At 62.2% G+C, this 43440-nt stretch carries 41 protein-coding genes, 1 tRNA gene and 1 riboswitch; of the genes, 7 read left to right on the top strand and 35 right to left on the bottom strand.

Translation table 11 applies throughout. The annotated features are described in order from the left end of the window. The coding region (locus H928_RS0122890; RefSeq protein WP_148293272.1) for a LysR family transcriptional regulator at positions 1-260 on the bottom strand (260 nt) is incomplete at its 3' end. 98 nt (positions 261-358) lie between these two features. On the opposite strand from H928_RS0122890, the gene tam reads away from it, so the two are divergent. Then, positions 359-1120 (top strand): trans-aconitate 2-methyltransferase, encoded by a 762-nt coding sequence (tam, locus tag H928_RS0122885; protein ID WP_021028590.1) that lies wholly within the window; start codon positions 359-361, stop codon positions 1118-1120. A gap of 15 nt (positions 1121-1135) precedes the next feature. On the opposite strand, the gene H928_RS0122880 is transcribed toward tam, so the two are convergent. Both H928_RS0122880 and pmbA read right to left on the bottom strand, forming a co-directional pair. Next, positions 1136-1843 (bottom strand): riboflavin synthase, encoded by a 708-nt coding sequence (locus H928_RS0122880; RefSeq protein WP_027011298.1) that lies wholly within the window; start codon positions 1841-1843, stop codon positions 1136-1138. Between the two features lie 121 nt (positions 1844-1964). Then, complete coding sequence (gene pmbA, locus H928_RS0122875; protein ID WP_021028588.1) at positions 1965-3365, bottom strand: metalloprotease PmbA; 1401 nt, start codon at positions 3363-3365, stop codon at positions 1965-1967. 80 nt (positions 3366-3445) lie between these two features. On the opposite strand from pmbA, the gene yjgA reads away from it, so the two are divergent. The 3 genes from yjgA to H928_RS29430 all read left to right on the top strand — a co-directional run bounded on the left by yjgA (position 3446) and on the right by H928_RS29430 (position 6245). After that, positions 3446-4132: a ribosome biogenesis factor YjgA gene (gene yjgA / locus H928_RS0122870; RefSeq protein WP_021028587.1), complete on the top strand. Its 687-nt coding sequence runs from the start codon at positions 3446-3448 to the stop codon at positions 4130-4132. A 22-nt stretch (positions 4133-4154) separates the two neighbouring features. Continuing rightward, on the top strand, positions 4155-4751 hold the full coding sequence (gene mog / locus H928_RS0122865; protein WP_021028586.1) for a molybdopterin adenylyltransferase: 597 nt from the start codon (positions 4155-4157) through the stop codon (positions 4749-4751). 285 nt (positions 4752-5036) lie between these two features. After that, positions 5037-6245 carry a multidrug effflux MFS transporter gene (locus H928_RS29430; protein WP_084635934.1) on the top strand — a complete coding sequence of 403 codons (1209 nt, stop codon included), beginning with the start codon at positions 5037-5039 and terminating at the stop codon, positions 6243-6245. Positions 6246-6274: 29 nt separating this feature from the next. On the opposite strand, the gene H928_RS0122855 is transcribed toward H928_RS29430, so the two are convergent. Beyond that, positions 6275-6718 (bottom strand): DUF4279 domain-containing protein, encoded by a 444-nt coding sequence (locus H928_RS0122855; protein ID WP_021028584.1) that lies wholly within the window; start codon positions 6716-6718, stop codon positions 6275-6277. A 153-nt stretch (positions 6719-6871) separates the two neighbouring features. After that, positions 6872-10027, bottom strand: a complete 3156-nt coding sequence (locus H928_RS29425; protein ID WP_158400612.1) for an IPTL-CTERM sorting domain-containing protein — start codon at positions 10025-10027, stop codon at positions 6872-6874. A gap of 317 nt (positions 10028-10344) precedes the next feature. On the opposite strand from H928_RS29425, the gene H928_RS0122845 reads away from it, so the two are divergent. Next, complete coding sequence (locus H928_RS0122845) at positions 10345-11562, top strand: ABC transporter substrate-binding protein (RefSeq protein ID WP_021028582.1); 1218 nt, start codon at positions 10345-10347, stop codon at positions 11560-11562. A gap of 174 nt (positions 11563-11736) precedes the next feature. Continuing rightward, a complete protein-coding gene (locus H928_RS0122840) occupies positions 11737-12420 on the top strand; it encodes a YitT family protein (protein ID WP_021028581.1) in 684 nt (227 codons plus the stop codon). An 18-nt stretch (positions 12421-12438) separates the two neighbouring features. On the opposite strand, the gene H928_RS0122835 is transcribed toward H928_RS0122840, so the two are convergent. Together H928_RS0122835 and thiC are read right to left on the bottom strand one after the other, a co-directional pair. Further along, complete coding sequence (locus H928_RS0122835; protein ID WP_021028580.1) at positions 12439-13104, bottom strand: nitroreductase; 666 nt, start codon at positions 13102-13104, stop codon at positions 12439-12441. A gap of 139 nt (positions 13105-13243) precedes the next feature. Then, a complete protein-coding gene (gene thiC, locus H928_RS0122830) occupies positions 13244-15178 on the bottom strand; it encodes a phosphomethylpyrimidine synthase ThiC (RefSeq protein WP_021028579.1) in 1935 nt (644 codons plus the stop codon). Positions 15179-15476: 298 nt separating this feature from the next. After that, a riboswitch (TPP riboswitch) is annotated at positions 15477-15598 on the bottom strand. A gap of 187 nt (positions 15599-15785) precedes the next feature. On the opposite strand from thiC, the gene H928_RS0122825 reads away from it, so the two are divergent. Next, complete coding sequence (locus tag H928_RS0122825) at positions 15786-17009, top strand: ABC transporter substrate-binding protein (protein ID WP_148293273.1); 1224 nt, start codon at positions 15786-15788, stop codon at positions 17007-17009. A 79-nt stretch (positions 17010-17088) separates the two neighbouring features. Here the strand turns inward: H928_RS0122825 and H928_RS0122820 are convergent, their stop codons facing one another. The 28 genes from H928_RS0122820 to H928_RS0122685 form a co-directional block, all read right to left on the bottom strand. After that, positions 17089-18072: a branched-chain amino acid ABC transporter permease gene (locus H928_RS0122820; protein ID WP_021028577.1), complete on the bottom strand. Its 984-nt coding sequence runs from the start codon at positions 18070-18072 to the stop codon at positions 17089-17091. Between the two features lie 9 nt (positions 18073-18081). Further along, a complete protein-coding gene (locus H928_RS0122815) occupies positions 18082-18966 on the bottom strand; it encodes a branched-chain amino acid ABC transporter permease (protein ID WP_021028576.1) in 885 nt (294 codons plus the stop codon). 130 nt (positions 18967-19096) lie between these two features. After that, complete coding sequence (locus H928_RS0122810) at positions 19097-20293, bottom strand: ABC transporter substrate-binding protein (RefSeq protein WP_021028575.1); 1197 nt, start codon at positions 20291-20293, stop codon at positions 19097-19099. Between the two features lie 77 nt (positions 20294-20370). Then, positions 20371-21093, bottom strand: a complete 723-nt coding sequence (locus tag H928_RS0122805) for an ABC transporter ATP-binding protein (RefSeq protein WP_021028574.1) — start codon at positions 21091-21093, stop codon at positions 20371-20373. Position 21094: 1 nt separating this feature from the next. Beyond that, positions 21095-21865, bottom strand: coding sequence for an ABC transporter ATP-binding protein (locus tag H928_RS0122800; protein ID WP_021028573.1), 771 nt, complete (start codon positions 21863-21865; stop codon positions 21095-21097). 329 nt (positions 21866-22194) lie between these two features. Continuing rightward, entirely contained in the window at positions 22195-22713 is a 519-nt protein-coding gene (locus H928_RS0122795) for a DUF1178 family protein (protein WP_021028572.1), read from the bottom strand. Positions 22714-22717: 4 nt separating this feature from the next. Continuing rightward, on the bottom strand, positions 22718-23044 hold the full coding sequence (locus H928_RS0122790; protein ID WP_027011294.1) for a DUF2818 family protein: 327 nt from the start codon (positions 23042-23044) through the stop codon (positions 22718-22720). A 32-nt stretch (positions 23045-23076) separates the two neighbouring features. Next, entirely contained in the window at positions 23077-24570 is a 1494-nt protein-coding gene (gene nuoN / locus H928_RS0122785) for an NADH-quinone oxidoreductase subunit NuoN (RefSeq protein WP_021028570.1), read from the bottom strand. A 27-nt stretch (positions 24571-24597) separates the two neighbouring features. Beyond that, complete coding sequence (locus tag H928_RS0122780; protein WP_021028569.1) at positions 24598-26067, bottom strand: NADH-quinone oxidoreductase subunit M; 1470 nt, start codon at positions 26065-26067, stop codon at positions 24598-24600. A 12-nt stretch (positions 26068-26079) separates the two neighbouring features. Continuing rightward, a complete protein-coding gene (gene nuoL / locus H928_RS0122775; RefSeq protein WP_021028568.1) occupies positions 26080-28119 on the bottom strand; it encodes an NADH-quinone oxidoreductase subunit L in 2040 nt (679 codons plus the stop codon). Between the two features lie 28 nt (positions 28120-28147). Further along, positions 28148-28456: an NADH-quinone oxidoreductase subunit NuoK gene (gene nuoK, locus H928_RS0122770; protein ID WP_021028567.1), complete on the bottom strand. Its 309-nt coding sequence runs from the start codon at positions 28454-28456 to the stop codon at positions 28148-28150. Beyond that, on the bottom strand, positions 28453-29121 hold the full coding sequence (locus H928_RS0122765) for an NADH-quinone oxidoreductase subunit J (RefSeq protein ID WP_021028566.1): 669 nt from the start codon (positions 29119-29121) through the stop codon (positions 28453-28455). The genes nuoK and H928_RS0122765 overlap by 4 nt, the downstream gene beginning before the upstream one ends. 35 nt (positions 29122-29156) lie before the next feature. Next, a complete protein-coding gene (gene nuoI, locus H928_RS0122760; protein ID WP_021028565.1) occupies positions 29157-29669 on the bottom strand; it encodes an NADH-quinone oxidoreductase subunit NuoI in 513 nt (170 codons plus the stop codon). A gap of 15 nt (positions 29670-29684) precedes the next feature. Continuing rightward, a complete protein-coding gene (gene nuoH / locus H928_RS0122755) occupies positions 29685-30761 on the bottom strand; it encodes an NADH-quinone oxidoreductase subunit NuoH (RefSeq protein WP_021028564.1) in 1077 nt (358 codons plus the stop codon). Further along, positions 30758-32872 carry an NADH-quinone oxidoreductase subunit NuoG gene (gene nuoG / locus H928_RS0122750; protein WP_021028563.1) on the bottom strand — a complete coding sequence of 705 codons (2115 nt, stop codon included), beginning with the start codon at positions 32870-32872 and terminating at the stop codon, positions 30758-30760. Before nuoG ends, nuoH begins: the two co-directional genes overlap by 4 nt. 14 nt (positions 32873-32886) lie before the next feature. Continuing rightward, a complete protein-coding gene (nuoF, locus tag H928_RS0122745) occupies positions 32887-34242 on the bottom strand; it encodes an NADH-quinone oxidoreductase subunit NuoF (RefSeq protein WP_021028562.1) in 1356 nt (451 codons plus the stop codon). Beyond that, positions 34239-34730: an NADH-quinone oxidoreductase subunit NuoE gene (gene nuoE, locus H928_RS0122740; RefSeq protein WP_021028561.1), complete on the bottom strand. Its 492-nt coding sequence runs from the start codon at positions 34728-34730 to the stop codon at positions 34239-34241. The genes nuoF and nuoE overlap by 4 nt, the downstream gene beginning before the upstream one ends. Next, positions 34727-35980, bottom strand: coding sequence for an NADH-quinone oxidoreductase subunit D (locus H928_RS0122735; RefSeq protein WP_021028560.1), 1254 nt, complete (start codon positions 35978-35980; stop codon positions 34727-34729). Before H928_RS0122735 ends, nuoE begins: the two co-directional genes overlap by 4 nt. Before the next feature lie 27 nt (positions 35981-36007). Beyond that, a complete protein-coding gene (locus H928_RS0122730; RefSeq protein WP_021028559.1) occupies positions 36008-36616 on the bottom strand; it encodes an NADH-quinone oxidoreductase subunit C in 609 nt (202 codons plus the stop codon). Positions 36617-36624: 8 nt separating this feature from the next. Next, positions 36625-37104 (bottom strand): NADH-quinone oxidoreductase subunit B family protein, encoded by a 480-nt coding sequence (locus tag H928_RS0122725; RefSeq protein ID WP_021028558.1) that lies wholly within the window; start codon positions 37102-37104, stop codon positions 36625-36627. 22 nt (positions 37105-37126) lie between these two features. Then, positions 37127-37486, bottom strand: a complete 360-nt coding sequence (locus tag H928_RS0122720) for an NADH-quinone oxidoreductase subunit A (protein ID WP_021028557.1) — start codon at positions 37484-37486, stop codon at positions 37127-37129. Between the two features lie 73 nt (positions 37487-37559). Beyond that, positions 37560-37644 (bottom strand) — tRNA-Leu (locus H928_RS0122715). A 115-nt stretch (positions 37645-37759) separates the two neighbouring features. Beyond that, positions 37760-38239, bottom strand: coding sequence for a preprotein translocase subunit SecG (gene secG, locus H928_RS29420; RefSeq protein WP_021028556.1), 480 nt, complete (start codon positions 38237-38239; stop codon positions 37760-37762). 44 nt (positions 38240-38283) lie between these two features. Next, on the bottom strand, positions 38284-39027 hold the full coding sequence (gene tpiA, locus H928_RS0122705) for a triose-phosphate isomerase (protein WP_027011300.1): 744 nt from the start codon (positions 39025-39027) through the stop codon (positions 38284-38286). Continuing rightward, positions 39021-40016, bottom strand: a complete 996-nt coding sequence (locus H928_RS0122700) for an NAD(P)H-quinone oxidoreductase (protein WP_027011293.1) — start codon at positions 40014-40016, stop codon at positions 39021-39023. Before H928_RS0122700 ends, tpiA begins: the two co-directional genes overlap by 7 nt. A gap of 99 nt (positions 40017-40115) precedes the next feature. Beyond that, a complete protein-coding gene (gene pnp, locus H928_RS0122695) occupies positions 40116-42359 on the bottom strand; it encodes a polyribonucleotide nucleotidyltransferase (RefSeq protein WP_021028553.1) in 2244 nt (747 codons plus the stop codon). Positions 42360-42568: 209 nt separating this feature from the next. Continuing rightward, entirely contained in the window at positions 42569-42835 is a 267-nt protein-coding gene (gene rpsO / locus H928_RS0122690) for a 30S ribosomal protein S15 (protein ID WP_027011292.1), read from the bottom strand. Between the two features lie 132 nt (positions 42836-42967). After that, a complete protein-coding gene (locus H928_RS0122685) occupies positions 42968-43297 on the bottom strand; it encodes an AzlD domain-containing protein (protein ID WP_021028551.1) in 330 nt (109 codons plus the stop codon). Positions 43298-43440: the final 143 nt, after the last annotated feature.

Here is a 43440-nt window from a genome sequence, read left to right as displayed (position 1 = left end):
TGGGCGGCATCCTGCACCAGGCCGGCCATGGCCTCCACCCGGGCCAGCACCATGCGCGCCTCCTGCACCAGCGCCAGGCCAGCCGCGGTGGGCCGCATGCCTCGGGGCAGCCGCTCCATCAACGGCGTGCCCATCTCCGCCTCCAGCTGCTGCAGCAAGCGCGTCAGCGGCGGCTGCTGCATGCCCAGCTGCTGCGCAGCCCGGGTCAGGTTGCCACATTCGGCAATGCAGACCAAGGCCTTCAAATGTCTCAGCTCCATCCAGCAATACCTCAAAAGTATGGATAAGGTTTTTATAGCGCATTTGTCAGCATGGGTAAAGCGCACTACAGTGCCCAGCACCACACAAGGAGAACCCCATGACCTGGTCCGCCCAGCAATACAGCCAGTTTGAAGCCGAACGCACCCGTCCCGTGCGCGATCTGGTGGCTGCCATTCCGAACACCGAGGTGCAGACCGCGATCGACCTGGGCTGCGGCCCCGGCAACTCCACCGACGTGCTGCAAGCCCGCTACCCCAGTGCCACTGTGACCGGCCTGGACAATGACGAAGACATGCTGCGCGCTGCACGCGAGCGCCTGCCGCAGACGCCGTTTGCGCTGGCCGATATTGGCAACTGGCAGGCTGCGCCGGCCGTGGATGTGATCCTGGCCAATGCCAGCCTGCAGTGGCTGCCTGACCATGCCCGCCTCTACCCACAGCTGCTGCAGCAACTGCACGCCGGCGGCAGCCTGGCGGTGCAGACGCCCGACAACCTGCAAGAGCCCGCCCATGTGCTGGCACGCGAAGTGGCCGCACAAGGCCCCTGGGCCTCGCGCATCGGCGCGGTGCGCCACCCCGACCGCCACAGCCTGGACTGGTACTACGCACTGCTGCAGCCGCTGTGCCGCCGGGTCGATGCCTGGCGCACCACCTATATGCACCCGCTGGCCAACCACGAGGCGGTGGTGGAATGGTTCAAGGGCTCGGCGCTGCGGCCATTTTTGGCGCAGCTCGATGCACAGGAGAAGACGCAGTTCCTGGCCGACTACCTGGCCGCCATCCGCCAGGCCTACCAGGCGCTGCCCAGCGGCACGGTGCTGCTGCCCTTCCCGCGGATCTTTATCGTGGCCACTCGTTGATCTAGACCTTGGGCATCAAGCCTTGGGCAACTGCGGCGGCGTGACCAGGTCATCCAGGCTCAAGCCCTTCTCGCGCAACAGCGCTTCGAGCAGGGGTTTGAGTTGGCCCAGGCTCTCATCCACCGCTTCGCGCACGGTGTCGACGACGACCTGGGTTCTGCGCTCGATCTCGATGTTCAGGCGGTCGCCGGCGCGCTTGTCGCCAAAGACGGTCATGCGCAAGGTCTCGGGAATCAGCCAGACCTCGAACCAGCCTTCCTGGCGGTTCACCTCGGCGACGGTCAGGCTGGCGCCATTGATGGCGATATAGCCCTTGGCAAACACATAGCGGCGAAAGGCCTCGGGTACCGCCACGCGCATCACATGGTTGTTGTCGAACTGGCGCACCTGCGCCAGGGTGCCGGTAAAGTCCACATGGCCCGACAGCGGGTGGCCGCCAATCTCGGCGCCATCCTTGGCAGCGCGCTCCACATTCACTGGCGAGCCCAGCTCCAGCGCGCCCAAGGTGGTGATGTTCAGGCTTTGCTGCATCACATCAAAGCGGGCATGGCTGGCGTCCAGCAGCTCGGTCACCGTGAGGCACACGCCGTCGTGCGAGACGCTCGCTCCTATCGCCAGGTCTTCGCAAAAGCCCTCGGGGAAGGCCACGGTAAAGCTCCGCAGCCCCGGTTGGTCGTCGATCGCGCTGATGCGCGCCACTGCCTGAATAATGCCGGTAAACACAGCCCACTCCTTACGGCACTGGCCAGCCTTGGCCAGCTGCTCACTCAAAAAAACAAAACCCGCCCGCCGCCCCTGGATTGGATGGCTCTGAGCGGGCTGGAAGCTATTGAACGGCGCGGGATCAGGACCCTGCCACCTTCATGCGGTTGACCAAGATACTGCCCAGGGTCTTGGAGCCGGCGTTGTACTCGTCGGCGCCCACGGCCTCGATGCCCTTGAACATGTCCTTGAGGTTACCGGCAATCGTGATCTCTTCGACCGGGAAGGCGATCTGGCCGTTTTCGACCCAGAAACCACTGGCGCCGCGCGAGTAATCGCCGGTGACCGGGTTCACGCCCTGGCCCATCAGCTCGATCACAAAGAGGCCCGTGCCCAGCTTTTGCAGCATGGCATTGAGGTCGTCCGACGGGCGCGTCTTGGTCGAGTAGAAATGCAGGTTGTGGGCGCCGCCGGCGTTGCCGGTGGTGCGCATGCTCAGCTTGCGGGCCGAATAGGTGGACAGGAAATAGCCGGCCACCTTGCCGTCCTCGATCACCGAGCGCTTGGCCACGCGCACGCCTTCGTCGTCATAAGGCGCGCTGCCCTTGCCGCCGATGATGAACGGATCTTCGATCAGCTGGATATGCTTGGGGAACACCTTCTTGCCCAGCGAATGCAGCAAGAAGGAGCTGCGGCGGTAGAGCGCGCCGCCGCTGATGGCCTGCACCAGCGAGCCCACGAGGCCAGCAGCCAGCGGTGCATCGAACAGCACCGGGCATTCGGTGGTGGCAATCTTGCGCGCGCCCAGACGCGAGAGTGCGCGCTCGGCAGCGTAGCGGCCCACGACGGCCGGATCGGCCAGATCGCCCGCACGGCGCATGCTGCTGTACCAGGCATCGCGCTGCATGTCGGCCCCCTTGCCGGCAATCGGCGCGACCGACAGGCTGTGGCGCGAGCTGGCATAGCCGCCGGCAAAACCATTGGTATGGGCGCTGTAGAAATGGCTTTGCTGGGCCGAAACACCGGCCCCTTCGCTGTTGGTGATGCGCTTGTCGGTGGCAAAGGCTGCGGCCTCGCACTGCAGCGCCAATTGGGCCGCCGCCTCGCTGTCAATGGCCCAAGGATGGAATAGCTCGAGCGCACGGTGCTCGGCTGCTGGCACAATGTCGGCTGCGTCGGGCAGACCTGCGATAGGGTCCTCGGCGGTGAAGCGTGCAATGTCATAGGCCGCCTGCACGGTGCGCTGCACTGCTTGGGCAGAGAAATCAGACGTGCTGGCGTTGCCACGGCGTTTGCCCAGATAGACCGTCACCCCCAGTGATTTGTCCCGGTTGCGCTCCACCGTCTCCAGCTCGCCTTTGCGCACACTCACCGACAGACCGGAGCCTTCGGAGGCATCGGCCCCGGCGTCACTGGCCCCCAGTTTTTTGGCATGCGAGAGCGCCTGCTCGACGAGATCTTTGAAAAATGCGCGGCTGTAGCTGAAGCCGGACTCAGCCTTGGCATCGCCTTGGCTGTTAGAGCTGGATACGGATTTATTCATACTGCCCGCTATGATACTGATAACCGCCATCGCCCAGGCACTGCGCCGGGCGATGGCCTTTTGAACAAAAGCATTTAACCATGTCACGCAAACCCAAAAAAGGCTATTTCGTTCGCGGCAAGTTCGTGGCCGAAGGCAGCGAGCTCGATATCGAACTCAAGGCCGAGCTCAAAGGCACGACCGAGTCGAGCAAATCCGATCTGAAAAAAGAGATGGATGAGCTGCAAGACCTGGGCAAAGAGCTGCTGACCTTGCGCAGCGATCTCTTCAAGCGCCTGGAATTGCCCGAGATCCTGGCCAACGCGTTGGCCGAAGCCAAGCGCATCACCAATTTCGAGGGCAAGCGCCGCCAGATGCAGTACATCGGCAAGCTGATGCGCAAGCTCGAAGACAGCGAAGTTGCTGCCATCAATGCCGCCCTGTCCGAGCAAAAGGAAGGCTCCAGCCTGGAAAAGGCCCTGCTGCATGCGGCCGAGCAGTGGCGCGACCGCATGATCGTCAGCGACGACGCCGTCGCCCAGTGGATCAATGAAGCCCCCGATACCGACATCCAGCAGCTGCGCTCGCTGGTGCGCCAGGCCCGCAAGGACATGCCCGGCGCCCATGAGGCCAATGTGCAGGAATCGACCGGCCAGGCGCCCCGCAAGGGCCGCGCCTACCGTGAGCTGTTCCAGCTGGTGCGCGACCATGTGATGGCCGCCCACAGCGCCAGCCGCAGCAGCGCCGATGCGCCCGAAGACGGCGATGACGACGATGACCAGGCCTGATGGCAGCGCAAGGGGTCCGGCCATGAGCAACACCTGCGACAGCGTCAAGATTGGCCTGGTCTCCATCAGCGACCGCGCCAGCCGTGGCGTCTATGAAGACAAGGGCCTGCCTGCGCTGCAGGACTGGCTGGGCCGCGCGCTGCGCAACCCGCTGCAGTACGAGACCCGCCTGATTGCCGACGAAGAGGCACTGATAAGCCAGACCCTCATCGAGCTGGTGGACGCTGGCTGCGCGCTGGTGTTGACCACCGGCGGCACCGGCCCCGCGCCACGCGATGTGACGCCCGAAGCCACCCTGGCCGTGGCCGACAAGGTGATGCCCGGCTTTGGCGAGCAAATGCGCCAGATCAGCCTGCAGTTTGTGCCCACCGCGATTTTGTCGCGCCAGGTGGCCGTCATCCGGGGCAGCAGCCTGGTCATCAACCTGCCCGGCCAGCCCAAGGCCATTGCCCAGACCCTGGAAGGCCTGAAGGACGCCGAAGGCCAGCAGCAGGTGCCCGGCATCTTTGCCGCCGTGCCCTACTGCGTGGACCTGATCGGCGGCCCCTATCTGCAGACCGACGAAGCGGTCTGCAAGGCATTTCGCCCCAAGGGCGCCGAGCGCCCCAGCGCGGGCTAAACGCTCTACAACACCGATACCCGCCCAGAGCGCGAAATGTGTACACAGTTTCGCGCTCTTTGCATTGCAGCGAGCCAATGTCCCAGCTCTTTGCGGCGGCGCCGCCAGCGGGCACAGGCAGCGGCATTTTTTGGTTAAATGCTTGCTTGCCACTTTGCCGCTCCCCTCTTCTGAGAGGCGGTGGTTCTTCATTTCGGCGCCTTAGCCCCCACCCGCTTCTTCCTCCGCCCGCAGGGCCAGGCAGCGCTTGCTGTGATCGCGGCCCAGGGCAGCGCCCAGCGCCCCATGCAAAAGTCACCCGTTACGCTCACCCTGCTGTTTGCCCTGTGCACCATGATTGGTCCGCTGGGCATCGATACCTACCTGCCCTCTTTCCATGCCATCGGACAGGAATTTGGCGCCACGCCGATAGCGGTGCAGCAGACGCTGAGCGTCTATGTGTTTGCGATGGCCAGCACCATGCTGTTCTACGGCACGCTCAGCGACACCTTTGGCCGCCGCCGCGTGCTGATGGTCTCGGCCATCGGCTACTGCATCACCTCGCTGGCAGCGGCCTTTGCCGGCTCGATCGAATCGCTGGTGCTGATGCGCCTGGTGCAGGGCCTGTGCGCCGGCTCAGGCATGGTCATCGTGCGTGCCATGGTGCAAGACCAGCACCAGGGTGCCGAGGCGCAGCGCATGATGGCGCTGGTGATGATGGTGTTTGGCCTGGCCCCTGCGCTGGCGCCCGTGCTGGGCGGCTGGCTGCAAAGCCATGGCGGCTGGCGCTACAGCTTCTATTTCCTCTCGGGCTTTGGCGCGCTGCTGGCACTGCTGATCTGGCGCCAGCTGCCCGAGACGCTACCGCCCGAGCGCCGCACGCCTTTGAAGCTGCGCGTCATTGCCGGCAACTACCTGCAGGCGCTGCGCAACCGCAAATTCCGCACCATGCTCATTGGCCTGGCGCTGATGGCCGGCGCCAACTCCATCTACATCAGCTCCGCAGCCGAGTTTGTGATGACCATCCTGGGCAAGGACGAAACTGCGCTGGGCTGGCTGTTCATCCCGCTGATCGCCGGCACCATGCTGGGCTCGGCCGTCTCCAGCCTCTTTGCCCGCCGCATCCCAGCTGCTCTGCAAAAACGCATCGGCTATGCCTGCCTGCTCATCGCCTGCGCCAGCAACCTGCTCTACAACAGCCTGACGCAACAGCCCAGCGTCCCCTGGGCCGTCCTGCCAATCACGCTCTACACCTTTGGCATCTCACAGCTGATGCCCATCCTGACCTTGGAAGCCATGGGCCATTTCCCCCAGATGCGCGGCCTGGCTTCGTCCTTGCAGGGCTTTAGCCAGATGATGGTCTTCACCATCATCTCGGGCCTGGTGGCGCCGCAGCTCTTTCACAGCGGCCTGTTGCTGGCGCTGGGCCTGGCAGTCACGGTGCTGCTGGGGATGGCGGTGTTTGCCTGGGCATCGCGCATGCCGGATGCACGGGGGGTTGGGCAGGTGGTTTGAGTTCCGTCTTCGGCGATCAAAAGATTGCGCTACCAGCTCTGCGCATAGGGATACACATCATGGGCCCAGCTGATGCCAAGCGCGGCCATCTCCATCAGCAAATCGGGCGGCAACACGATAGCGTAGTTGCGCGCGCTGAAGCTGCTGATCTGTAACACCAAGCGCCCACCTTGACCCTGCAATAGAAGCAGAAAATGCTTATGTGGACGCAGCAGCTCAAGCACTGCAGAAATCGCATCCTCAGCAGCATCGTCTGAGGACATATATTCGCCCCGCTTGAATGGATCGGCGCTCCAATAGCTTTCAGCATGAATGCCACCCAGAAGACGCCCCTTGGGGGTTTTGCGCGGCTGCCCCGCCATGCAGAAATGCGTGGGCTCCAGCCTCAGTGTCTCGGTGACTATCTGCGGGTCAATGCTTGGATGCCAAATACGGAAATCCAGCTTGTAGGAATAAAGTTGCATCTGATCCATATCATCAAAATCAGCTAGCAATCTAGCCGACTTTGCGACGCATCGGAAGTGCCCTGACGCACCCTACCGCTTGCGCCATGCCTGCGCTTGAAAAAAGCCGCCAGGGCACCCCAAGGCGCCACTGGCGGTCAACTACCCATCAAACCCTAACGATCAAACCAGCGCCTTGCGCTTGCGGCGCCAGGCCAGCAGGCCCATGCCGCCCGATAGCAGCGCGAGTGCTGCATGGCCCAAGGTAGGCACGGGGGTGGCGGTAGCGCCAGGGGTGCCAGGCGTGCCGGGGTCATCGGCCAGCACGGCCACACCACCCGGATCGCGGATGACGCCATTGGCCAGCAGGTCGTCGTCGCCGGTCTGGCCGTCGGTGAGGGTCAGGATGACCTTGTTGCCGCTGATCGTGGCGTTGGGGTAGGCATACCAGTGGTCCTGGTTGTTGTCGGCGGTCTTGCCAAACTTGTAGTACTTGGCATTGGCCGGCAGCGCCTGCGGGTAGGTCATCTCTACCGTGGCGCTCTGGCCTGGCTGGCCACCGGTCAGCTGCAGGCTGACGACGCCAAACGGAAAGCTCAGGCCACTGGGCGCGGCCGCTGCCGGGCTTACGGCCACCGCTTGCGCGGCATCAAAGGCCCACAGGCCCGTGCCGCCGCCTTGCACGGTGGCTTGCATCTCGCCGTCCTTGCCGATGGGGGTCAGGGATGCGCTGGCCGGCTTGGCCACAAAGTCAAAACGCACCTGGCACTGCGCTGCAATCGTGCCGGTGGTGTAGGCCGTTTGGTCGGCATTCCATTGGCCGGCCGGGCAGGTACTGCCTGCCGCCAGGCCCACCAGCTGGTAGCCCGGTTGGGGCACCACGGCGCAGGTGCTGGTCTGGCCGGGCACAGCGCTGCTGCAGCTTACATGACCGGCAGCAGGTGCATTGGGTGTGCCCACCACGCCATCGCTGCCATCGCCCACCACCAGGGTCAGCGGCTGGCCCATGATCACATAGCTGTAGGTGCCATCCATCTGGTAGCGGTAGCCGGGCATGACGATGGCCGTGCCTGCGCTGCTGAAGCTGAGGCCTCCTTTGCCATCGGGCACTGCCGTAGCGGTACCGCCCAGGTATACCAGCTCGGTGGCGGTAGCATCGCTTTGCGCACGCAGTTGGGTGGTCAGGGTCACACCCAGGCTCAGCGGCTCGTTCAAGGCCAGTGCGCCCGTTTGGGGCTGGGCAGCGATCTCGACCGGGAAGTTGCTGGCCAGGTAGGCGTGGTCGGTGGTGATGCCGTTGGTGCCCCAGCTGTAGTACTTGTAGAAGTCAGTGGCCGTATTCACTGTCCAGGGCCAGAAGGTCACGCCCCGGTGCTTGGCCGCTTCCATCGTGCTTTGGCGAATGGCGGTGTAGCTGGGGTTGAAGGTCGAGGAGTTGGCCTGGGTCGCTTCCAGCACATTGCGTACGCTGGCCGGCACATCGGCGCTGTCGGCAATGCTGTTGAGGAAACCGCCCGTCAGCTCGGGCATTTGCTCGCCGCTGCGCTTGAGCTGGTCGGCAATGAAGGAGATCGCAACCGACTGGTCCGCCACCCCCTCTTCGGCCATTTCCTTCTTGAGCTGGGCAATGATGCGCGGGTTGCTGCTCTTGAGCTCGATCACATGGGTGATCGGATTGTTCTTGAAGGCCTGGAAGTACTCGCGCATGGTGGGCACTTTGTAGCCCTTGGTTTTGCTGGCAAGGGCTTTAACCTGCGCCAGCGTCATATTCTCGATAGCTCCAGTGCCATTGGTAGTGTTGTCTACTGTCGCGTCATGCATGATGACCAGGTGGTCATCGGTGGTGATGTAGATGTCGTTTTCCACGGCATCGGCACCGGCAGCCACTGCCGCCTTGGCGCTTTCCAGCGTGTTCTCGTCCTCGCGGCTGGGCATACCCCGGTGGCCGATGACCAGCGGCTTGCGCAGCAAGGTGTTGGCGGGCAGCTTGCGCAGCACCTCGGCGTAGGCGGCGCTGTTGGCAGAGACGACGCCGTTGACACCGCTGACCAGCACCTTCGCTGCTTGCTCGGGGGTGGCGGCCTCGGCATTGCTCCACACCGTGATCAGCAGGCGCTGCAGGTGGGCGACAAATGCGCGGGTTGTCAGGCCCTCGGGCAGGATCGCGATCTTGGCGCCCGCCCGGTTGGTATCGCCCACGATGGTCAGCAGATCGGCCTTGGACGTGGTCAGCTTGCGCTCGCTGAAATCCACCGCTGTGCGCAGCTTGGGCAGCGCCACGCGGGCTTGCTTGAGCAGTGCCACATCGCTGGACAGCAAGGTCAGGTCGGCAAGATTGTGCACCTGGTCGGAGAAGGTCACCAGCGCATTCAGGGTCGCTGCATCCTGGATGCGCAACAGCGGAATGGTGTTGCGGTTGGGCTGGGCAAAGTAGGCCGCCAGCGTACCCACCGTGGCGCCGCTGGCGTCAAGCAGATTGAGGGCGCTGTCCAGCGTCCACAGCGCATTGCTGGCGCCGGTGCCAGCCAGCGATTGCAGGCCTTCTGCCGCCTGTACCAGGGTGGGTGCCATTGCCGCTGCGCTGCCGGCGTCCTGCACGGCCACGGGCATATCGAACTCAGGCAGTGGCGTGATCTGCTCGGTCACCTTGATGCTTTTGACACGCATGACGAGGCCGGCAGTCGACATGCCAATGCCCCCGTTGGCCATGTCGGCCGTCATCACCGTATCGTGTAGCAAGGCCCCATCGAGGTACTGGCGCACCCGGTTGCCATAGACCACGACGCTGGCGGTATAGGTTTTCGCGGCGCTGATCGCCTCGGTAAAGGGCTTGGTGCCCTGCACCGACCAGGCATTCGCCTTGCGGAGCGCAAATTCGGTGCCATTGTTGGCCGTGGCCGTCTGGCGAATCGCAAATTGGTAGTAGGGCTCGTGCGCCGGAGAATTTGTGGCGGGCGAGGTGCGGTACATCACACTGCCCCAGCGCGTGGCGTTGTTCTGCTGCTCGAAGCTGAACTCCACATCCACCCGGTAGTTGGACAGCTTCTCCAGCTCCACAGGCAGGAGGACTGCCGTCATCGCAGTGTCATTGGCCTTGCCGTTGATCAGCAGATTGCCGGTGCTGGCATCCATAGTCACCGTGCCCTTATTCCATGAGGCTGGGCGCCAGCCATCAGGCAGCTTGGTCGCTGCCGGGTCATTGAATACATGCTCAGCATAGACCTGGCCTTGCGGGTCAGCGGCGGCCAGCTTGGCCTCTAGTGCCTGGCCAGCGGGGGTCTGCACCGACAGATCTGCCGCTGGCGTGGTTTGTGTGGTGAGGATGAGCAAAGAGGCCATGGCGGCCACAAGGGGTAAGCGTCGCATAGGGATCCCAAAAGAAAGGCGGGAGTGTTGCAACGGCGGGTGACATCCTGATGAAGAAGATTTGACAGAGCCGCTCTTACAGCAGCATGCCCTCTGGACAAATATTCCTATGTGTTATTTGGTATTTATTTGTATTTATTAACTTATCAAATATTCCTCTGCACAGCGCGCCCGGTAACGTGGGTGACAACCGCGGCGCGGCGCCGCGGCTTCTACCCTGTCGCCATCTGGCATCTGCTCTTAGCATGGCTGTTGCACCACCAAAGCAACCCATAACAAAGGAGTCTCGTATGTCAACCCCAACCTCCCTGCGCTTTCGGCCCGCGCTCAGCGCCTGTGCCCTCGCCTGCTGCGCGATCACCGGCACGGCCCAGGCACAGGCACCAGCGCCGGTGCGCCTGGGTTTTCTCACCGATATGTCCAGCCAGTATTCGGACGGCGATGGCAAGGGCGGCGTGACCGCTATCCAGATGGCCATCGAGGACTTTGGCGGCAAGCTCTTGGGCCGCCCGATCGAGCTCTTGTCGGCCGACCACCAGAACAAGGCCGATATCGCCTCGACCAAATCGCGCGAATGGGTCGACACCCAGGATGTACAGCTGCTGATTGCCGGCACCAACACCGCGACGGCGCTGGCCATGGGCCAGGTGGCCAATGAGAAAAAGCGCGTGCTGCTGATCAATGGCGCCTACTCCTCCAACCTGACGGGCAGCCAGTGCTCGCCGTACTGGGTGCACTACAACAGCGACACCACGGCCATTGCGCGCGGCACGGGCCGGGCGGTGTCAGAGCAAGGCGCCAAGACCTGGGCACTCTTGGTCGCCGACTACACCTTTGGCCACACCCTGGAGGCCGATGTGACCCAGGTGGTGCAGGCCCAGGGCGGCCAGATCGTCAAATCGGTGCGTGCGCCTTTCCATGCGAACGATTTTTCGTCCTACCTGGTGCAGGTGCAGGCCAGCAAGGCCGAGATCCTGGGCCTGGCCAATGCCGGCGGTGACTTCATGAACGCGCTCAAGGCGGCGCGCGAGTTTGGCATTACGCCCAAGATGAAGCCCGTGGCGCTGATGGTGTTCGCCAATGAGGTCGAGAGCCTGGGCCTCAAGCTCGCCGGTGGCCTGATGTTCACCGACAGCTGGTACTGGGACCGCTCGCCCGAGGCCCGCGCCTGGACCGACCGCTACTACGCCCGCACCAAGAAAATGCCGACCTCGCTGCAGGCCTCCGACTACTCCTCGGCAATGAGCTACTTCAAGGCCGTGGAAAAGGCGCAGAGCCTGGATGCCGACAAGGTGATGCAGACCCTCAAGTCTATGCCGCTGAACGACATGTTCGGCAAGGGCAAGATCGAGCCCAATGGCCGCTATGTGCATGACATGTACCTGCTGCAGGTCAAGACGCCTGAGGAGTCCAAGGGCAAGCATGACTCGTTCAAGCTGCTCAAGGCGCTGCCGGGCGAGACGCTGTTTGCGAGCAAGCAAGAGGCCCAGTGCCCCATTTGGAAGTAAGCGACTGAACCGGGAAAAGCAGCCTGCAGCCGGGCTGCGCCAATCCTCGGCAGGGTTTGAGGGATAAGGGTTAGCCCTATATTTAAGGGCTATCTCGCCTTTTGCTTGCGCCTGGTCAGAGTGGGGGCATGCGCTGCGCCCCAAGCTGGCAGGACTCTTGCTTGCCCTCTTCCCATGACCCGATACCGCCTCTTTGCCAGCGCAGGCTTTGCGCGCGTGAGCCAACTGACCTCCAACAAATTCCGCTGGGCGCTCAAGACCGGCTCCTCCGGCCATTCCTGGCTGGAGGATGGCATCGCGATGGCGGTCGGCATCTTGCTGATCTCTACCGCCTTGGTGCTGTACAAAAGCGCGGGGCTGCTGACCGGCGGCATTGCCGGCATTGCACTGCTGGGGCACTACGCCACCGGCACCGATCTGGGCCTGCTGTTCTTCTGTCTGAATTTTCCGTTCTACTGGCTGGCGGCCAAGCGCATGGGCACTGCCTTTGTGGTCAAGACCTTTATCGCGGTGGTGGCCACGTCCTGGCTCACCGAGCTGCTGCCGGCGCTGCTTTCCATCTCCTATGTGTCCCAGCCGCTGGCCGGCATCCTTGGCGGTGTGCTGCTGGGCACCGGCTTTTTGATTCTGTTCCGCCACCGGGTCAGCCTGGGCGGCTTTGGCATTCTGGTGCTCTACCTGCAGGAGCGCCATGGCTGGTCGGCCGGCAAGGTGCAGATGGGCCTGGACTGCCTCATCGTGGCCTTCGCGCTGTGGCTGGTGCCGGCCGTGTCGGTCGCCTGGTCGATTGCAGGCGCCGTCATCCTGAACCTGATTGTGGCGATGAACCACCGCAAGGACCGCTATATCGCGGTCTGATGCTCCCGTTGAGCAGCTTCAGTCAAACCCGCGCATCTGCGCCCAGTCGCCAAAGGGTGCGCGGTCGGCGCGCAGGCTGTTGATGGGCGCCGACAGGTCTTCATAGCCCAGCGCAATGCCATAGGCCACACGGTAAGGTTCTGGCGCCTTGAGCACCCGCTCCACCGTGTCGCCATAGCGGCGCCAGTAGCCCTGGGCACAGGTGGCCAGGCCGCTCTCGGTGGCCAGCAGCATGAGGGACTGCAGATAAATGCCCAGGTCCACCCACTGCGCATAACCCATGCGCTCGTCGGCAAACACCAAGAGGCCCACCGGGGCGCCAAAGAAGCGGCCATTCTTGGCCAGCTGCTCCAGGCGCGCGGCCTTGTCCTCGCGCGGAATGTCGATGGTCTTGTACAGGTCCTCACCATTCTTGAAGCGGCGCGTGCGATACGGCTCCCAGAGGTTGGGCGGGTAGGTGTAGTTGTTACCGCCTTCGGGCAACGGCTGCGCGTCCGCTATCGCATCAGTCAGTTCATGCAGCGCATGGCCCGCCAGCGCCACCACCCGCCAGGGCTGCAGGTTGCCGCCCGATGCCGCCTGGGCCGCATCGGCGATCAGGCTGTGCACCTCGTGGGCAGAGGGAGCTTTGGGCAAAAAGGCGCGCACCGAGCGGCGCTCTTTCATGGCTTGCGTGACGTTCATGGCAAAGGGCTTTCTGGCGTTGAAAGGGGCTGGCAGATGGCAGTCCGCAGTTTAGTGCAGCGCAGCAAATGCTGCTGACACCGAGGCGCCAATGCGGCCACCAGGTGGTGGCCGCATGGGGTCAACGCCCGCCGCGTCCTTATCTGGCCGTGGTGTCGCTGGCGATCGGGATGTAGAAATCGCCGCCCGCCCGGTTGAACTCCGCCGCCTTGGCCTGCATACCCACGGCAATGCCCTGCTCTTCGGCCACGCCCTGGTTCTTGGCAAACTCGCGCACCTCCTGCGTGATCTTCATCGAGCAGAACTTGGGCCCGCACATCGAGCAGAAATGCGCCACCTTGGCACTGTCCTTGGGCAGGGTTTCGTCATGGAAGGCGCGGGCCGTGTCCGGGTCCAGCCCCAGGTTGAACTGGTCCTCCCAGCGGAAATCAAAGCGCGCCTGGCTGAGCGCATCGTCACGCGCCCGGGCCCCCGGGTGGCCCTTGGCCACATCGGCTGCGTGCGCTGCAATCTTGTAGGCAATGATGCCCTGCTTGACGTCATCGCGGTCGGGCAGGCCCAGGTGCTCCTTGGGGGTGACGTAGCACAGCATGGCGGTGCCAAACCAGCCGATCATCGCTGCGCCGATGGCGCTGGCGATATGGTCATAGCCCGGCGCGATGTCGATGGTCAGCGGGCCCAGGGTGTAGAACGGCGCCTCATGGCAGTGCTTGAGCTGCTCGGTCATATTGGCCTGGATCATGTGCATGGGCACATGGCCGGGGCCTTCGATCATGGTCTGCACATCGTGCTTCCAGGCCAGCTGGGTCAGCTCACCCAGGGTGGCCAGCTCGGCAAACTGGGCTTCGTCGTTGGCATCCGAGGCGCAGCCCGGGCGCAGGCCATCGCCCAGCGAGAAGCTCACGTCGTACTGCTTCATGATGTCGCAGATATCCTCGAAATGCGTGTAGAGGAAGCTCTCGCGGTGGTGGGCCATGCACCATTTGGCCATGATGGAGCCGCCGCGCGAGACGATGCCGGTGCGGCGCTGGGCCGTCAGGTGGATATAGGCCAGGCGCACGCCGGCATGGATGGTGAAATAGTCCACGCCCTGCTCGGCCTGCTCCACCAGGGTGTCGCGGAAGATCTCCCAGGTCAGGTCCTCGGCCACGCCGCCCACCTTCTCCAGCGCCTGGTAGATCGGCACCGTGCCAATGGGCACCGGCGAGTTGCGCACGATCCAGTCGCGCGTGGTGTGGATGTTCTTGCCGGTGGACAGGTCCATCACATTGTCCGCACCCCAGCGGATCGCCCAGACCAGCTTCTCGACCTCCTCCTCGATGCTCGAGGTCACGGCCGAGTTGCCGATATTGGCATTGATCTTGACCTTGAAGTTGCGGCCAATGGCCATCGGCTCGATCTCGGGGTGGTTGATATTGGCCGGGATGATGGCCCGGCCCCGCGCCACCTCTTCACGCACAAACTCGGGCGTGATGATCTTGGGGATGGCCGCGCCCAGGCTGTTGCCCGCCAGCCGTGCCTCGCGCGCGGCATCGCGCTGGTACTCGGCCATCCATTCGCGGCGGCCGTTCTCGCGCAGGGCCACATACTCCATCTCGGGGGTGATGATGCCTTTGCGTGCATAGTGCATCTGGGTCACGTTGGCGCCGCTCTTGGCGCGGCGCGGCTGGCGCTGCAATGCAGCGGCCTCGGCCCGCAGCTGGGCCACGCGCAGGTCTTCTTCGCCGCGCTTGCCGCCATCATCGAGCGCCACGCGCTGGCGCCCCACATAGTATTGGCTGTCGCCGCGCGCAGCGATCCATTCGGCACGCAGCGCGGGCAGGCCCTGGCGCACATCGATGGCCACGGCCGGGTCGGTGTAGGGGCCCGAGGTGTCGTAGACGCTGACCTGCTCTCCATTGGTCAGCGCAATATCGCGCACCGGCACCTGCAGCTGCGGGTGGATGGCACCGGCCAGATAGGACTTGGTCGACGCGGGAAAAGGCTGGCGCGATTGGGCCAGCAGTTCGCTAAAGCGTTCGGCATCGGGGGCATCACCGGTGGCGGGGATGAACAGGGACTCAGGGGCGTTCATGGCAGTCTCCTCAAAGCGGTTGATTTCATCGAACGCTCCGAGACGTGCCGGCCCTCTTCTGCTGCAACACGCCAGGCATGGCTGCTTGGCCGCAACACGCCCATCGACTACACCCCGGCCCGGCCGTGCTGTGCGTGGTGCCAGGGCCGCTGTTGGCTGGCCATGGCGGCACCTGTTGCGCGCTGACAGGTGTCGTCCCCAAAAAAGACAAAACCCCAGTGCGCGAGGCGCCTGGGGTGTGCGTGGCAGGTGGCCACAGGCGCGTGCCATGCAACGCTGCCTGCCTTCCACCGCTGTGCTTTCAGGGTCCCGCTCTTCTTCCGCCGGCATGAACCGGATCAAGTTCGTCGGGTTCACTACTCAGCAGTCTTGCAACTGCCTTTGGCATCTCAGCGCTTTCGCACACCCCGGAGCTGCGAGCAGTATAGCCGCTTCGCGCCGCGCGCGCAGCCCCGTTTTTGCGCCGCGCTGGTGCTTACCCCAGTAGGCGCGCGCCAAGCAGCCTGCAACCATCGGGGCGCAGCAGCCCACGCGTGCGCCGCACCTGGCAGCCGCACTGCACGCCTGTCTATTTGAACAAGGAGACCTTCCGATGAATGTTCCTGCAATGCCCTCTTTGCGTTCTGCCCGGCCGCACCGGCGACGCGCGATTGCGGCCGCTGCCGCTGGCTGTGTGCTGGCCCTGCTCGCCCAAGGTGCGCTGGCGCAAGACAAGGTGCGGATCGGCTTCATCACCGACATGTCCAGCGTCTATGCCGATGTCGATGGCAAGGGCGGGGCGCTGGCCTTGCAGATGGCGATTGATGACTTTGGCGGCAAGCTGCTGGGCAAGCCGGTGGAGCTGATGGTGGCCGACCACCAGAACAAGGCCGACCTGGCCGCCTCCAAGGCCCGCGAATGGTTTGACCAGCGCGACATGCAGATGCTGGTGGGCGGCACCACCTCCAGCACCGGCCTGGCGATGGCCAAGGTGGCCGAGGAGAAAAAGCGCCTTATCATCGTCAACGGCTCGGGCACCTCGGCGCTGACCAATGACCAGTGCAGCCCCTACACCGTGCACTATGCCTATGACACCGTGGCCCTGGCCAAGGGCACCGGCGGCGCCATTGTGGCGCTGGGCGACAAGGACTGGTTCTTTCTGACAGCCGACTACGCCTTTGGCCATGCGCTGGAGGCCGATACCACCAAGGTGATCAAGGCCGCAGGTGGCCGCGTGGTGGGCGCCGTGCGGCACCCGATCAATGCCTCGGATTTCTCGTCCTTCCTGCTGCAGGCGCAGAACTCCAAGGCCCAGATTCTGGCGATGGCCAATGCCGGTGGCGACACCATCAACACCATCAAGGCCGCGCGCGAGTTTGGCGTGACCAAGACCATGAAGCTCGCTGGCATGCTGCTGTTCAGCTCGGACATCCACAGCCTGGGGCTCAAGCAGACCGAAGGCCTGATGTTCACCGACAGCTGGCACTGGGACCTGAACCCGGAAAGCCGCAAGTTCTCGGACCGCTTCTTCGAGAAGTTCAAGAAGATGCCCACCTCGCTGCAGGCGGCCGATTACTCGGCGATGATGACCTACCTGAAGACGGCCGACCGCATCAAGTCCACCGATTCGGACAAGGTGATGGCCGCGCTGAAGGCCGAGCCCCTGTCCGACTTCTATGCCAAGGGCGTTGTCCGCCCCGATGGCCGCTACGCCCATGAGATGTACCTGATGCAGGTCAAGGCCCCGGCCGAGTCCAAAGGCGCCTGGGATTACTTCAAGGTGCTCAAGACGCTCAGCCCCGACGAAGTCTGGACCACCAAGGCCGAATCCAGCTGCAAGCTCTGGAAGTAAGACCGCCCTCCCCGCCCTCCCCAAAAACAAAGACCCGCGCAATGCGGGTCTTTGACTTGGGCGGGTCTGCAAGCCTCCGCTATTTCTTCTTGCGGTCCATGAAGGCAATCAACTCACCCATGATGCCGCGGCGGAACGCCAGCACGCAGATCACAAAAATCAGGCCGGTCACAATGGTCACCGACTCACCCAAGGTGTTGAACCATTCGACGCCGGTCAGGCGCGACAGCCAGGTGCCGATATCGCCGATCTTGTTCTCCAGCGCGACGATCACGGCCGAGCCGACGATCGGGCCAGAGAGCAGGCCCAGGCCACCCACCAAGGTCATCAGGATGACCTGGCCCGATGCCGTCCAGTGCACGTCGGTCAAGGTCGCAAAGCCCAGCACCACCGTCTTGAGCGAACCGGCCAGACCGGCCAGCGCAGCCGAGATGACAAATGCCAGCAGCTTGAAGCGGTTGACGTCGTAGCCCAGCGAGATGGCACGTGGCTCATTTTCCTTCAGGGCCTTGAGCACCTGGCCGAAAGGCGAATGCACCGTGCGCATGATCAGCAGGAAGGCCAGCACCACGATGGCCAGGGCCACGTAGTACATGGTCCAGTCGCTCTCCAGACTCAGCACGCCAAACAGCTTGCCGCGCGGCACCGCTTGCAGGCCGTCCTCACCACCGGTAAAGGGCATTTGCAGGCAGGCAAAGAACAGCATCTGGGCGAGCGCCAAGGTGATCATCGAGAAATAAATCCCCTGGCGGCGAATGGCCAGCCAGCCAAACACCACACCCAGCAAGGCGCCGAACGCCACGCCGAACAAAATACCCAGCTCCGGCGTCAGGTGCCAGACCTTGATCGCATGGCCGGTGACGTAAGCCGCACCACCAAAGAAGGCGGCATGGCCAAAGGACAGCAGACCGGTGTAGCCCAGCAGCAGATTGAACGCACAGGCGAACAGCGCAAAGCACATCAGCTTCATCACGAACACAGGGTAGGCCCCCATGAACGGCGCAGCGATCATGCCGAGCAGCAGCAACCCATACCCCAGTTTGGCAAACTTCTTGGAATTCATCCCCTCACCTCACTTCGCTTTGCCAAACAGGCCAGCCGGGCGCACCAGCAGCACGATGACCATGATCACGAACACGACGGTGGCCGAGGCTTCTGGGTAGAAGACCTTGGTCAGCCCTTCGATCACGCCCAGTGCCAGACCGGTGACGATGGCGCCCATGATGGAGCCCATGCCACCGATCACCACCACCGCGAACACGGTGATGATCAGGTTCTGGCCCATCAGCGGCGTAACCTGGTAGACGGGCGCTGCCAGCACGCCGGCAAAGGCGGCCAGGCCCACGCCAAACGCATAGGTCAGCATGATCATCAGCGGCACGTTGACACCGAAAGCCTCGACCAGACGGGGGTTCTCGGTGCCGGCACGCAGGTAGGCGCCCAGGCGGGTTTTCTCGATCACATACCAGGTGGCAAAGCAGACGATCAGCGAGGCCACCACCACCCACATGCGGTAGTTGGGCAGCAGCATCACGCCGACATTGGTGGCGCCTTCGAGCAGCTCGGGCGTGTCGTAGCCCAGGCCCGAGACACCGTAGATCGAGCGGAACACGCCCTCGATCAGCAGCGACAACCCCAAGGTCAGCAGCAGGCCGTAGAGGTGGTCGAGCTTGTAGATATGGCGCAGCAAAAAGCGCTCTATCAACACCCCGATAATGCCCACCAGAATCGGCGACAGCAGCAGCATCACCCAGTAATTGACCTGGAAGTAGGATGCCGCCATCCAGGTGAACATGGCACCCAGCATGAACAAAGCGCCGTGGGCGAAATTGATCACGTTGAGCAGGCCAAAGATCACGGCCAATCCCAGACTGAGAATGGCATAGAACGAGCCATTGACCAGACCCAGCAGCAGCTGGCTCATCAAGGCCGGTAATGAGATACCAAAAATTTCCATGAAAAGCTCACGAGTCAGTGAATGAACACAACACGCCTGGCGTCATGCCGCTGCTTTTGCGACCCGGGCCATCAGCGATGGCGGGCAGCTGCAGCCAGCAGCAAAGACGCAGGTTAGGTGTGAGCGGTGCTTACTTCCAGAGCGCGCACTTGGATTCGGCCTTGGTCGTCCAGACCTGGTCCGCAGGCAAGGTGGACAGAACCTTCAGGTAATCCCAGGGCTTCTTGGATTCGGCAGGCGACTTCGCTTCGACCAGGTACATGTCGTGCGCGTAGCGGCCATCGGGGCGGATCACGCCCTTGCCGTAGAAGTCGTTCAGTGGCGTGCTCTTCAGGTAGGCCATGACTTTGTCGGCATCGGTGGTCTTGACCGCTTCGACAGCCTTCAGGTAGTTCATCGTGGCCGAGTAGTCCGCCGCATGCAGATCGGTGGGCATGCGCTTGGTCTTGGCGAAGAACTTGTCGGCGAACTTGCGTGTCTCGTCGTTCAGGTCCCAGTACCAGCTGGTGGTGTGCAGCAGGCCTTCGGTGTTCTTCAGGCCCATGCTGTGGATGTCGGAGAGGAAGACCAGCAAGCCAGCGGTCTTCATGGTCTTGTTGATGCCGAACTCGCGCGCGGCCTTGATGGCATTGATGGTGTCGCCGCCGGCATTGGCCAGGCCCAGGATCTGGGCCTTGGAGCTTTGCGCCTGCAGCAGGAAGGACGAGAAGTCAGACGCGTTGAGCGGGTGGCGCACCGAGCCCAGCACTTGGCCGCCCTTGGCCTTGATGACGGCCGTGGTGTCTGCTTCCAGCGAGTGGCCGAATGCGTAGTCGGCCGTCAGAAAGAACCAGGACTTGCCGCCACGGTCCACCACCGCGCCGCCAGTGCCCTTGGCCAGCGCCACGGTGTCATAGGCATAGTGCACGGTGTAGGGGCTGCATTGCTCATTGGTCAGTGCCGAGGAGCCCGCGCCGCTGTTGAAGTAGACGCGCTTTTTCTCTTGCGCCACCTTGGCAGCGGCCAGCGCCGTGCCGGAGTTGGTGCCGCCAAACAGCATGGTCACGCCTGCGGTATCGATCCACTCGCGCGCCTTGGAGGCAGCGATGTCGGCCTTGTTCTGGTGGTCGGCCGAGACCATCTCGATCGGCTGGCCCAGCACCTTGCCACCGAAGTCATCGATGGCCATCTGGATCGCGACTGCGCCGTTCTTGCCTTCCACATCAGCATAGAGGCTTGACATGTCGGTGATGAAGCCGATCTTCACCTTTTCTTGTGCCTGGGCAGCGCCTGCGGACAGGGCGACCAAACATGCCACCTGGGCAATGGCTTTGAGCTTTGCTTTCATCTTGTCTCCTAAAAAATATCTGTTCTCAATACATGGCGGCAGTCTGCGCTGCGCCAGGGTTGCAAAAAAGTGGGAGGCTAGACCCCCAGCAAGGTGTTGAGCAAAGGCATCTTGCCTTCGAGCTCGTCGGCGCTGAACTGCTCGACGATCTGGCCGTGTTCCATCACATAGAGGCGGTCAGCCAGTGGCGCGGCAAAGCGGAAGTTCTGCTCGACCATCACCACGGTGTAGCCCTTGGCGCGCAGGCTCACGATCATGCGAGCCAGCGCCTGCACGATGACGGGGGCCAGGCCCTCGGAGATCTCATCGAGCAGCAGCAACTTGGCGCCGGTGCGCAGGATGCGGGCCACGGCCAGCATCTGCTGCTCGCCGCCCGACAGGCGCGTGCCCTGGCTTTGGCGGCGCTCGGCCAGGTTGGGGAACATCTCGTAGATCTCTTCGACCGACATGCCGGCCGAGCCGGTTTTGAGGTCCGGCGGCAGCATCAGGTTCTCTTCGCAGGAGAGGCTGGCAAAGATGCCGCGCTCTTCCGGGCAGTAACCCAGGCCCAGGTGCGCAATCTTGTGCGTGGGCATCTGGATGGTCTCGACGCCATGGATCTTGATCGAGCCCTTGCGCGCTCCGGTCAGGCCCATCACCGCACGCATCGTCGATGTGCGGCCCGCGCCATTGCGGCCCAGCAGGGTCACCACTTCGCCCGGCATCACGCGCATGTTCACGCCATGCAGCACGTGCGACTCGCCATACCAGGCGTGCAGATCGCTGATCTCCAGTGCAGGCACTCCGTTTTTCTCATTCATGTCAGTGCGCTCCCTGCAGCTGGCCGTCGGTGGTTCCCATATACGCTTCCATCACCTGGGGGTTCTGCGACACCGTCTGGTAGTCGCCCTCGGCCAGGATCGCGCCGCGCTGCAGCACCGTGATGCGGTCTGCAATCGTCGAGATGACCTTCATGTTGTGCTCGACCATCAAGATGGTGCGGCCAGCCGAGACCTTCTTGATCAGCTGGGTGACGCGCTCGACGTCCTCGTGGCCCATGCCCTGGGTGGGCTCATCGAGCAGCATCAGCTCGGGCTCCATCGCCAAGGTGGTGGCAATCTCGAGCGCACGCTTTTGGCCATAAGGCAGGTTCAAGGTGATCTCGTCGGCCAGGTGCGCCAGGCCCACCTCTTCGAGCAAGGCCACGGCGCGGCCATTGAGCTTGTCCAGGGTGCGCTCGCTGCTCCAGAAGTGGAAGGACGTGCCCAGCTTGCGCTGCAAGGCGATGCGCACGTTCTCCATCAGGCTCAGGTGCGGGAACACCGCCGAGATCTGGAAGGAGCGGATCACGCCACGGCGGGCAATCTGCGCCGGCTCTTCACTGGTGATGTCCGTGCCGTTGAAATGGATGATGCCCTTGGTGGGCGTCAGAAACTTGGTCAGCAGGTTGAAGCATGTCGTCTTGCCGGCCCCATTGGGGCCGATCAGCGCATGGATCGAGCCCCGCTGCACCGACAGGTTGACATTGCTGACTGCTGTGAATCCCCGAAACTCCTTGGTGAGATCTCGGGTTTGAAGAATGACATCACTCATGGGCACCGCACCGCTTCGCTGGAAAAAAGCGCGGCGCCTATTCCGGGTTGGAAATGCACGCCGCTTCGATGCTGCCAATACTAGGAAAGAATACTGCAATGCAACACTGGGGAAAGCCTGTAGGTGAGGCTGCGTACGCGTTAACCCGTGGGCTTTATGCGCTCACTTTTTGATAGTCACCTGAGGGACAAGTGGTCGTCTTTTTGTCATCAAAATCAAGCACGGGCGACAATACACAGGCCCTGCCCCGGCCCATTCATACGCGCTGTGCATCATCGGCGCTGCAGCATGCCAGCCAGGCGGGCTGCTGCCAAGGCGACAGATAAAGCCTATTGCAGGCGGTGCTTGCTCGCTTCGGGCAGCAGCAAGGGCAGCACATCGATGCCCTCATCGACCAAAGCGCGCTGCTCCTCGGGGGTGGCAGTGCCCCGGATCGGGCGGGCATCGACCTCGCCCTCATGCATCTGCCGGGCCAGGTCGGCAAAGCCGCTGCCCACATCGTCGGTGTTGGCTACGATCTGGCGCGACAGCTCCAGCCAGGCCTGTTGCAGGCGCTGGGTATCGCTGAGCGGGCTATGAGGGGCCTGGGATGGCGAGGACGCAGCCGGCGCGCTACCAGGCTGTGCAGGGGCTGCGCTGGATGAAGGTTGCGCAGCAGGCGCCGCTGGGGCCAGGGAATTGGATTTGCGCGCCAGATGCGGCGCGCTCAGGCCTTTGACGATCTCGTGCGAGTTGCACATCGGGCAGCTGAGCCAGCCCTGGCTTTGTTGCTGCTCGAACGCGGCGTCCGAGGCGAACCAGCCCTCAAAGATATGGCCCAAGGGGCAGCGCAGGTTGAAGACCTTCACAGGCTCACCCCGCTCGGCTCACCTTGCGCAGCAGGTACTGGTAGGCAAAACCGGGGAAGGCAAAGGTCAGGAACAAGGTGCCGGTGACGGCATAGAACTCCCAGCCCTGGCTGCTGCGCTGGCCGGCACGGCCTTCGAGCAGCATCGCAAAGGCCCCGATGAGGAAGTACAGCACGACGAGCTCAACCAGGCGGATCCACAGGGCCTTGCCGGCACTGCTGCCGTCATGGCACAGGGGCCCCGCGGCCAGGATGCGTTGGTTCAGAAACGGCAGATTGGCCGCAACAAAGCCCGCCACGATCACCAACCAGATGGATGCAGTGATAGACATGCGGGCTTTGTCAGGCTCGGTTGCCGAGCCGCTTAGCTGGCGAGTGCGCGCAGCACGGCGTCAGAGCACAGCTTCATCAGACCGCCGGGCATGATGCCCAGGATCAGCACCAGCGCGCCATTGACGACCAGCACGGCACGCACGTCCAAAGGTGCATGCACCTTGGCGGCGGTGATGGGCTTGTCAAAGTACATGACCTTGACCACGCGCAGGTAGTAGAAGGCGCCGATCAGCGACATGATCACCGCAAACACCGCCAGCGCAATGTACAGGCCACTGCCCGATGCCACCAGCGCCTGCAGCACGGCCAGCTTCGAGTAGAAGCCCACCAGCGGAGGAATACCAGCCATCGAGAACAGGCAGATCGCCATCACGCCAGCGTACAGCGGGCTGCGCTGGTTCAGACCGGCAAAGTCGGCAATCTCTTCGCTCTCGAAGCCTTCACGGGCCAGCAGCAGCACCACACCGAACGTGGCCAGGGTGGTCAGCACATAGCTCACGACGTAGAACATCGAGGCGCTGTAGGCGTTGCCAGCGGTGGCCGCTTCGACATTGCCATTGACCACGCCGGACATCAGACCCAGCAGCACAAAGCCCATTTGCGAGATGGTCGAGTAGGCCAGCATGCGCTTGATATTGGTCTGGGCGATAGCAGCCAGGTTACCGATCAGCAGCGAGAGGATGGCCAGCACGGCCAGCATCTGTTGCCAGTCAAAGGCCAGCGGCAGCAGGCCGTCCACCAGCAGGCGGATCACGATCGCGAAAGCTGCCAGCTTGGGCGCGCCGCCCACGATCATCGTAATGGCCGTGGGTGCGCCTTGGTAGACGTCAGGCACCCACATGTGGAAAGGCACCACACCCAGCTTGAAGGCCAGGCCAGCAACCACAAACACCAGACCAAACACCAGCACTTGGTGGCGGATCAGACCGGAGTTCACCGCCTTGAACACTTCACCGATATCGAGCGAGCCGGTGGCGCCGTAGATCATCGACAGGCCGTACAGCAGGAAACCCGAGGCCATCGCACCCAGCACAAAGTACTTCATGCCCGCTTCCACCGCCGCGGTGTTGTCACGGCGCAGGCAGACCAGCGCGTAGCTCGACAGGGTCAGCAGCTCCAGGCCCAGATAAATGATCAGGAAGTTGTTGCCCGAGATCATCACGTTCATGCCCAGCAGCGCGAGCAGCGACAGGATGAAATACTCACCGCCCTTGAGCATGCCACGGTCACGCGAGTAACCACGGCCATACACCAGGGTCACAGCCATCGCGATGGCCGCAGCGCACTTGAGCCAGTTGCCCATGGCGTCGGAGACGACCATGTTGCCAAAGGCGTAGAAGGTATTGCCATTGCTGGCATAGATACCGGTGATCACCGCCACGACCACCAGGGTCAGCAGCGACAGAATGTAGGTGAGCGTGCGCCCTGCGCTCTTGACGCCCAGGTCCACGATGGTGATGACGCAGGCCATCACCAACAGCACGATTTCAGGATAGATAGCCAGCCAGCTGATGTTATCAATCATCTCAAGTCTCTCAATTCTGTCCGACCATCACAACTTGGACGCAGCGACATGCTTGAGCAGGTCGGCCACCGAGGCACCCATCACATCGGTGAACGGCGCAGGGTAGACACCCATGATCAGCACGGCAGCAGCCAAGATGCCCAGGATTAGGAATTCGCGGCAACCGATGTCCTTGAGCTCGCGCACATGGTCATTGGTCACTGGGCCGAAGTACACGCGCTTGTACATCCACAGCGTGTAGGCAGCGCCCAGAATCAGCGCGGTAGCCGACAGCACACCAATCCAGAAGTTGAACTTGGTGGCGCCCAGGATCACCATCCACTCACCGATGAAACCGGCGGTGCCTGGCAGGCCGCAGTTGGCCATCGCAAACAGCAGGGCAAAGGCGGCGAACTTGGGCATGGTGTTGACCACGCCGCCGTAGGCAGCGATATCACGCGAATGCACGCGGTCGTACAGCACACCGATACACAGGAACATCGCGCCCGACACAAAGCCGTGGGCAATCATCTGCATCAGGCCACCCATGACACCGATGTCATTGAAGATGAAGAAGCCCAGGGTCACAAAGCCCATGTGTGCGACGGACGAATAAGCCACGAGCTTCTTCATGTCCTTCTGCACAATCGCCACCAGACCCACATAGATCACAGCGATCAGCGACAGCGCGATGATGAGCCAGGCCCATTCGTGCGACGCATCAGGCGCGATGGGCATCGAGAACCGCAGGAAACCATAGGCACCGAGCTTCAGCATGATCGCGGCCAGCACGGCAGAACCACCGGTAGGCGCTTCGACGTGAACGTCGGGCAGCCAGGTGTGGACCGGGAACATCGGCACCTTCACGGCAAACGCAGCGAAGAAGGCAAAGAAGATCAAGGTCTGCTCGGTCATCGTCAGCGGCAGCTGGTGCCAGGCCAGAATCTCGAAGCTACCGGCCTTGGTGTACAGGTACAGCAGCGCGATCAAGGTCAGCAGCGAACCCATCAGCGTGTACAGGAAGAACTTGAACGCTGCGTAGATGCGGTTCGGGCCGCCCCAGATACCGATGATCAGGTACATCGGGATCAGCGTGGCTTCAAAGAACACGTAGAACAGCAGACCGTCCAGTGCCGAGAACACACCGATCATCAGACCCGACAGGATCAGGAACGCGCCCATGTACTGGTTCACGCGCTCGGTGATCGACTCCCAGGACGCCAGCACCACGATCACCGTGATGAAGGCGGTCAGCGGCACAAACCAGAAGGAGATGCCATCAACGCCCAGGTAGTAGTTGATACCAAAGCGTGGAATCCAGGACGCCTTCTCGACGAACTGCATCGCCGACGTACCCAGCTGGAAGCCGGTGTACAGCGGCAAGGTGACCAAGAGGCCTATCAGCGCACCGACCAGTGCGATCCAGCGCACCATCTTGGCCTGCTCCTGCTTGCCAAAGGCCAGCAGGACCGTACCAAAGACGATGGGCGTCCAAATTGCAAGACTCAACAATCCCATTTTTCTTCTTCCTTACTTGTTGAGCAGCACGAAGTACGTCATGGCCAGGAAGATACCCAGAATCATGACCAATGCGTAGTGGTACACATAACCCGTCTGCAGCCAGCGCACCAGGGCGGAGATGCGGCCCACCAGCTTCCAGGAACCGTTGACGAGCAGGCCGTCGATCAGGCCTTGGTCGCCCACCTTCCAGAACACGCCACCCAGCACGCGCGAGCCGCGGGCGAAGATGTTTTCATAGACCCAGTCCACACCGTACTTGCCTTCCAGTGCCTGGTACAGGCCGACCTTCTCGCTCATGCGCTTGATGGCGGCAGGAATCTCGGGCTTGACCATGTAGAACACATAGGAGGTCACCACACCGGCCAGCGCCAGCCAGAACGGCGCAGCAGTGAAGCCGTGCAGTGCCATCGGGATCCAGCCGTGGATCTTCTCGGCCAGCTCGGCCATCGCGCCGTGCTTGCTGCCATCGACATAGATGACGCCCTTGAAGAAGTCACCAAACAGCATCGGCATCAGCGCAATCGCACCAATCACCACCGAAGGAATCGCCAGCAGCACCAGCGGCAGGGTCACCACCCATGGCGACTCATGCGGCTTGGCATCGTGGCCATGCCCGTGGTGGTCGTCGTGCGCGTGGTGGTCGTCATGGTGGGCATCGGGGTTCTGGTCGTAACGCTCTTTACCGTGGAACACGATGAAGTACAGGCGGAACGAGTAGAACGCAGTGATGAACACGCCAGCGAGCACGGCAAAGTTGGCAAAGCCGGCGGCAGGCAGGTTCGAGGCGTGCACCGCTTCGATGATCGCGTCCTTCGAGTAGAAGCCCGAGAAGAACGGCGTACCGATCAGTGCCAGGTTACCCAGCAGGAAAGTGATCCAGGTGATGGGCATGTACTTGCGCACGCCACCCATCCAGCGGATGTCCTGGTTGTGGTGCATGCCCATGATGACCGAGCCCGCGCCAAGGAACAGCAGTGCCTTGAAGAACGCGTGCGTCATCAGGTGGAACACCGACACCGAGTAGGCCGACACGCCCAGTGCGATGGTCATGTAACCCAGCTGCGACAGCGTGGAGTATGCGATCACGCGCTTGATGTCGTTCTGGATGATGCCCAGGATACCCATGAACAGCGCGGTGATCGAGCCAATCACGAGGATGAAGTTCAGGGCTGCGTCAGACAGCTCATAGAGCGGCGACATGCGCGAGACCATGAAGATACCGGCGGTCACCATGGTGGCCGCGTGGATCAGTGCCGAGATGGGGGTAGGACCTTCCATCGAATCGGGCAGCCAGGCGTGCAGCGGGAACTGGGCCGACTTGCCCATCGCACCGATGAACAGGCAGATGCAGATCACCGTCATCAACGACCAGGTCGAGCCCGGCAAGGTCATGCCGCTCAGCTCATTGGTCTTGGCGAAGATTTCGGTGTAGTTCAGGGTGCCGGTGTAGGCAGCGATCAGGCCGATACCCAGGATGAAGCCGAAGTCACCGACACGGTTGACCACGAAGGCCTTCATGTTGGCGAAGATCGCGGTTTCCTTCTTGAAGTAGAAACCGATCAGCAGGTACGACACCAGGCCCACCGCTTCCCAGCCGAAGAACAGCTGCAGCAGGTTGTTGCTCATCACCAGCATCAGCATGGAGAAGGTGAACAGCGAGATGTACGAGAAGAAACGGTCATAGCCGTCGTCTTCCGCCATGTAGCCCATCGTGTAGATGTGCACCATCAGCGACACAAAGGTCACCACGCACATCATCATCGCGGTGATGGAGTCGATCATGAAACCGATCTCCATCTTCAGCGACCCGACGGTCATCCAGGTGTAGAGCGTCTGGTTGAAGGTCGCGCCTTCAAACACCACGCTCTGGAAAGTCATCGCAGAGATGACGAAGGCAATGAACACACCCAGGATGGTGAGCGTGCGGCTGCCAACGCGGCCGATGCGGTTGCCGCCCAGGGCGGTACCGAAAATGCCTGCCAGCAAAGATCCTGCCAGGGGCGCCAGAGGCACCGCCAACAGTGTTGAAGCAGAAAGGGTTTGACTCATTCTTCTTAACCTTGCAAGTATTGGTGCCTCAACCCTTCAGGGAGTTGAGATCTTCCGCATCGATGGTGGACTTGTTACGGAACAGCAACACCAAGATTGCCAAACCAATTGCCGACTCCGCCGCCGCAACGGTCAGGATGAAGAACACGAAAATCTGGCCGTGCATGTCTCCCAGGTAGTGGGAGAAGGCGACAAAGTTCGTGTTCACTGCCAGCAGCATCAACTCGATGGCCATCAGCAGCACAATCAGGTTGCGGCGGTTCAAGAAGATGCCGACCACGGACAGGGCGAACAGCATGGCGCCCAACGTCAGAAAATGACCCAGAGTGAGCGTCATACCTTCTTCTCCTCGACCTCAGCGGCGGGCTGCACCACAGGGGCAGCAGGCTTGCTCGCTTCGACTTTGACCAATTGCAGGCGATCCGAAGCACGCACGCGCACTTGCAGGGATGCATCGATAGCCTTGGAGTCCTTGCGTTGGCGCAGGGTCAGGGCAATCGCGGCAATCATCGCCACCAGCAAGATGACCGCAGCCACTTGCACAGGGAACAGATACTCGGTGTAGAGCATGGTGCCCAGCGCCTTGACGTTGCTGTATGGCACCACCTTGCCAGCCGCATCCACCACCGCTGGGATGGCCTTGGGCGCGTCGATGGCGCTGAAGCCGCCGATCAGCACCACGCCCATCTCGAATGCGACGATGGCAAAGATCACTGCAGCGAGCGGGAAGTTCTTCCAGAAGCTCTTGCGCAGCTGGTCGATGCGGATATCCAGCATCATCACCACGAAGAGGAACAGCACCATCACGGCGCCCAGGTAGACCATCACCAGCACGATGGCCAGGAACTCAGCCTTGAGCAGCAACCAGATACCGGCCGCCTGAGAAAACGCCAACATCAGGTGCAGCACAGCGTGCACCGGATTTGGAGCAGTAACCACTCGGAATGCCGCATACAGCAGCACTACCGAGAACAGATAGAAAAAACCAGTTGTGACATCCATGTGGGGCTCTTTTCGATCAGTCTCCAAGTGCCGCGTTAGCGGTACTTTGCGTCCGCAGCCTTGGCTGCAGCAATTTCAGGTTCGTAACGGTCGCCCACGGCCAGCAGCATTTCCTTGGTGAAGTACAGGTCGCCGCGCTTTTCTCCGTGGTATTCCAGAATCTGGGTTTCCACGATGGAGTCAACGGGGCAGCTTTCTTCACAGAAGCCACAGAAAATGCACTTGGTCAGATCGATGTCATAACGGGTGGTGCGGCGCGAGCCGTCATCACGCACATCGGACTCGATCGTGATCGCCATCGCAGGGCAGACGGCTTCGCACAGCTTGCAGGCAATGCAACGCTCTTCGCCGTTTTCATAGCGGCGCAGCGCGTGCAGGCCACGGAAACGGGGCGACAGCGGCGTCTTCTCTTCGGGGAACTGGACCGTGATCTTGCGCGCAAACGTGTAGCGGCCGGTCAGGGCCATGCCCTTCATCAATTCCCAGAGCATGAAGCTCTTGAAGAAATCCTTCACCGAGAAAGAGCGGGGAGAAACTGCAGTAGTCATGTTGTATTCCTCCGCTTATTTCCAGATGTTCCATGGCGACAGCAACCAGCCGCCGACAAAGACCAGGTACACCAGGGTGACGGGGATGAAGATCTTCCAGCCCAGACGCATGATCTGGTCATAGCGGAAACGTGGGAAAGTAGCGCGGATCCAGATGAACATCGACACCACGAGGAAGGTCTTGGCAGCCAGCCAGATCCAGCCTGGGATGAAGGACAGGAAATCGAACGGTGGCAACCAGCCGCCCATGAACATGATCACGGCCAGGATGGACACCAGCCACATGCTCGCGTACTCGGCCAGGAAGAACACGGCAAAGCCCATGCCCGAATACTCCACCATGTGACCGGCCACGATTTCCGCTTCGCCTTCGACGACGTCGAAGGGGTGGCGGTTGGTCTCAGCCACGGCCGAGATCAGGTAGACGATGAACATCGGGAACAGTGGCAGCCAGTTCCACGACAGGATGCTGGCACCCGACGATGCCATCATGCCCTTGCCCTGGGCCAGCACGATCTCGGTCAGGTTCATGCTGCCGGTGACCATGATCACCACCAGGAAGCAAAAGCCCATCGCGATTTCATAGCTCACCATCTGGGCCGATGCGCGCAGCGCGCCCAGGAAAGCGTACTTGGAGTTCGATGCCCAGCCGGCGATGATCACGCCATAGACTTCGATCGAGGTAATCGCCATCACCAGCAGCAGGCCCACATTCACATTGGCCAGCGCCACATCGGGGCCGAAGGGGATGACCACCCAGGCTGCCAGCGCAGGCATGATGGCCATGATCGGGCCCAGGCGGTAGAGGCCCGAGCTCGCCGCCGTCGGCGTGATGATTTCCTTGGTCATCAGCTTGAGGCCGTCGGCCAGAGGCTGGAGCAGACCAAAAGGGCCGACCCGGTTGGGGCCGTAACGCACTTGCATGAAGCCCAGGAGCTTGCGCTCCCACAGGGTCAGGTAAGCCACCGCGCCCATCAAAGGCAAGACGATGCACAGGATCTTGACCAGGTTCCAGATCACGGGCCAGACCAGGGTCGCCCACCACTCTGCCGCGATCAGGGTCAGACCGCCGTTGTAGATTGCGTCGATCATGCTGCCACCACCTCCGAGGATTGGCGGGCATCCGCCGTCATTTGCAACGACGGCGCGCGACGCACGATGCCATCGAGTTGGTAGATGCTGGCCACCACCGGCTCCTGGCCTGCAGGTGCCGACACGGCCATGTTGGTCTTGGTGCTGTTGGACAGCAGCTCGGCAGGCACCTGGCCTTGCGAGCCAGTGGCCACGGCCAGCACGTCCTGCGAGGAGTCAAAGGCCATGCCTGCGACATCCAGCAGATTGCCCAGCACGCGCAGCACCTTCCAGCCCGGACGGGTATCGCCCAGTGGCTTGACCACGGCGTGGAAGCTCTGCACACGGCCTTCGGCATTCACGAACGAGCCCGAGGTCTCGGTGAACGGCGCGATCGGCAGCAGCACATCGGCGATGTCCATGTTGGCCTTGAACGGGCTCAGGCTCACCACCATCTCGCAGCCTTGCAGCGCGTGGCTGCCAGCGGCCGTGTCGAATGCGGGCTCGCAGTTCAGCAAGATGGCCGCCTTGACGCCACCGGCGAGCATTTCGCCAGCGTGCATGCCATGGGCCTGGGGCACAGCACCCACCCATTGCGCGCCCACGGTGTTGGCCGCTTCGGTCAGGAAGCCCACGGTGGCACCGGTCTGCGCGCCAATCCAGTTGGCGATCGACAGCAAGGTGCTCGCTTGTGCATGGTGCGCGACGGCATTGCCCAGCAGGATGGCCTTTTGCTCGCCGTTTTGCAGCGCGCGGGCAATCTCGATGGACTCGGGCGTCACGGTACCGGCGTTGTTCGGCGCTTCCACACCCTTGGACTGGGCGAGGGCCGCTGCCACGGAGGACAGCGCATAGGCCCACTGCGCAGCAGGTGTGATCACCTGGTGGGCCAGCGGAATCGCCAGATCAAAAGCCTTGGACTGGATCGCGGTCACCACCGCACCCTTGCGGGCGGCCTGGCGGATACGCTGTGCAAACAGCGGATGCTCCTTGCGCACGTTCGAGCCCACGATCAAGGCCGTGTTCAGGTCCGACAGCGAGGCGATCGAGCGGCCCAGCCAGCGCACGCCTTCTGCCTTGGCAAAATCGGCGTTGCGCAGACGGTAGTCCACATTCTGGCTGCCCAGCGAGCGCACCAGCTCACCGGCCAGGAACAGCTCTTCGAGCGTGCTGTGCGGGCTGACCAGCGCACCCACGCCGCTGGCGCCATGGTCGCGTTGCACGCTCTTGATGCCATTGGCCACGTATTCCAGCGCAGCTTGCCAGCTCACTTCGAGCCACTGGCCGCCTTGCTTGATCATCGGCGCGGTCAGGCGCTCTTCACCGTTGAGCGCTTCGTAGGAGAAGCGGTCACGGTCGGCAATCCAGCATTCGTTGACGGCGTCGTTCTCGAACGGCACCACGCGCATCACCTTGTTGTTCTTGACCTGAACGATCAAGTTGGCACCGGTGGAGTCATGGGGCGAGACCGACTTGCGGCGCGACAGCTCCCAGGTACGGGCGCTGTAGCGGAAAGGCTTGCTCGTGAGCGCACCCACGGGGCAGATGTCGATCATGTTGCCCGACAGCTCCGAGTCCACCGTATCGCCCACCACCGTGGTGATCTCGGCATGCTCGCCGCGGTTGACCATGCCCAGCTCCATGATGCCCGAGACTTCTTGACCGAAGCGCACGCAGCGGGTGCAGTGGATGCAACGGCTCATCTCTTCCATCGAGATCAGCGGGCCCACGTTCTTGTGGAAGACCACGCGCTTTTCTTCTTCGTAGCGCGAGCTGCTGGCACCGTAGCCCACAGCCAAGTCCTGCAACTGGCATTCACCGCCCTGGTCGCAGATCGGGCAATCCAGCGGGTGGTTGATGAGCAGGAACTCCATCACCGATTGCTGGGCCTTGACCGCCTTGTCCGAGGTGGTGCGCACAATCATGCCCTGCGTCACGGGCGTGGCGCAGGCAGGCATGGCCTTGGGCGCCTTCTCGACGTCCACCAGGCACATACGGCAGTTCGCCGCGATCGACAGTTTCTTGTGGTAGCAGAAGTGAGGGATGTACTTGCCCGCCGCATCGGCCGCGTGCATGACCATGCTGCCTTCCGCGACCTCAACCTTCTGACCGTCTATTTCAATTTCAACCATATGCTCACTCGCGATCAGGAAGAAGCAGCGGTCTGCTTTTCAGCAGCGTTGATCTTTGCTTCGAATTCATGGCGGAAATGCTTGATCATTGCGCGCACCGGCATCGCTGCCGCATCGCCCAATGCGCAAATCGTGCGCCCCATGATGTTGCCGGCTACCGAGTCCAGCTTGTCCAGATCCTCGGCGCGGCCGTGGCCGTGCTGGATGCGGTCGACCATGCGCCACAGCCAGCCCGTGCCTTCGCGGCAAGGGGTGCACTGTCCGCAGGACTCATGCTGGTAGAAGTAGGACAGGCGCAGCAGGCTCTCGACCATGTCGCGCGAGTCGTCCATCACGATGACGGCGCCCGAGCCCAGCATCGAGCCGGCCTTGGAGATGGAGTCATAGTCCATCGTGCAGGCCATCATGATGTCCGCTGGCAGCACAGGGGCCGACGATCCGCCAGGGATCACGGCCTTGAGCTTGCGGCCGGTGCGCACACCGCCGGCGAGCTCCAGCAAGGTGGAGAACGGCGTACCCATTGGCACTTCGTAGTTGCCGGGCTTGTTCACGTCACCGCTGACCGAGAAGATCTTGGTGCCGCCGTTGTTGGGCTTGCCGCATTCCAGGTAGGCCTGGCCACCGTTGCGGATGATCCAGGGAACGGCCGCAAAGGTTTCGGTGTTGTTGATCGTCGTGGGCTTGCCATACAGACCAAAGCTGGCCGGGAATGGCGGCTTGAAGCGGGGCTGGCCCTTCTTGCCTTCGAGCGATTCGAGCAAGGCGGTTTCTTCGCCGCAGATGTAGGCGCCAAAACCATGGTGCGCATGCAGCTCGAAGCTGAAGCTGCTGCCCAGGATGTTGTCACCCAGGTAGCCTGCCGCACGCGCCTCTTCCAGCGCCGCTTCAAAGCGTTCGTAGACCTGGAAGATTTCGCCGTGGATGTAGTTGTAGCCCAGCGAGATGCCCATCGCATACGCGGCGATGGCCATGCCTTCGATCACGATGTGCGGGTTGAACATCAGGATGTCGCGGTCCTTGCAGGTGCCAGGCTCGCCCTCGTCCGAATTGCACACCAGGTGCTTTTGGCCGGGGAAGTTACGGGGCATGAAGCTCCACTTCAGACCGGTGGGGAAGCCAGCGCCGCCGCGGCCGCGCAGGCCCGACTCTTTCATCGTGGCAATGACCTGGTCCTGGGTCAGACCCTCGCCACCGTCCTTGCCCAGCAGCTTGCGCAGGGCCTGGTAGCCGCCGCGAGCCTCGTAGTCCTTGATCGACCAGTTCGTGCCATCCAGACCTGCATAGATCTGGGGTTCGATATGGCGGTCGTGGAAGCAGGTTTCCACGCCGGTGGCCTGGAACTGCGACAGAATTTGAGCGGCTGTCGTCACTTGGTGTCCTCCGCTGCGCGCAAGCCGGTCATCAGCTGGTCCAGCTTTTCGTTGTCCATGAAGCTGCACATGTGGCGGTCATTGACCAGCAGCACCGGTGCATCGGCGCAGGCGCCCAGGCATTCCGATTGCTCGATGGTGAACACGCCATCGGCGGTGGTATCACCCATCTTGATGCCCAGCTTGTCTTCCAGGTGCTTGAGCGCCTCGCGGCCGCGACGCAGCTGGCAAGGCAGGTTGGTGCACACGCTCAACTTGTACTTGCCCACCGGGTGCTGGTTGTACATGTTGTAGAAGGTGGTCACTTCATGCACGGCGATCTCGGGCATCTCCAGGAACTCGGCGATCACCGCCTCGCTCTCCTGGCTCACCCAGCCCTGCTCCTGCTGCACGATAGACAGGCAAGCCATCACGGCCGACTGCTTCTGCTCTGCCGGATACTTGGCAACTTCGCGGGCAAAGCGTGCTTTTGTTGCTTCGGTAATCATCGGTCAACGTCTCCAAACACGATGTCCAAGGTGCTCAGCACCATCACGGCATCGGCCAGCATGTGGCCACGGCTCATTTCGTCGAGCGCCGAGAGATGCACAAATCCTGGTGGACGAATCTTCAGGCGGTAAGGCTTGTTGGCACCATCGCTGATCAGGTAGATGCCAAACTCGCCCTTGGGGTGCTCCACCGATGCATAAGCCTCGCCCTCGGGCACTTTGAAGCCTTCGGTGAACAGCTTGAAGTGGTGGATCAGCTCTTCCATGTTGGACTTCATGGCTTCGCGATCGGGAGGCGCCACCTTGTGGTTGCCCGTGATGACCGGACCGGGGTTGGCACGCAGCCAGTCCACGCACTGCTTGATGATGCGGTTGGACTCGCGCATCTCGGCGATGCGCACCAGGTAGCGGTCATAGCAGTCGCCGGTCTTGCCCACGGGGATGTCGAAATCCATGCGGTCATAGACTTCGTAGGGCTGCGACTTGCGCATGTCCCAGGCCAGGCCCGAGCCGCGCAGCATCGGGCCGGTCAGGCCCAGGTTCATCGCGCGGTCGACATCAACCACGCCGATGCCCACATTGCGCTGCTTCCAGATGCGGTTGTCGGTCAGCAGGGTTTCGTATTCGTCCACGCACTTGGGGAAGCGCGCGGTGAAGTCATCGATGAAGTCGATGAGCGAACCTTGGCGGTTGCTGTTCATCTGCTCGATGGCCTTGGCATTGCGCACCTTGCTGGCCTTGTACTGCGGCATGCTCTCTGGCAGGTCGCGGTACACGCCACCCGGACGGAAGTACGCCGCGTGCATGCGCGCGCCGGAGACGGCTTCGTACATGTCCATCAGGTCTTCACGTTCGCGGAAGGCGTAGATCAGAATGGTCGAGCTGCCGCCGTCATTGCCCGAGGAGCCCAGCCACATCAGGTGGTTCATGATGCGGGTGATCTCGGAATACATCACGCGGATGTATTGCGCGCGGATCGGCACTTCCAGGCCCAGCAGCTTTTCGATAGCCAGGCAGTAGGCGTGCTCGTTGCTCATCATCGAGCAGTAATCCAGGCGGTCCATATAGGGCAGCGACTGGATGAAGGTCTTGCTCTCCGCCAGTTTCTCGGTGGCGCGGTGCAGCAGGCCGATATGCGGGTCTGCACGTTGCACCACTTCACCATCGAGCTCCAGCACCAAACGCAGCACGCCGTGTGCTGCAGGATGCTGGGGACCGAAGTTGAGTGTGTAGTTTTTGATTTCAGCCATGGTTCTTCATCGTGAGGTCAGAGCGCCTCAGTGCAGGCCTCCGTAATGGTCTTCACGAATAATGCGGGGCGTGATCTCGCGCTGCTCGATCGTCACGGGTTCGTAGATCACGCGTGCCTGCTCGGCGTCGTAGCGCATCTCCACATGGCCCGTCAGCGGGAAATCCTTGCGGAAGGGGTGACCGATAAAGCCGTAATCGGTCAGGATGCGGCGCAGGTCGTCATGGCCTTCGAAGACAATGCCGAACAGGTCAAAAGCTTCGCGCTCGAGCCAGTTGGCCGAGGCCCACAGCTGGCTGAGGGTGTCGAGCACCGGGAAATCGTCGTCCTGGCAGAACACGCGCACACGCAGGCGCTGGTTCAGGCTGATCGACAACAGGTGCGAGACCACGGCAAAACGTGGGCCATCGGTGCCCACGTCCTTGTATGCGGAGTAATCCACGCCGCACAGGTCCATCAGCATCTCGAACTTGCATTCGGGCGCATCGCGCAGCAGCTGCATGGCTTGCAGGTAGTTCGAGGCCGAGACCTCCACGGTCACTTCACCCAGCGCCAGGGTCACCGAGCGCGCCTTGTCGCCCAGCACGCGGGCGATGGTCTCTTGCAGCACGCTAGGCTGTATCAGTTCTACACTCATTCCAACTCCTAGGCGCGCGCGATCGTGTGGGTGCGGCGGATTTTTTGCTGCAGCTGGATGATGCCGTAGATCAGCGCTTCTGCCGTGGGCGGGCAGCCTGGCACATACACATCCACCGGCACAATGCGGTCGCAACCGCGCACCACCGAGTAGCTGTAGTGGTAGTAACCACCACCGTTGGCGCAGGATCCCATCGAGATCACCCAACGCGGCTCGGCCATCTGGTCGTACACCTTGCGCATGGCCGGGGCCATCTTGTTGCACAAGGTGCCAGCCACAATCATCAAGTCAGCCTGGCGCGGGCTGGCACGGAAGACTTCGGCGCCAAAGCGGCCAATGTCGTAACGCGCAGCGGCCGCGTGCATCATCTCGACGGCGCAGCATGCCAAACCAAACGTCATGGGCCAGATCGACCCGGTCTTGGCCCAGTTCACCACCGAGTCGTAGCTCGTGGTGACAAAGCCTTTCTCCAACACACCTTCAATCATCGTGTACCTTTTTGATTTCCGGTTATTCCCAGGTCAGCGCGCCCTTTTTCCATTCATAGGCGAAACCCACCACCAGAATGGCCAAGAACACGAGAACCGCGATAAAACCAGGCATTCCCACTTCATGCAGCGAAACCGCCCATGGGAAGAGGAACGCAATTTCCAAGTCGAAGAGAATGAAAAGAATGGCGACGAGGTAGTAGCGCACATCGAATTTCATGCGCGCGTCTTCAAAGGCCTCAAAGCCGCATTCGTAAGGGGAGTTTTTCGCCGCGTTCGGGCGATTGGGTCCGAGGATGTAGCCTATGACCAGTGGGCCAAGGCCAACGCCTGCTCCCACCAGGATAAACAAAAGGACCGGGAGGTATTGTTCGAGGCTCATCTTGATGTCTACTCACCGCAGGAGCCAACCCAGGTAAGCACAAGACGCGACCCAGGCAGGCCTTTTATTGTGTTGGTGCCGTCGGCGAGACTCGAACTCGCACAGCTTTCGCCACTACCCCCTCAAGATAGCGTGTCTACCAATTTCACCACGACGGCTGATTTGACTTGTCTGGCAAGCACCGATTGCTTTTGAAACAATCTGCTCACCAGACAGACTCAGATTCTACTCTGTAAAAACCCTGACTTCAGGGATTCTTTTCAAATAGTTGAGTTATTTGCCAGCAGGCTGTGCTGGCTCAGCCGCTGCGGCCGGTGCAGCAGCAGGCACGGAAGCATCGGCAGCAGGCGCAGCAGCGCCAGCGGCTGGCACCGAGGCATCCGCACCAGCGGCGGGTGCCGCAGGGGCTGCAGCAGGTGCAGGGGTCGACACAGGAGGAATGGTCGCATCCACTGGGGCGCTCGACTGCGGGATCGTCGCAGCAGGGCCTTCGAGCACACTACCGGCCGAGGTCGGACGGGCATTGCCCAGGTAGGCCAGCGCCAAGGTTGCGGCAAAGAACACCGCCGCCAGCACGCCGGTGCTGCGCGAGAGGAAGTTGGCGCTACCGGAAGCACCGAACAGGCTGCCCGCGCTGCTGCCGCTGCCAAAGGCAGCACCCGCATCGGCACCCTTGCCATGCTGCACCAGCACCAGGCCAATCATGACCAGTGCTGCCAGCATTTGAATCGTCAACAGAATCGTTACCATCATCTACCCTTTTATCAAACTTGGTCGTCGCCAGCAGCCGCTTGCCCTCAAGCAGCTGCAGCAATAATTTTCAGAAAATCCTGGGCCTTCAGCGAAGCGCCACCGATCAGTCCACCATCAATATCGGGCTGGGCGAGCAGCTGCTCGGCATTGCCCGCATTCATGCTGCCACCATACAGCACCGGCACCTTGGCAGCCTGCGTGCTGGCCGCTGCCAGTTGCGCGCGCAATACAGCATGCACGGCCTGCGCCTGCTCGGGGCTGGCCGTCTTGCCCGTGCCAATGGCCCAGACCGGCTCATAAGCCACGACGATTTCGCTCACACAAGCACCCACCGCATGGATCACCGCTGCCAGCTGGCGCTTGACCACCGCTTCGGTCTGGCCGGCTTCGCGCTCGGCCAGGGTCTCGCCCACGCAGACAATCGGCGTGATGCCGGCAGCCAAGGCCTTTTGCGCCTTGGTCGCCACCAGCGCATCGGTTTCGCCGTGGTACTGGCGGCGCTCGGAGTGGCCGACCAGCGCATAGCGCACCGCAAAGTCACGCAGCATGGGTGCCGACACCTCGCCGGTGTAGGCACCACCATCGTGCGCCGACACATCCTGCGCGGCCAGCGCAATCGCCGAGCCCTGCAGCAAAGCCTGCACCTGGCCCACATAAACGGCAGGCACAGCCACTGCCACATCGCAGCCCGGTTGACCCAGGCCTTGCAGCAACTCGCCCAGCAAGGCTTCGTTGGCAGCCAGGCTGCCGTTCATCTTCCAGTTTCCAGCAATCAGTTTTTTCACAATTGATCCCAGGTCAGCACGATCTTGCCGATATGTTGGTTGGATTCCATCAGCGCATGGGCCTGACTGGCGTGTGCGGCCGGGAATTGGCTGTGGATGATGGGGCGCACCTTGCCCGCTGCCAGCAATGGCCAGACCTTGGCCTGCAAAGCCTGGGCAATCGCCGCCTTGAAGGCCACAGGACGCGGACGCAGGGTCGAGCCGGTGATCTGCAGACGGCGGCGCAGCACCAGACCAGCATTGAACTCGGCCTTGATGCCGCCTTGCACGGCAATGATGACCAGGCGGCCATCTTCGGCCAGCGCCTCGACCTCGCGGGCCACATAGTCGCCCGCCACCATGTCCAAAATCACATCCACACCCTTGCCAGCGGTGATGCGCGCCACTTCGGCGACAAAATCCTGGCTGCGGTAGTTGATGGCCTCGTCGGCGCCGAGCGCCAGGCAGGCCTGGCATTTTTCATCGGAGCCTGCGGTCACGATCACCTTGGCACCAAAGGCCTTGGCCAGCTGGATCGCCGTCACACCAATGCCGCTGCTGCCGCCCTGGATCAACAAGGTCTCACCGGGCTGCAACGCACCCCGGTCAAACACATTGCTCCAGACCGTGAAGAAGGTCTCGGGCAGGCAAGCGGCCTCGACATCCGACAAGCCCTCGGGCACCGGCAGGCACTGGGCCACGGGAGCCACGCAGTACTCGGCATAGCCACCACCGGCCACCAGCGCGCATACGCGGTCACCCAGCTTGAGACCCTGCTCGGCCATGGCCGCCGTGTCTCCCGCCACCACCACACCGGCCACTTCCAGACCCGGCAGGTCCGAAGCACCCGGAGGCGGTGCGTAATGGCCCTTGCGCTGGATCACATCGGGGCGGTTCACACCACTGGCGACCACGCGAATGCACAGCTCGCCCTGCCCCGCCTGCGGCACAGAACGCTCTCCCAGCTTCAACACCTGCGGATCACCAAAGGCGGTGATCTCGACTGCACGCATCTTGTCCACGCTTGTTTCCTCAGCCAATCACAATCAGCACACGCTTTTCAGCAGAAAAACGCACCCAGCGCCAGGCGCATGGGTGCGTCACACAGCAGATTATTGCTGTTGTTGTTGCTGCTGGTCGGCAGCACCGTCCACGCGGGGCTCGCGTGGTTCGCGGTTCTGGCGAGGCGCGCGATCGCCGCGGTCACCACGGTCGCCGCGTGGCTCACGGAACTCGCGTGGTTCACGCTCAGGCATGCCGGCTGGACGGTCCAGCAGCGCCTTCATCGACAGCTTGACACGGCCCTTTTCGTCCGTCTCCAGCACCTTGACCTTGACGACCTGGCCTTCGCTCAGGTAGTCGGTCACCTTTTCCACGCGCTCGTGGGCGATCTGGCTGATGTGCAGCAGACCGTCCTTGCCGGGCAGCAGGTTCACCAGGGCACCGAATTCCAGGATCTTGACGATCGGGCCTTCATAGATCTTGCCGATTTCGACTTCGGCGGTGATCTCTTCGATGCGGCGCTTGGCTTCGTCTGCCTTGGCGCCATCGGTGGCGGCGATGGTGATGGTGCCATCTTCCTCAATGTTGATCTGGGTGCCGGTCTCTTCGGTCAGCGCACGGATGGTGGCGCCGCCCTTGCCGATCACGTCACGGATCTTCTCGGGGTTGATCTTCATCGTGTAGAGCTTGGGCGCGAACGACGAGACTTCGGCCTTGGCTTCGCCCATCGCTTCTTGCATCTTGCCCAGGATGTGCATGCGCGCTTCCTTGGCTTGCGCCAGTGCCACTTGCATGATTTCCTTGGTGATGCCCTGGATCTTGATGTCCATCTGCAGCGCGGTGATACCGTTGGTCGTACCGGCTACCTTGAAGTCCATGTCACCCAGATGATCTTCGTCACCCAGGATGTCGGTCAGCACGGCAAACTTGTTGTCTTCCTTGATCAGACCCATGGCGATACCGGCCACGTGGGCCTTCATCGGCACGCCGGCGTCCATCATCGACAGGCAGCCGCCGCAGACCGAAGCCATCGACGAGGAACCGTTCGATTCGGTGATCTCCGACACCACGCGGATGGTGTAGGGGAACTCTTCCTTCGAAGGCAGGCAAGCGGCCAGAGCACGCTTGGCCAGACGGCCGTGGCCGATTTCGCGGCGCTTGGTCGAGCCCATGCGGCCCACTTCGCCGGTGGCAAAGGGAGGCATGTTGTAGTGGAACAGGAAGCGGTCTTCAAACTCGCCAGCCAGCGCGTCGATACGCTGTGCATCGCGCTCGGTGCCCAGGGTGGAGATCACCAGCGCCTGGGTTTCGCCACGGGTGAACAGGGCCGAGCCGTGGGTGCGAGGCAGCACGGACGAGCGGATCTCGATAGGACGCACGGTGCGGGTGTCGCGGCCGTCGATACGGGGCTCACCAGCCAGAATCTGCGAGCGCACGATGCGCGCTTCGATGTCGAACAGCATGCCGTCGACCTTGACGCCGTCAAAGGCCACGCCTTGCTCGGCAAGACCGGCCTTCACAGCGGCATAAGCCTGGCGGCAGGCCAGCGTACGGGCTTGCTTGTTGCGCAGTTGGTAAGCGTCGCGCAGGGCGGCATCGCCCAGCTCGCCGACCTTGGCGATCAGTGCTTCATCCTTGGCAGGCGCGGCCCAGTCCCATGCGGGCTTGCCGGCTTCGCGCACCAGCTCGTGGATGGCGTTGATGGCGACCTGGCCTTGCTCGTGGCCATAGACCACGGCGCCCAGCATCACTTCTTCAGGCAGTTGTTGGGCCTCGGACTCGACCATCAGCACAGCAGCTTCGGTACCTGCCACCACCAGATCCATCAGCGAATCCTTGCGCTGGGTCTGGCCGGGGTTGAGCACGTATTCGCCGTTGATGTAACCCACGCGGGCAGCACCGATAGGGCCATTGAAAGGAATGCCCGAGATGGACAGGGCAGCGGAGACAGCGATCATCGCAGCGATGTCGGCATCCACTTCTGGGTTCAGCGAGATGGTGTGGATGACCACATGCACGTCGTTGTAGAAACCTTCGGGGAACAGCGGACGGATCGGGCGGTCGATCAGGCGGCTGGTCAGGGTTTCGAGTTCGCTCGGCTTGGCTTCGCGCTTGAAGAAGCTGCCGGGGATCTTGCCCGCAGCGTAGGTCTTCTCAATGTAGTCAACGGTCAGCGGGAAAAAGTCCTGACCGGCCTTGGCGATCTTGGAGCCCACGACCGTAGCCAGCACCACGGTGTCGTCGATGTTGACCAGCACCGCGCCGGAAGCCTGGCGGGCGATTTCACCGGTTTCCATCGTGACCGTGTGTTGGCCCCACTGGAAAGTCTTGGTGACTTTGTTGAATATGGACATAGATTGCTCCTGGTTAAACAGCCAAAAACCTGTCGGTTTTCAGCAGGAGCCGGCATTCAGAACACGATGCCATTCCAGGGAGGTTGAAGGCCTGGAACCCGGGGTTCAGCCCCCTTGGAATGACACAGCTTCGCTCTGTTTGCGCGGCGTTGAAGTAAAAAACGCCTGAGCTAGCGGACTAACTCAGGCGTCTCCATCTCACCCTGGGCTTACTTACGCAGGCCCAGCTTAGCGATCAGTGCAGTGTAACGGTCAGCGTCCTTGGACTTGAGGTAGTCCAACAGCTTACGACGACGGCTCACCATGCGCAGCAGGCCGCGGCGACCGTGGTGGTCCTTGGCATGCGTCTTGAAGTGAGGGGTCAGTTCGTTGATACGAGCGGTCAGCAGAGCCACTTGGACTTCTGGGCTACCAGTATCGTTAGCGGAACGTGCGTTGGCCTGTACAACTTCGGCCTTGATAGATGCGGCGATCATGTGTTTTCCTTATAAGGAACACCGGCTTGCGCTGGCATTCTGGTTACTTGCGCCACAGCCGGAAAAGCTTGTGACGTGCGTCTTGCACCATGCAAAACCCTGCAATTATACCCAATAACTTCTTTTAGGTTTTTAGCCCCAAAACCGCACCAGGGCCGATGCCGCCGCACCCAGCACCACCACCAGCAAAAACGGCGCACGCAGCGCCAGCGCGATGATGGCCACGGCCAGCGCCGCCAGGCGGGCATCGAGCACCAGCTGCTGGCCGCTGACAAGGGTGTTCATGGCGGTCAGGGCCGCCAGCAGCGCAATCGTCAGCGCGCCGGCCACCCGGGCCATGCGCGGGTGGCGCAGCCAGTGCGCGGGCACACCATAGCCCAGCAGCTTGGTGCCATAGGTCACGGCGCTGGCCAGCAGCACCCAGATCCACCAGTGGTTGCCCACGTCAGCCATCGCGTTCATCGTGCGGCCTCCTGCGCGCTGGCGCCCTGTCCGGCCGGGTCGCTGCTGCGCGAGCCGTAACCCCAGGCAGCACCCACCACCGCCGCAATCAAGATAGGCACGCCCGGCGCCACCCAGGGCACCGCCAGCATCGCAATACTGGC

This window comes from Comamonas sp. B-9 (assembly GCF_000410635.1).
Taxonomy (GTDB): Bacteria; Pseudomonadota; Gammaproteobacteria; order Burkholderiales; family Burkholderiaceae_C; genus Comamonas.
Note: the sequence above shows the minus strand (reverse complement) of the source record. Positions and strands in the feature narration are given on the sequence as shown.

Bases quoted from the DNA above. Each gene is read 5' to 3' on its own strand.
- tam (WP_021028590.1), top strand. From the start codon at position 359: ATGACCTGGTCCGCCCAGCAATACAGCCAGTTTGAAGCCGAACGCACC.
- pmbA (WP_021028588.1), bottom strand. From the start codon at position 3,365: ATGAATAAATCCGTATCCAGCTCTAACAGCCAAGGCGATGCCAAGGCT.
- yjgA (WP_021028587.1), top strand. From the start codon at position 3,446: ATGTCACGCAAACCCAAAAAAGGCTATTTCGTTCGCGGCAAGTTCGTG.
- mog (WP_021028586.1), top strand. From the start codon at position 4,155: ATGAGCAACACCTGCGACAGCGTCAAGATTGGCCTGGTCTCCATCAGC.
- H928_RS29430 (WP_084635934.1), top strand. From the start codon at position 5,037: ATGCAAAAGTCACCCGTTACGCTCACCCTGCTGTTTGCCCTGTGCACC.
- H928_RS0122855 (WP_021028584.1), bottom strand. From the start codon at position 6,718: ATGGATCAGATGCAACTTTATTCCTACAAGCTGGATTTCCGTATTTGG.
- H928_RS29425 (WP_158400612.1), bottom strand. From the start codon at position 10,027: ATGGCCTCTTTGCTCATCCTCACCACACAAACCACGCCAGCGGCAGAT.
- H928_RS0122845 (WP_021028582.1), top strand. From the start codon at position 10,345: ATGTCAACCCCAACCTCCCTGCGCTTTCGGCCCGCGCTCAGCGCCTGT.
- H928_RS0122840 (WP_021028581.1), top strand. From the start codon at position 11,737: ATGACCCGATACCGCCTCTTTGCCAGCGCAGGCTTTGCGCGCGTGAGC.
- H928_RS0122835 (WP_021028580.1), bottom strand. From the start codon at position 13,104: ATGAACGTCACGCAAGCCATGAAAGAGCGCCGCTCGGTGCGCGCCTTT.
- thiC (WP_021028579.1), bottom strand. From the start codon at position 15,178: ATGAACGCCCCTGAGTCCCTGTTCATCCCCGCCACCGGTGATGCCCCC.
- H928_RS0122825 (WP_148293273.1), top strand. From the start codon at position 15,786: ATGCCCTCTTTGCGTTCTGCCCGGCCGCACCGGCGACGCGCGATTGCG.
- H928_RS0122820 (WP_021028577.1), bottom strand. From the start codon at position 18,072: ATGAATTCCAAGAAGTTTGCCAAACTGGGGTATGGGTTGCTGCTGCTC.
- H928_RS0122815 (WP_021028576.1), bottom strand. From the start codon at position 18,966: ATGGAAATTTTTGGTATCTCATTACCGGCCTTGATGAGCCAGCTGCTG.
- H928_RS0122810 (WP_021028575.1), bottom strand. From the start codon at position 20,293: ATGAAAGCAAAGCTCAAAGCCATTGCCCAGGTGGCATGTTTGGTCGCC.
- H928_RS0122805 (WP_021028574.1), bottom strand. From the start codon at position 21,093: ATGAATGAGAAAAACGGAGTGCCTGCACTGGAGATCAGCGATCTGCAC.
- H928_RS0122800 (WP_021028573.1), bottom strand. From the start codon at position 21,865: ATGAGTGATGTCATTCTTCAAACCCGAGATCTCACCAAGGAGTTTCGG.
- H928_RS0122790 (WP_027011294.1), bottom strand. From the start codon at position 23,044: ATGTCTATCACTGCATCCATCTGGTTGGTGATCGTGGCGGGCTTTGTT.
- nuoN (WP_021028570.1), bottom strand. From the start codon at position 24,570: ATGATTGATAACATCAGCTGGCTGGCTATCTATCCTGAAATCGTGCTG.
- H928_RS0122780 (WP_021028569.1), bottom strand. From the start codon at position 26,067: ATGGGATTGTTGAGTCTTGCAATTTGGACGCCCATCGTCTTTGGTACG.
- nuoL (WP_021028568.1), bottom strand. From the start codon at position 28,119: ATGAGTCAAACCCTTTCTGCTTCAACACTGTTGGCGGTGCCTCTGGCG.
- nuoK (WP_021028567.1), bottom strand. From the start codon at position 28,456: ATGACGCTCACTCTGGGTCATTTTCTGACGTTGGGCGCCATGCTGTTC.
- H928_RS0122765 (WP_021028566.1), bottom strand. From the start codon at position 29,121: ATGGATGTCACAACTGGTTTTTTCTATCTGTTCTCGGTAGTGCTGCTG.
- nuoI (WP_021028565.1), bottom strand. From the start codon at position 29,669: ATGACTACTGCAGTTTCTCCCCGCTCTTTCTCGGTGAAGGATTTCTTC.
- nuoH (WP_021028564.1), bottom strand. From the start codon at position 30,761: ATGATCGACGCAATCTACAACGGCGGTCTGACCCTGATCGCGGCAGAG.
- nuoG (WP_021028563.1), bottom strand. From the start codon at position 32,872: ATGGTTGAAATTGAAATAGACGGTCAGAAGGTTGAGGTCGCGGAAGGC.
- nuoE (WP_021028561.1), bottom strand. From the start codon at position 34,730: ATGATTACCGAAGCAACAAAAGCACGCTTTGCCCGCGAAGTTGCCAAG.
- H928_RS0122735 (WP_021028560.1), bottom strand. From the start codon at position 35,980: ATGGCTGAAATCAAAAACTACACACTCAACTTCGGTCCCCAGCATCCT.
- H928_RS0122730 (WP_021028559.1), bottom strand. From the start codon at position 36,616: ATGAGTGTAGAACTGATACAGCCTAGCGTGCTGCAAGAGACCATCGCC.
- H928_RS0122725 (WP_021028558.1), bottom strand. From the start codon at position 37,104: ATGATTGAAGGTGTGTTGGAGAAAGGCTTTGTCACCACGAGCTACGAC.
- H928_RS0122720 (WP_021028557.1), bottom strand. From the start codon at position 37,486: ATGAGCCTCGAACAATACCTCCCGGTCCTTTTGTTTATCCTGGTGGGA.
- secG (WP_021028556.1), bottom strand. From the start codon at position 38,239: ATGATGGTAACGATTCTGTTGACGATTCAAATGCTGGCAGCACTGGTC.
- H928_RS0122700 (WP_027011293.1), bottom strand. From the start codon at position 40,016: ATGCGTGCAGTCGAGATCACCGCCTTTGGTGATCCGCAGGTGTTGAAG.
- pnp (WP_021028553.1), bottom strand. From the start codon at position 42,359: ATGTCCATATTCAACAAAGTCACCAAGACTTTCCAGTGGGGCCAACAC.
- rpsO (WP_027011292.1), bottom strand. From the start codon at position 42,835: ATGATCGCCGCATCTATCAAGGCCGAAGTTGTACAGGCCAACGCACGT.
- H928_RS0122685 (WP_021028551.1), bottom strand. From the start codon at position 43,297: ATGAACGCGATGGCTGACGTGGGCAACCACTGGTGGATCTGGGTGCTG.